The following is a 57,671-nucleotide window of genomic DNA, read 5'->3' as shown; positions in this document are numbered from 1 at the left end:
TCGAGGCAGAAAATAAATTTATCGTTATCCATAAAAATTCGTTTATTTAGCTGCTACAGTGCAAACAGCTGTTTTTATTATTACGAAGGCTCCAAAATGACCACATTTCAAGGAGCAACAACCAAACAGCCGCTTTCCCATTAGTAGCTGCGGATTCCAAAATCCCATTGTGGAAGACCCTCGCTATTGTCCTGCAAAATTACTAAGAATGAGATTCATTGTCAGCATATAACAAGTATTAGTTATTAACCGAAAGCTCTAGTCTATTTTTTCGACACAAAAAACAGCTTCGAGGGAGATAATAATACGGAGAGCGGTACAAACCCATTTGTTAATTGAGGCATCGAAGAAAATCCATCCTAATTTTTCGTACTTTTAAGACACTAATGTACCGCTGATGCAACACCGTTATTCCATAGTGATCAGTCCGCCGGATACCATCATTGCTTTGGTCAAGTCCATGAAAGAAGCCTTAGCAGTAGAAATAGGCTGGTTTCATAGTAAAAAATCCTTGGCACACATCACGATTAACGAATTCATGGCGACGGATAGCGAATCCGAAGGAATCAAGAAACAACTTGTTAACATCTGCGCCACCCTGCGACCCATCGAAGTGTATTTCGACCAATATGACCACTACCCCAACGGTACCTTTTTCATCGCCTCGCAAACGCATTCCAAACACCGTCTGGAATAGATCATTCGAAAGATACACCAATCGCTTCAGCTGGAGCACTTGTTTCAAAATAACGAAGCCCACATCTCCGTCGGTCGTCGCCTGAAACCAAAAGAGATTGCGACGGCACACATTTTGTTTCCTTCCATAGATATGCATTTCGTTTGTAACAATATCACGCTGCGTCGTTTTAATCCAAAAATAAAACAGTTTGCGATCTTAAATCGCTTTGAGTTTAAGTCCGCTTCTGGTTTCACTTTGTGACCCAAGTGCTCTTGCATGGGTTTACAATGCTATCCTGCTGCCCCACTGACGCCTCTTTCCTCCACTGTAAAAAGAAGGAGTTTATTGAGTTCTAAAAATAATCAAGTAACTAATTAACAGACTATTAAATAAATAATACACTGGAAAATTATCAGAGTATCATAAATAGTATTCCGGAAAATGCGTAACTTTAGTTTATGAAAAAACATTTCAACATTATTATCGCCGGAGCTGGAGGCATAGCTGAAGCGGCTGGTTTGATTCTCATGGAATGGAGCGACGTGACTCCTACCCTTTTTATTGGGGACAGAAACCATTTAAAAGCGAAAAAAGTGGCTACTTGGATTGAAGCGGGAACAACTAAACCCTGTTCCGTCGAACCCTTTCTCCTCGCGGAAGAAGGATTGACCCAGGAAATGATGGCCATCTTACGCAAGGGAGATATCATTCTCGACTGTCTGCCGGGCAGCCAGGCTACAAGAATAGCCGAATTTGCCAAAGATTTTCAACTGCATTATGCCAACTTGACGGAGTACATAGCCGAAACGGAGAAAATAAAGGATTTGGCAAAAGATGTCACAACCGGTTTTATATTGCAAACCGGCCTGGCGCCCGGTTATATCGACTTACTAGCAAACGGGCTTTTTCAACAATTTTGCGCCGATTTTAAAGTGGACAGCATCAGTACCTTGGAATTAAAAGTGGGCGCACTCGGAAAACATGCCGTGGCTCCACATTATTACGGTTTTACTTGGAGTCCCGTGGGTGTTGCCACCGAATACTTGAAAGACACCATAGTGCTTAGAGACTACGTTAAAACCACGTTACCCTCACTATCAGAAAGAGCAACTATTATAATAGACGGCAGGACCTATGAAGAAGACCTTACCTCAGGTGGTGCCGCTGATTTGCCGGATGCCTTATCAGGAAGAGTACGCTCGCTGGACTACAAAACCTTGCGGTTTTCAGGTCATTATGCGTGGGTTGAAAAGCAACTTGCTGAATTGAAAAGGTCAGCAAACCCGATTGAAGCTCTACAGCGAAAAATGCAAGCCGCGATACCACACATAGAGGAGGACCAGATTGTTATATATGCTGCCGTGGAAGGAAAAGACATAGAGGGGGTTTTGCGAAGAAGGGAAGTTTCCAAGCGTATCTTTCCCCAAAAAGTAGGGAATCATCAACTGAGAGCCATACAAACCACAACAGCCGCACCTTTAGTTCAGGCCGCGCAACTATTACTCGAGAACCCAATCAAGGGAGTACTACTTCAAAGCCAAATCAATACCGATAAATTTCTTAATGGTAATTATGTCGTGCGCGTTTACGGCAAAACTAAAACTACCTAAATGAAACAAAAAAGGGAATAGCCATTGAGCTAAACCCTTCAAGTAAACTATTAATTATTAGTATAAGATCAATCACATTTTAGCCATCCAGTAATACTCATTCGGGTATTTTGAGTAACTAAAACCTCATGAAGCAATTCATCACTTTTAAAGAAAACAGTCTTTCCTTGTGTAGGCGTAATTTTTTGGTTCTTGTTTTCTTGGTGAATCATTAATTCACCACCGTCTGCAGGTTGCCAACTATCGTTTAAATAAGTGATCATGGAATATTTCCGGCTGGGATTATTCTGAAATTGATCCAAATGTTGCAGGTAAAAATCACCTTTTTCATACAACGAATAATGAAATTCATAGTCCGTAATTCCCGTAAAACAACTCTCATTTAAGTAGCTGATAAAGGCTTCAATTTGGACAAAAAAAGCATTTTCAAATTCATTATTGTGCTTTTTATCAAGCCAATAAATAGAGTCGCTTCGCACAGCGGTATCATAGGCAATCACTTCTGAATTCCCAGTTCCTGCGACAATTAGCAAATTTTTTTGGTTTAAGGCGAGTAAATTTTGCTTTAAGCTATTGGCCAAGTCGTCGCTTAAAAAATTTTCAGAGATACCAACTTTATCCTCAATATAGGAGGCAATTAAAGCTTCAAAGCTATTTTCCATTTTATTCCATTGACCGAAAGTGATGCCAACGGAGCAAGGTAATATATATTATAGGCCGTTTTACAAAAAGACAAAAAAATAGCGCTTAAATAATTTTAAGCGCTATTGAAGTAATAATAATACTTTGTGTCTAATTATCAAAAACTAATTACACCCAATGAATTAATACAGTTTATAAGTTACAATCTACTGATGTAACTTCCATACATATCCTTGAACTGATAGCCATCAGTTATCCTGTCTTTGCTCAGTTTTTTATATTCTACCATCGCCCATAAAATAAATTCTTTCATGAAAAATTTGTCTTCCTTTTCTACTTGGGGTTGGTATTTCTTCACTAATATTTCCAAAGGAACTATAGACCCCAGAATTCTTTCGTATTCCTCATCCGTAGCATCGTCCAATAATTCAAAACCGCTTTCGGCAAAAAACCATTCGATTAAATCCGTATAGGCAGTTTTTTCATCTGGTTTTTCCAATTTTTCGATTTTAGGAAAATAGCCTGGGAAATAAGTGTGAATCGCTGATCCAATAAGGTTTTGGGCTACGTATGCCGCTCCTTCCTGCTCTCCTTCATAAACCAATTCTACTTTACCTGTAATGGAAGGTATAATCCCCATAAAGTCAGACAAACGTAAGGTTGTTTTATCAACACCAGCTCTAAGAGCACGACGTTCAGCCGTACTTAATAAGTTTTCATAAGCGGTGATGCTCATACGTGCACTTACCCCACTTTTATTGTCTATATATTCACTTTCTCGTGCTTCAAAACTAATTTGTTCCAATAGGTCTTTGGCTAAAGAAGGAACATGAACCATGTCGCTCTGAACGACATCCAGTTTGGCTTCTTGTTCCGTAATGGTACGGGCAATTTTTACCGTTTCAGGATAGTGCGTCAATATTTGAGATCCGATTCTATCTTTCAACGGAGTCACGATATTCCCACGATTCGTATAATCTTCCGGGTTTGCGGTGAACACAAACTGTAGATCAAGCGGCATTCTCAATTTGAAACCTCTGATTTGAATATCGCCTTCCTGCAAAATATTAAATAAAGCCACTTGGATTCTAGCCTGTAAATCAGGTAATTCGTTAATCACAAAAATGCAACGGTTGGCACGTGGAATCATCCCGAAGTGAATCACGCGGTCATCGGCATAAGACAGCTTTAAATTAGCTGCTTTTATCGGGTCGATGTCTCCTATTAAATCGGCAACGGTTACATCTGGTGTAGCCAATTTTTCAAAGAAACGGTCCTTCCTGTGTAACCATGAAATAGCGGTAGCATCTCCATTTATCGCGATTAAGTCTTTGGCATATCGCGAAATCGGATTAAGCGGGTCATCATTAATCTCTGATCCTGTCACAAAAGGAATGTATTCATCTAATAAATCGACCATTTTGCGCGCAAGCCTTGTTTTGGCCTGACCACGAAGTCCCAATAAATTGATATTGTGACGGGATAATATGGCACGTTCCAATTCTGGAATTACCGTATTCTCAAAACCATGAACCCCTTCAAAAGCAGGTTCTCCCGATTTTATTTTGGCTCTTAAATTAGTACGCAACTCCTCTTTAATGCTGTTGCTTTTATATCCTGATGCCTTTAATTCGCCTAACGTATTTATGTTTTCTATTTTCATCTTTTTTTATTTAACCTCTAAGTGCGCTAAGTCTTACGCAAAGCTCACTAAGTCTTTTTTGGAATTATTTTATTTTTTTTAACCATTTGAAAATTGAGATTCATTACAATTTTCTTAATTTTTTAAAAATATTAATGGTTCTCTTCTTCACTCTCTAATCTATTCTCTTTGTTCTAAATTCACTTATTTAATTCTCTTTTTACGATTCGTCTCATAATCTTCAAAAATCATCTCACCCAGTCCTTTCAGTCCGGTGTAAAAGGCTTTCCCTTGATTGGCTTCCGTGAATTTGTTGACAAATTGCTGCAAATACGGATCGTTTGCGATCATGAACGTCGTAATAGGAATGTGCAGTTTTCGGGCTTGTTGTGCCTGGCTGTAACACTTATCAACAATATATTCGTCGAGACCATTACTGTTCATATAATAGCTGCCGTCTATTTCACGAACACAGCTCGGCTTACCGTCCGTGATCATAAAAATCTGCTTGTTGGTATTCCTTTTTCTTCGCAGTAAATCCATGGCCAATTGAAGACCCGCAACAGTATTGGTATGAAAAGGTCCCACTTTCAGGTACGGTAAATCCTTAATGGCAATCGTCCAAGCATCGTTTCCAAACACCAATATATCTAAAGTGTCTTTTGGATATCGTGTTGTAATCAACTCAGCCAACGCCATAGCCACTTTTTTGGCGGGCGTGATTCGGTCTTCACCATACAATATCATACTGTGACTGATGTCGATCATCAGTACGGTACTCATCTGGGATTTGTATTGGGTATCCTCGACAACCAAATCATTCTCGGTGAGCATGAAGTCTTCCACTCCATTATTGATTTGGGCATTACGTAAACTCTCGGTTAGGGAAATTCGTTCCAGGCCGTCTCCAAAATGGAACTCCCTGAATTCTCCCGTATGCTCATCCCCGTTCCCGGAATGTTTTGTTTTGTGGTTTCCGCTGCCGGAGCGTTTCAAGTTTCCGAAAATCTGGTCTAAAGCCTGCTGCCTGATTGCGCGTTCTGTTTTCGCCGTTATTCCAATGCCTGAAGTCCCATCGTCCTTCAACTCGTCCTTGATGTATCCCTTTTTCTTTAAGTCCTCGATAAAATCATCGATAGTATAGTGTTCATCGGTGAGTTTATATTCTTTATCCAATTCACGCAACCAATCGATCGCTTCATCAAAATCTCCAGAAGTGTGCGTGATTAATTCTTTGAATATCCCAAAGAGTTTATCAAACGGAGATTGATTAGGGGCCTCATATTGCTTAAAATAGAAACCTTTTTTTTTATCATTTTTCATAGACCCTAAAATTACGTCATTTTAAAACACTGTCTTGGCAAACGATTAATAATTTTTAGTTAAATCATGGAGTATAAATAAAATAATTTGGGCGTGTTCGCAACGGCGCCTGTGCTTTACGCTCTCAATATCTCTTGTCTCCTTTTAAGAACGCCACAAGAGAGGATTTCCGTTGCAATCACTCAAGCAGTATGTAGATGCGAGAGGAGTTAATTGCTACAAAAACTAATAGAACGTACCGTCTACATAAAACCAGCTTCCGTTCTCAAACTTAAAAGTAGAAAGTTCATGGTGGATTTTATTTTTTCCAAAGGCATCTAAGAAATAAGCCTTAAACTCCACCGTCTTGTCAGTACTCTTTATAACTTCCAACTTTTGCCAATCATTGCTGCGTGCCCAATAAAGGATATCCTCTGTAGAGTAGTATACCCTTTCAGAAGGGTGTGTCGTTGCGATGAGATAATCCGCTTCTTGTGTGGCATATGCCGAATAACGGGAACGCATGAGTAGTTCGGCAGTGACTGCTTTTTTGACTCCTTTAATATATCCTTCGCAACATTGACTATAATTCATCAGAGAACCACAATAGCATTTTATTGTTATCATCTCTCGGTTATAGCTGCCCGTTAAGAGCGATTATTTTTTGCTGCAATTGATTTAATAAGACCTGATAACGGCTTATTTCCATAAGCTCGTCATCTTCTTCTGAATAGTCTAGTAAATCATCCAGATCATCACTGACTTCCACTAATTTATTATTCGCCTCTTTTGCGTTTTTACTCGCAATTAAATCAATTATTTCCTGAACATTTTTGTTCAATTCGATGAATTTTTCGTTTTCCATTATTCCTTTAATTAGTTAGTTTCTGAATTTTTCGAGTCGTGGAATTTTTTGGTAATTTGTTTTAATTTTTCCTTGCGAAGAATTTCTGCGTTTTTAACCCTATCCTGTTCTTTATGCAACTTGTTGTTGTGCTTTTTAATATTCTTTTCGTTATTCCTGCTCATAATTATTTGTTTTTCAATTCACTCCTAAAACATAGCTACTTAATAAAGTAAGGCCTTTTATGAATTGCCGTGAAAAATAAAAAGCTTTTATATTAAACAGCAGATTCTTATAGATTAGAAATCTTTGGCAAAGTTCGGCATTTTAATTTAAACAGATAGTACACTCTCGTTCCGAAATAGGATTTACATACCGATTGTTTTATTAAAAAAGACAACACGAATCCAAATTGATTCATTTCTGTTAACCAATCAAAATGTACTGTTTTAATACTGTTGGATAGCGGTCTATAAAAAAGTCTAATTATAATTTAGCGCATTACAATTTTTTGTCCCGTTTTTTTAAACAACAATCCAATAAGAAATGTAATCCTGCTTCACTTTAATAAAAATCGCTAACATTGCGGGTTGCCATAATTTAATAAATACATTTCACCTTTTTTTATAACAGTAAGATTCCCTAAACCTATCACATAGCGTAAATGAAACTTGAAAATAACAGATTAAAATTCTTCAGTTGGTCTTTAACAGAGCCTAAAACGACCGACTATTTTACATTCCTATTATTGAGTATTATCATTATGTATATTGGCTTTGAGCAATACAAAATAGTTAAAGACGAAGAACAGAGCGCCATGAGGAATGCGCTCTATACAATTCATCAAAACATTGAACAGTCTCTTAAAAACTTTTACACATCAACGTTTACCCTGGGACTTACCATAAACGATGAGGGAGTTCCTAAAAATTTTGACAGCATTGCCAAGAAATTATTACAATCCAATCACACTATTTCTGCAGTTCAATTGGTGCCTAAAGGAGTCCTAAGATATATACCATGAAACACAATGAAGCTGCAAGGGGTTGAACATTTTAAATTCATTATATCTCAAGAAAGAAGCTCTAAAATCAATCCAAAACCAAAAAATGTATTTTGCAGATCCTTTAAAACTAAAACAGGGTGGCGCTTGAATTCTAGGTAGCCTTCCGGTATTCCATTATAATGAATTTTGGGGCTTTTCAGCCGTAATCATTAAATTAGAAGACCTATTGAAGTCTTCAGGTTCTTATAACATAGACCGTTCTAAATATTACTTCCAGTTTACAAAGATTAATCTTACCACTAAAAAAGAGGTATACTACCTGCCTAAAGAAATTAAGTACTCAAAGAATTATAGTGTTTCGTTGTTTATGGCCGATGGTGATGGAAATTATACCTTACGTCCAAACATCAAAACTATTTATATTCACGAATTATAGCGCCAAGCATTTTCGGTTTGCTATTAGCAGGATTATTTGGCTTTCTAGTAACCGTAATACTGAAAAAGCAGGCTGAATTGCAACTTTTAGTGGAGGAACAGGCTGCTGTGGGGATTGCCTATACAGATTCCCTTAGCGCTTATTTTGTGGGAATCAATGATTAATATTCTAAATTATTAGAATATTCTGCGCAAGAATTGCAGAAAAAGACTTTTCAATCCGTAACGCATCCCGACGACTTAGCAGAAGATTTATGCGACTTGGAAAAACTGAAGCAAGGAACAATCAGGGATATCCATTTTAGATATAGTGCAGTGAAAGGGTATGAAAATTCTCTGGAGAGGGTGATTATCTCGACAGAAGACATTGCGGAACATAAAACTGCTGAAAAAGTAATTTTTAATTCGCAACAAAGAATTAAATCTCTGATCAATACGATTTATGGAATTGTCTGGGAATATGACATTAAAACCTTTTATTTTTCTTTTATCAGTGAAAAATTAGAGAAAATACTAGAATACACTCGCGAGGAATGGTTGGAAAGCAAAACTTTTTGGGGAGACCATATTTATCCAGAAGACCTAGAGTATTAAGTCAATTATTGGACTTTAAATGCCAACGAAAGTTTAAACTATGATTTTGAATATCGAATGGTTGCCAAATGCGGAACAATTGCTTGGCTGAGGGATATCGTGAGTGTCGCTTTCGAAAATGATAAAGCCATAGGTTTATGCAGAATTATAATCTCTATTACCATAATCAAAGAAGCAGAAAAAGATTTAAAGAATTCCTTTTACCTAGTTACGCAACAAAATAAAAGACTTTTGAATTTCTTTTACATTGTGTATCATAATTTAAGATCGCATACTAGCAATATTGCATCCATTATGAATATAATTGAAACTTCAGATTCTGAGGAAGAAAAGAAGGAGATCTTACTACTATTGAAAACGGCGTCTAATTCATTGAATGATAAAATACTACATCTTAATGAGCTTATAAACATCAGAAATAACATAGGTTTGGTATCGGAATCCTTAAACCTAAAACAATATAGAGAGATATTGCAAAATGTGCTTTCCGAACAGATAATTACCAAAAACGTTTCTATTTTGAACGAAGTTCCAAATGACGTGATGGTCAATTATAATCCCGCCTATTTAGAGAGTGTTTGTAAATAACATCCTGTCTAACTCAATCCGTTACAGTCACCCAGACAGGAACCCCGTTATTACCATTAAATAGTTAATTGAAGATGAAATGAAAGTGCTTCAAATTTCAGATAACGGAATTGGAATTGATCTTGTGAAAAACGCAGACAAAATTTTTGGGATGTACAAAACATTCAGCAATAATCCTGAATCAAAAGGGATAGGCTTATCCATTACAAAAAATCAGATTGACGCCATGAACGGCAATATTACAGTGGAGAGTAACCCAAACATGGGAAACACATTTAAAATCTATATTCGATGATAAAAAAGAAAATATGGGTGATCGACGATCATAAATTTACCAAATTATCGTTGCTAAAATCATTCAAAAAACGGATCTGGTCTCGAATATTTCTTCCTTCTGTAACGGTAAAGAGGAAATAGAAACTTTCATTAATACAATAGAAAATAAGGAGCTGCTTTCGAATATCATCCTATTAAACATCAATATGACGGTTAAGGACGGTTGGGACTTCATGGAGGAAATGGAACTGCTGAAATCTTTACAAAACAAACATATTAGCGTCTATATCGCCAGTTCATCTATTGCTATTGAAGACAAGAATAAATCAAAAAAATATCCTGTAATTTTAGGCTATTTGTCTAAACCGATTACCATGAACGATATCGAATTGATTACATCCAAGGATTAAAATATCAAACAGCAAGTACGCTGCGGTCTGAATCAAATCAACGCTCTCTTAATTTCCTCTAAGGTTTTATTGGTAAAAATCAATTCCTCTATAATTTTTTTTCGCAAAACGTCTAAATCATCGTATTCATAATACTTAGCCCATGACGTCAAATTCAGAAGATTTCTGATTTGCTTGATTTTTTTGGTGGTTTCAAAACTAGTCCTAAGTATCGCTTTCCCTGTATAATTAGGATTGTTTTTATGCTGGTAATTAACTGTATTCATCGCATAATTCATTTCTAAATAATACAATTGCTCTACCGCATTATCCGGATAAAAATGAGTCCAAGGCGCAAAACCTAACTTGGTTTTCGAATCGGATTCGGGATCCATAGCTTCTAACCTCCATTTACTGTTGGCTAATCGTCCCCAATGATTTGATACCCGATACATCCCCTTTTTAGTGTAATAATAACTACTGCCCGACTTACTTGCATACTGTACCGTCAATGCTTCCAGACTACTTAATGGCAGCTCCTGAAATACACAAAAGGTATTTTTAAAGGATTTGGGACTGGGACGAAATATTTTTTGCATTGCACAAAGGTAATCAGAAAGTCTAAAATGCGGCAGCGGGAACTAAATATTTGATTAACTTTGCAAATTAGAATTTTATAAATTAAATTGATTATGACAAAGTCTTCACAAGAAAAAATGTTACAAAAAGGGGTTTATACCGGGATAATGGAAAAAGATGAAAACAACAATTTCTTTTGTGGTGAATATCTTTTAGATTATAAAATGGCGGTTTCTAACCATACACTAGGCGATTATATTACAATTAAGTCCATCATAGAAAACCCTAGTGATATCAGCTACAATAAGTACCCTAAAAAGTCTAAGAATTTCGACAAAGCAAACAACAAACCACAACAATAGCATTATTTCAGCGTCTCTTTTTTGGCAAATAAAAACTAGTGTGCTCTCTTTTCTACGAATATTTTTTAGTCTCAAACTAAAAAATTAAAAAAAAGTGTACCTTTGCAAAAAATTTGTCGATTCTGAAACCAAATTATATTGATTTTATATTAAAAGACAAGTAGTTACCATATTTATGAAAAAAATAGTTGAATACCGCAAACTGCTAAATGTAGACAAAACTGCAGAGCTTAAAGATTTAAAAACGATCTACCGTAATTCTATGAAGGAATGTCATCCTGATAAATTTCAAGGTGATGAAACTGGATTAAAAGCAGCTGAAGAAAAAAGTAAACAAGTAATTGAAGCCTACCATTTCTTGGTAAGTATCAATCCAGAAACTACAAAGCTGAACTTACCTGAATATACAGAAACAACTACAACAGCAACAATCACAGATTATAAATTTGTTGAGGGTAGATTGATTATCAATTTTTCAAACGGTAGCGTTTATGAGTACATTAGTGTGCCTAAAGCAACTTACGTAAAAATGGTAAATGCAGCTTCTCCAGGAAGATTCGCAAAAAGACATATTCTTAATTCTTTTACTTGGAGAAAAACATTGAACCAAGATTAGATTTATCAAAAATAGAAGCACAAAAGCACTCCTCAGGGGTGCTTTTTTTATATACTCTCATTTTTTACCCTACCCCCTTTTAAGCAGACAATACATTTGTTTCAACATAGATCTCCTGTTTTAGCATAGTTAACTTGTTTTTAATAATGAGGTCCTTAAATTAACTATACCCCTTTATAATCATGCCTACAACAGATCGATAGCACAACATAAAAAGATTACAGAAACTAGCCCTTTTAGAAGTAAAAAAGGCCGAAATTGACTTGAGTATTTACACGGACTCTGTAACGCCGTTTCAAATCGCCCTCAATTTTTCAAAATCAGCGCATAAATAATGTCGCAATACCCTCACTTACGAATGCTTAATCACGAAGTTACAATTTGGGTTACCAACTGAACACAACATCCAATATCCCGATTCGACGTAGTAGATTACCTAAGCAATACCAAGTGCACAGTAACGTTATAGTAATTATTTTAACAAATATCTTCTATTATTTAGCACTTCAAATACTAAAAAAATAACAAAAATTTAGGCTATAAAATTATTTATACTTTAATAATTTTAGATACTTTTGCACACTTAACTCAATTAACTAATTAATAATGAAAAAAATAATTTTATTACTTTCTGCCGCAGTTGTTTTAATTTCTTGCAACAAAGTTGGAAAAGGCGAATTCCTTATCACCGGTACTGCAACTGGTATCGAAAATGGTAAAACAATAATCTTGGAAACTCAAGATCCTACTACTGGCGCAATTACTGCTTTGGATACTGTAAAAGTAGAAAACGGTAAATTTGAAATCAAAGGAAAAGTTACTGAACCAGCTTTCCACACGATACAGTTAGAATCGGTAGCAGGGAAAGAACCTTACATAAAAATTCCTTTTATCTTAGAAAATGGAGAAATCACTATCGCTATCGATAAAGACAGTATTCAAAAATCTAAAGTTTCAGGTACTTACAGTAATGATGAGTATGTTAAATTCAATGAGGAAATTAAAATAGTTCAAAAGAAACTAATGGATTTCCAGACTCAAAACATGCAAGCAATGAATGCAGCGCAACAAGCAAAAGATACTGCTGTAATCAATAAATTGATGAAAGGATATTCAGAAATTCAAGCAGTAGTTGGAGCTGCCACTAAGACAAAATATACTACTTATGCTGAATCACATCCTAAATCATACATCAGTGTTTTAATTGTACAAGGAATGGTTAACGATCCAAGTGCTGACATTAAAAAAACAGAGACAATTTTTAACGGCTTAGAAGAGTCTTTAAAAAGTACTAAAGCTGGAATCGCGGTAAAAACAAAACTTACTGAAATGAATTCCCCTGCTATTGGTGCTACTACTGCACCAGTTGGAGACGCTAAATGAACTTCAGATTTCGCTGCACCTAACCCTGAAGGGAAAGTCATTTCTCTGAAGGAAAGTTTAGGAAAAGTAACAATTGTAGATTTCTGGGCATCATGGTGTGCTCCTTGTCGAAGAGAAAATCCAAATGTTGTTGCAATCTATAAAGACTTGCACTCACAGGGACTTAACATTGTTGGTGTTTCATTAGATAAAGATGCCAACAAATGGAAAGAAGCCATCTCAAAAGATAAATTAACGTGGGCTCAGGTTTCTAATCTAAAATTTTGGGATGAACCAATTGCAGCTCAATATGGAGTCCAAGAAATTCCATCTACTTTTATACTTGATGCTTCGGGTAAAATTGTAGCTAGAAATTTAAGAGGCGCTGACCTTAGAGCAAAAATTATCGAGCTTTTGGCTAAATAATCGATTTTCAAGATCAAAATAAAAAAATCTCCCTAGCGGAGATTTTTTTATTTTATTCAATACCAATACGTTAAAAATAATAGTGAAATTTAGTTCAAATTTTGTTTGCAGAAACGAAAAGTGTTACTATATTTGCCACCGCTAACAACAACATAAGTGTTGTACTCAAAGGCTTCGGGGAGATACTCAAGCGGCCAACGAGGGCAGACTGTAAATCTGCTGACTACGTCTTCGTAGGTTCGAATCCTACTCTCCCCACTAAATCGTCGCAAGTAATTGCGGCGATTTTTTTTATTCCAAAAAAGTCAAAACTAAATAGCATGTTCGCCCGATTCTACTTCTTTGTATTGGGACTACTCTGGCCGCTATATAGTCGCAAGTATTGGGGAAGCTTTTTTCTGTAAAATCAATCTTTGCCTCCGCTCTTTTTATTGCTATCATTCTTAAAAAAAATACAAAATAATTAGGCAAAAAAAAGTCCCGAGACTCACTGAAAGCGGCGGGACTTTTAACTATTATTTATTCTGATTTTATTCCAATATAAAACTCACACTTACATTTGCGGTTATCATGATTTCACCTGCAGCCAGTGTTTCTCTTGTTGCTGCGCTCTCATCCATCGCCATTGTCTTCATTGCACAAACGCTCTGTGGTTGATAGTTCTGTGAGTTATCTAATATAGTCATCGCTTTGCCTACTTTTTGCCCTAATACCGACACGTAGTCTTCTGCTTTCAGTTTAGCGTCCTTAATCGCTAATTTCCTAGCTTCTGATTGGTGTTGCGCTAATTTGGAAGACTGAAAAACTACATTATCAATTCTGTTGATTCCTTCATCCACCAAGCCTTCCATCAACGCATCATATTGTGATAAATCTCTCAATAGAATTTCAACGGTTTGGATAGCGTTGTACGTAGTCTTCTTTTTTTCATAATCAAAAATCGGATTCAATGAAACACGTTGCGTTCTATAATCAGCAGGTGCCAAATTCATTTTTTTTATGATTTTCAGTACGGCCTCCATTTGCTGGTCATTTTCCTTTTTAATGTACTTGGCGTTATTCCCTTTAGTTTGTACTGTAGCAATGATAGTGGCTTGATCCGGAACGACTTTTACTTTTCCCTCACCTGCAACGCTAATTTGAGGGACTTGCTTGATTTCTTGGGCATATGAAAGTGTCATAAACAGTAAGGTTAATAGTAATAGCGCTTTTTTCATTTTGATTTGTTTTAATTAATTTATGAGGTAGTTATCTTCCAAAAGTTGTGCCACTATAGTTTTCCCATTTTTGCCATCACAAAAAGAATAATTATGGGGATGGTAAGTAATACAACCATAAAAGTATGATCAACCACTAAATGTGGATTCGATATCAGCGTAATAATATACCCTCCGATCGCGCCTCCAAAATGCGCGGTATGCCCTATATTGTCATTTTTGGCTCTCATTCCGTAAATAGAATACAACAAATAGAGGATTCCGAAAAGATAAGCTGGCATCGGAATTATAAAAAAGATACCCAACATCATGTCCGGCTGCAATAATATCGCCGAATATAAAACACCCGTAACAGCCCCAGAGGCACCTACCGCTCTATAATTATAATCGTCTTTATGGAATAATATGGTCAACAAACTTCCAAAAATCAAACTTCCAAAATAAACGATCACAAACGACAAACTGCCTAAATAGCCAATAACTACTGGAGCAAAAAAGTAAAGAGTAATCATATTGAAGGCCAGATGCGCTATGTCAGCATGAAGAAAACCGGAGGATATCAACCTAATTTGTTCACCAGCGCGAACACTACCCATATGGAATTCATATTTTCTAAAAAAAGATTGATCATTAAAGCCTTTGAAGCTAATTAGTACATTTACAATGATTATTGCAATTAAAATGGTATTCATAAAGTCTGTTTATTGTGATTAGCAAAGATACTAATTCTCGCAGACTCGATTAGTACCTCATCAATATATATCTGGACATTCATTTTTGACTTATATTTGCAAGAAAAAGTACTGCATGCAATTTCTCGTTTTTATTATAGCTTACCCTTTTCTTTGGATCATTTCCATTCTTCCCTTCCGCATTTTTTATTGGCTATCAGACGGGGTTTATTTTTTAGTCTATTACATTTTCGGATATCGCAAAAAAGTGGTTCGAGCAAACTTAGCTTTGGCACTACCTCATCTTAGCGATAAAGAACGATTGGTAATCGAGAAAAAATCATACCACCATTTATGTGATATGTTTATGGAAATGATAAAAACCATGACCATATCATCCGAAGAAATGAACCGAAGATTTATAATCACAAATATCGAGTTGTTAAAAGAATACGAACATAAAGAAAAAAGCATCATGCTTTTAGCCTCCCATTATGCAAGTTGGGAATGGTTACTTGCACTTAATCAAAAAGTAAGTTATCAAGGCGTAGGCGTCTATAAGAAATTAAGTAACAAGTATTTTGATAAACTCATCAGAGATATTCGATCAAAATACAACACCGAACTAGTTACCACCAGCAAAACGATCCCTTACATTGCACGTAACCAAAAAGAGCATATACTCTCCGTATATGGTTTGGCCAGCGATCAATCCCCAAAAGCAGGTCGAATTTTTCATTGGAAACCCTTTATGGGTATCGAAGTTCCGGCGCATACCGGCCCCGAAATGCTGGCAAAAAGATATGACCTTAATGTCATTTTTGCGAAAGTAAAAAAAGTACGAAGAGGCTACTATGAAGCCACCCTAGTTCCTATAAGTGATGACCCTAGATCGGTTCCTGATTTTGGAATTACCGACGCTTTTATTCAGGAAGTTGAAAAACAAATTCGTGAAGCTCCAGAATATTATTTCTGGACCCATAAAAGATGGAAACACAGACGCTAAGACAGCTGCTGGAATTTTAGTTTTAATTAACTGTTGTTCCAAAAATATTTGACTAATTTTGAGGCTAATGCAAAACAAAATGAAGTTAAAAATCAACAATAGATTTAGCACAGAATTACCCGCAGACCCTGACGAAACTAATGTTACGCGTCAGGTAAAAAACGCTTGCTTTTCTTACGTTAGACCCCAAATACCCTCGAATCCTAAATTAATACATTTTTCGGAAGAAGTGGCAGCAATGCTTGGCATTTCTAATGAAGACGCACAATCTTCTGAATTCACAAACGTATTTTCAGGAAAAGCACTGCTACCAGGTTCACGTCCTTATTCTATGAGCTACGCCGGACATCAGTTTGGTAATTGGGCTGGGCAATTAGGAGACGGTAGAGCCATTATTCTTGCCGAAGTAGAAAGCGAGGAACAAGTTAATACCTTACAATTAAAAGGAGCTGGCATGACGCCTTACTCCCGGAGAGCAGATGGCCTAGCCGTATTGCGTTCTTCCATCCGAGAACATTTGTGTAGCGAAGCCATGTTTCACCTTGGTGTACCCACTACCCGATCGTTATCTTTGACCCTTACGGGAGATCAAGTATTGCGCGACGTGATGTATGACGGAAATCCTGCCTATGAAAAAGGCGCCGTCGTTTGTAGAGTAGCAACCTCTTTTATTCGTTTTGGAAATTTCGAATTGTTCTCTTCTCAAAAAGATCTTAAAACATTAAAAACACTCGCTGATTTTACGATTAAATATCATTTTCCTGAAATTAAAGGAAGCACCTCAGCCAATTATGTTCAACTTCTACAAGCCGTTGCAAACAAGACCCGTGAAATGGTTGTGCATTGGCAGCGTGTCGGCTTTGTACATGGCGTTATGAATACGGATAACATGTCCATTTTAGGACTTACTATAGATTACGGACCCTATGGATGGTTAGAAGATTACAACCCCAATTGGACCCCTAATACAACGGATCGTGAAAATCGAAGGTATCGCTTTGGCAACCAAGCCGAAATAGCGCTTTGGAATTTGTATCAGCTAGCGAACGCCTTGTATCCCCTGATTCAGGAAGCGGCTCCCTTAGAATCGATATTAGAAGCCTTTCAATCACAGTATGAGAAAGAGTATTTAAATATGATGCGAAATAAATTAGGGCTGTCCACTACGGACGAAAAGGACGAACAGCTCATTCATATCCTTACCGAGAACCTACAAATGACAGAGACGGATATGACTATTTTCTTCAGGAAATTGAGCCAAATCGAGAAAGGGGAATCCGTTAAAGATGCTTTTGAATTGATTAAGGAATCCTTCTATAAAATGGAAGAAGTTGTAGACAAAACAAACGATTCCTGGATGTATTGGTTTACCCAATATTTAAATAGACTAAAACAAGAGTCAATATCAGATACCAACCGTAAAGTAGCGATGGATAAAGTGAATCCTAAGTATGTATTGCGAAATTATATGTCACAATTAGCCATTGAAGCCGCAGAAAAAGAGGATTACTCACTAATTGAAGAACTATACCTTTTATTAAAAAATCCATATCAAGAACAAAATAAATACCAAAAATGGTTTGCTAAAAGACCGGATTGGGCAAGAGAAAAAATTGGAAGCTCCATGCTGTCCTGCAGCTCTTAGAACGAATTAACAACAACTAAAACGCCCTTTAAGAGATACTTAAAGGGCGTTTTATATAAAACAGATTTCTTATCAGCTACAGTGAAAACCAACTTTTAACCAGTTCATCTTCTAATGGTTGCGCCTCTTTGTGGATAAACTCGTTAGTGTCCCGATTGTAGGTATAGTCCAAAGCCCATATTTTATGGTTTTCAGCTAAAGCCTTAATACTGTTGCAAACCATTTCAATCTCGGCATTTGTTGTTGTAGGATGAATAGACATTCTAATCCAACCTGGTTTTCTAATTAAGTCCCCTAAGGTAATTTCGTCTATCAATTTATGCGATGTTTCCTGGTCTACGTGCAATAAAAAGTGTCCATAGGTACCGGCACAACTGCATCCTCCACGAGTTTGTATTCCAAATTTATCATTCAGTAATTTTACACCCAAATTAAAATGCAGGTCATCAACGTAGAACGAAATTACACCCAATCGATCTTGGTGTTGCCCTGCTAAAATTTTAATATTCGAAACAGAGCCTAATTCAGAGAAGATATAATCTACAATTTCATGTTCTCTCTGCAGGATATTTTCAATTCCCATCTGCTCTTTTAACTGGATAACAAGAGCAGTCTTAATCACTTGCAGAAAACCAGGAGTTCCCCCGTCTTCCCTATCTTCAATATTATCGACATACTTATGTCCTCCCCAGGGATTAGTCCATGAAACTGTCCCTCCGCCCGGGTTATCGGGTACTAAGTTTTGATATAATTTTTTATTAAATACTAAAACACCACAGGTTCCAGGTCCGCCAAGAAATTTATGAGGTGAAAAGAAAATGGCATCTAGATAACTTTCCTGATCTTCAGGATGCATATCTATTGGCACATAAGGCCCTGAACAAGCAAAATCAACAAAACAAAGTCCGTGATGTTCATGCATTACTTTTGCGACCTCGTGATAAGGCGTTCGTATCCCCGTTACATTAGAGCAGGAAGTAATTGACGCAATTTTAAAACTACGTTCTTTGTATTTTTCTAAAAGTATTTCTAAATTTTCTATACTAAACAATCCATCTTCTGTAGAGGGGATAACTTCAACATCAGCAATCGTTTCTAACCATGACGTTTGATTCGAATGGTGTTCCATGTGTGAAATAAAGACAACAGGTTTCTTATCAGCAGGCACACTTATAAAATCTTTCAGGTTCTCTGGCACTTTCAATCCCAAAATACGTTGAAATTTGTTTACCACGCCCGTCATTCCAGTTCCGTCTGTAATTAGAACATCATCACTATTCGCATTGACATGCTTTTTGATAATACTTCTGGAATGATGGTATGCCTTAGTCATTGCCGTCCCGGACACCGTAGTCTCCGTGTGCGTATTGGCAACAAAAGGACCAAACTCATTCATCAATTTTTCCTCAATAGGACGATACAAACGACCACTTGCTGTCCAATCAGTATAGATAATTTGTTGCTGCCCGTACGGAGAGCGAAAGTCTTGATTGATTCCTATGATATTCTTACGAAATTGTTGGAAATACTGTTCTAATTGGGTTGGATTCTCTTTGGTAGTCATTCTAATCATTATTTGGTCGCAAAGATAATTGATTTTTTGGGAATCTGCAATTGAGCTGAATTGTCTTTTACAATCAGTAACAACTACTTACAAAAAATCACTTATTCGAAACAAAAACAACGCCCTTTCAAAGTAGTATTCTGAAAGAGCTCATTTTTAGTATTGAAACGTCATGATTTACAAATCAAATCCGACTGAAAATTGCCAAACTCGGTTGTGTGCTTTTCCTTGGTCATACAAATCCCCAAGACCTAAGTGGTACCGCACTCCTAAAGTAATTCCGGAACCGGTTTTAAAACCTCCTCCAAAGTTCATCCCCCAGTCAAAATTATTGGGATCGTATTCCTGCGAACTGCTAAACAAACCATTGTATTCTTCCTTATGGGAAATAGCCAATCCTATTTGTGGGCCTGCCTCTAAATAGAAGTTTTTAGACGGATAGGCTTTTAGCAGTATTGGTAAATTGATATAATCCAGTTTTTGGGTAAACGTGCCATTAGCATCTTTAATTTCATACCCTTGTTGAGAATACAGTAGTTCGGGTTGGATAGAAAAGCTTTCGCTGATAAATGATTCTCCATAGACCCCTATGTGAAAACCGTGGCGTTGCCCCGTTTCTCCGTCACCGTCAAAACTTACAGCGGATAAGTTATACCCTCCTTTTATACCCGCATTTGACTGATGCGTTGCTGTATCTTGTGCGTGTAATGATGTAGCTATAACCACTAATAAAGCGAGTGTGCTATATATTGTTTTCATATTATTCTTATTTATGTTGGGCCGTTGGGCCAATAATTTAAAACGATTCCCGACACCTTCACTTCAGGTAGGTGACGTATCGATACGTTTGTTCAATATCACTTCGAGTGTTTCAAAAATTTCGGATATTGAAACATATAGAAAAGCCTTTATACAAAAAACAACTCCCAAAATAAGTTCGGGATAAAGCAGATTGACGTTTTTAACAATAACAACCAGGGGGTTTATGTTACTCTTCTATTTTCCCCCGTTAGCTTTAAGATCAGCTAAACATTGGGCATCCAGTTTCGGGGCTGAACCTCCTGAAACCATATTAGCAACTCCTCTACCTGATTCTGCAGACCAATACATTAAACAACTTTCGACATCACAATGTTTTTCATGTGCCGCATCTTCATGGTTGCTTTGCAAAGGTGCTCCTAAATTCGTCAGTCCAAGAATATGACCAAACTCATGCGTTATAATTGTTGTTTCAAATAAAGACCTGCTAGGTTCAAAAGGACTATCGCTTAAACTCTGAATCGTCTTCTCATAAATAACAAAAGACGTATTTCTATAAGCTGTCCCTAAAACATAGCTGTTCCCTGAGTCAGAAGCGGATGCTCCGTCAATAAAAAGAGCCCATACCGCTATTTGGTTCGCAGTGTTGTACTTCGTTCTGTTAGCATCTTCGATAGCTACGATTTCCTGATTTGTAAAAGTAGCTTTCCCAGGTGAGGCAATCGACCTTTTTACGACCGTTATACCACCTGGCTTATTGGTTCTGGCATTTAAAAAAGAAGTTAAATTATTAACTGATGTTGCTGATGGTTCAAAACCTTGGACATAGACCAATTCGATTACCATGCTTTTATAAGTATCACCCGATAATAAATCATTAGATGAACTCCCCGTTGCTTTTTTATTATTACTGATGGAATTTCCATCTACTGCGATCGTGTCTGTACTGTCCTCTTTTGAACAAGAAACAAAGAAGACAAACGCCATGATTACTAATGCAATACTTTTTTTCATTTTACGCTTTTTTTGTTAAACTCTTAATTCTAAAAACAGCAACCCGACCAGTTGCTGTTGATAACTAATCCAATATTCCCAATGAAGTTAAAACTCTAATTATATTTGCTTCAACACCAAGGTCACGGCAGCATTTGTTTTGCCTTGTAACGTTATTGTCGATGTTGTAAAACTTGCTACTTTCCATGTGTTATTTAATAAACTAAAAGAACTACTTCCTGTGAAGTTCAATTTTAGAAAAACATCTAGCTCTGAACTTACCGCATAAGTACCCGCTGCAGTAGTTGTCAAGGTAGTAACTGCTTTCACCGTCCAATCGTTTGCAAAATCTACTGTACTGTCTTTATAATTGTTTGCTGAATCTACTCCTGCAGTGATAAACGATTGTACTTTGAACCGACCGTCAACCAAAATAGTTTCTATTTTTTTAGAATTATCCTCTGCTTGAGTTATTGTTGCTTGCGTTGTAAGAGAAGCGTTAATATTCGATTGTAATTCAGCATCACTATTAACCGTTGCATCTGTACCTCCAGCAAGTGAAACAGTAATCGGGTAGTTTACTGAAAATAACTCGGTGCTTTTTACATTACTCATATACGTAAACAATTGCTTTTCGGATGTGATAACCACACTCCCTGTTTGTTGTATACTTAAATTATAAGTTAAAATTGTAATAGGGAAGTTAATGTTTAATGAAGTGATGGCTCCTTGACCTGAGGCTTCGGCTGCACTACATGCATTCAGAATAGCATTGTACTCTGTCTGATTGTTTGCAGTCACTTCTGTATAGTTACTTGTTTTGACACGCAATGGAAATTGCAGCACCACTGAATCCTGATCATTGTTAAACTGACCTAAAATAGTAATCACTTGTTGGTAATCCAGTTGGCTAAAAAGAGTAACCTGACTGCCATTTACTTTAGCAATAGCGGGCAATACAATGGAAGAACAGGAAGCTCCATCAATAAAATCATCAAATGAACCGTCATACATCGAAGTACGTTTCAAATTCTTTGCAGTTGTTGAATTAGCAGCATTTGTATTTGGATCCTCTCCTTGTACGTCATCCACTTCACTTTGACATGATGTGAAACCAAATATAGCCATCAATGCAATTCCGGTAATCGTTTTTAATCTTTTCATAATTTACAAATTTAATGTTTTTCTAATGTTATACAGCGATGTTTGATTCGCCATTCTGTTAGTAAGACAATTAACATTATTTTTACCCTACCCTTAATATTGCTAAAAAAATAAAAAAAATATAAACACCTATATATCAATAATTTGCGCTGTTTAAAAAAATTACATTTAATCTGCCCCTTCCGTTGATTAAAAAATAATTTACATTTACAGCCCATTCAATGAACCTACCATAGATGAACAACTCAGATAAAAACCTTTGTGAAGAGCAACACTTTAGTCACTTTTACATAGAGACAGTACAATCAGCTACTAATTTTGCCTACTATAAATGTGGTGACAAAGATGCTGCACTAGACCTTGTTCAAGATGCTTTTGCTAAAATTTGGGAGAATTGTTCCCAAATTGATTTCAATAAAGTCAAAACCTATTTACTCACTACGATAAATAATTTATTTCTCAATACCATTAAACACAATAAGGTCGTTATGGCTTTCGCCAAAGAGACGCCTAATTTAGACACCACAAATCAAAGCCCAGAGTATTTATTCGAAGAAGAAGAATTCAAAGTAAAACTACAAAATGCGATTGCCTCTTTAAGTGCAGCGCAACGTGAAGTTTTTTTGATGAATCGCATTGACGGTAAAAAATACCGTGAAATCGCTGAATTACTAGATATTTCCCAGAAAGCAGTTGAGAAAAGAATGTCGGCAGCGCTTAAAATTTTGAAAGAGCAAATAGAAAACATATAATTCTTTGATTTATAGTAGGGTAAATCGAATTGAAATTGTCTTATACATATAGAGTTGAAAATGAAAAACGAAAAAGAAATAATAAAGTGGCTTAACGGTGAACTTTCAAGCAAGGAAATCGAAGATTTAAAACAATCTGAAGGTTTTGACACGATTGAAAAAATAGCGCATTATGCTTCGCATCTTGAAAGTCCAGAGGTAGATGCGCAAGCGGCATTGGCGGCTTTCAAAACAAGATCCCTTTCGAAAAAAGAAACGAAAGTACGAACCTTAAACTTCAAAACCTTCTTTAAAGCGGCGGCGATTTTAGTAGTACTGCTTAGCTCATCTTATTTTCTGTTTTTCAATAGCAACCAATCCTACGAAACCGGAATCGCACAAACAAAATCGTTCCGATTACCGGATAACTCCGAAGTTTTATTGAATGCCGCATCAAAAATAACATTCAATGAAAAAAAATGGGAAAATAACCGGAATCTAACCCTTGATGGCGAAGCCTATTTTCAGGTAAAAAAAGGAGAAACCTTCAGTGTACAAACTACTGATGGTGTTGTAAAAGTACTTGGAACCCATTTTAATGTAAAACAACGAAGTAATTACTATGAAGTAATTTGCTACGAAGGATTAGTAAGCGTAACCTATAACAATGAAACCGTTAAATTACCTCCGGGAAAAACGTTTAGAGTTGTGAATAAGCAAATTGAAGCCGTGGATGATTCTGCTGCAGAAAATCCATCGTGGATGCAACAGGAATCGAGTTTTACGGGAATTCCTTTGGATCAGGTCATAGCGGAATTAGAGCGCCAGTACGATATCAAAATTAAAGCAGATGATATTGATACTTCTAAGCTCTTTACGGGAAGTTTTACCCATAACAATCAAAAAATTGCTCTGGAAGCAGTAACTATTCCTTTAAAGTTGAGTTACAAAATAGATGGTAAAACTATCGTATTCTATAACTATGAATAAATGGATTCTTTATTTAATGTTATGCACGGCAACAATTGGTCAGGCACAAACAGCAACTAATAAAATCGCTTTGACGGCGGTCATGGCCAACATTGAGCAACAGTTTAATGTTAAATTCTCTTATGCCGTAGAAGATGTAGTCACTATTGCTATCGAAAAACCGGCTACTGAACTAACACTTAAGCAAACGATAGCGTACCTCAACTCTAAGGTCCTTTTGAACTTTAAAGCGCTGGATAATCGCTATGTTACGGTTTCCGTATTAAACAAAACATTCCCTGTATGTGGTACCGTACAGGCTCAGGATTCTCAATCACCGCTGCCGGGAGCAACTATAAACGTTGACAACAGCGACAGTAGAACCATTACTGAAAAAAACGGTGATTTTAACTTGGACAATGTAGCACTTGACACTAACATTACTATTTCGTACATAGGCTACGAATCTATGCAGTTTACCGCTAATGAATTATTTTCTGCTAAAAAAAATTGTAAGAAAATATTCCTAAAACCTTTCAAGGAAGAACTCAATCAAGTATTGATTAATGTTTACTTAACACCTGGATTACAGAAATATATAGACGGAAGCACGGTCTTAAACACTAAAAAGTTTGGTATTCTTCCAGGGCTTGTAGATCCCGATGTACTGCAGTCCATACAAGCTTTACCGGGAGTGGAAAGCACGAATGAAAGTATTGCTAATATTAATGTACGCGGCGGGACTAACGACCAGAATTTAATGCTTTGGGACAATATAAAAATGTACCATTCCGGGCACTTTTTCGGTCTAATTTCCGCCTACAATCCTAACGTAACTAATAAAGTCACGGTAAGTAAAAATGGAACCAGTGCCGCTAATAGCGATGGAGTTTCGAGTACAATTAACATGAGTACTAATGATAAGGTAGGAACTATTATTTCAGGTGGCGGCGGTGTCAATCTAATCAGTGCCGATGCCTTTGTAGAAATCCCGCTGGCAAAAAATCTCGAGTTGGATATCTCCGCGCGTCGTTCCGTTACTGATTTAATTAATACGCCCACTTTTAGCAACTACTACGAGAGAAGTTTTCAAGACACAGAAATTAATGCCGACAGTGCTGATAAAAGTACCAACTCTGATTTCTATTTTTATGATTATACCGCTAAATTACTATTTGATTTAAACGACAAGCATAGCTTTAGAGCGAACATAATTGGGATCAATAATGCCTTAAATTATGCTGAATACGCTAACGAAGACCAAAACGAATCTAAAGTCAGTAAGCTCTCGCAAAAGAATCTCGGATACGGAGGAAGTTGGAAAGCCCAATGGACAAATGCTTTTAGAACAGAGATAGTTACTTATTTTTCCAGATACAACATTGATGCTACCGATTATCGGGTGCCAACAGACCAGCTATTGACAGAAGCCAATGAAGTACTTGAAACGGGAACCAAGCTGAATGCCCATTATAAAGCAAACTCTAATCTTACTTTATTATTGGGGTATCAGGTTAATGAAACTGGGATGCTCAACCAAACTACCGTTAGTACGCCCTCTTATTCCAGCACTAAAAAAGACGTTCTACTCAATCATGCTGCCTTTGCGGAAGCAGAGTACAACAAGAATAACACCTATTTAAGACTGGGAGCACGTTTAAATTATTTTAAAAAATTTGACAAATTACTCGTAGAACCTCGCATTAATGTCCGCCAACAGGTATCGAAGCAATTTGCCTTAAAACTGGAAGGGGAGTTTAAAAATCAAACCGCGACTCAAATCATCGATTTTCAAGACGATTTCCTCGGTGTTGAAAAAAGACGCTGGGTGCTGGTCAACAATGAGGACATTCCTATTGCAACCAGCAAGCAAGGCTCTTTTGGGGTTGAATTCAAGCGGAATAAATTGAATGTTGAGCTGACAGGATTTTACAAAATTGTCGATGGCATTACAGCTTCTAATCAGGGATTCTACAATAGCTTTCAATATAAAAATGCAAACGGTAGCTATACGGCAAAAGGAGTCGAATTTCTGGCCAATAAAACGGTAAGAAGATTCAGTACTTGGATTAGTTACACGTACAGCACTAACGACTATGAATTTGATTCCTTTACTCCCTCTACTTTCCCAAACAATGTCGACATACGGCACTCTGCCTCGCTCGGGTTCAATTATGATATCCTGGACAATCTGAAAATTTCAGTGGGAGGAATTTGGCGCAATGGGCAACCATACACGCGCCCGATTGAAGGCAACGAAACCGTAAAAAGCGGTAACAATACCATGGTGAATTATGGTCAACCTAACAGCGAAAATCTAGATGACTTTATGCGATTAGATGCTTCTTTCAGTTATACTTTTAATTTCAGTTCTGCCATTAAAGCGACACTACGGGGCGGGGTAATCAATATCACTGATGAAGACAATGTTATAAATCGCTATTACAAAGTAGATCCTAACGACAATAGCAACACGGTTGTCGTTAACAACAAATCTTTGGGATTGACCCCTAACGTAAGCTTTAGGGTTAATTTTTAGCCTCCGATAAATCATTACCTATTAATAGCAATAAACCCCTTTCAAATTCAACTTTGAAAGGGATTTTATGTTTTTTTAAACACAACTGTTTTAGATTCCAGCTACTGCCTTAATTTCGTCAATAATTCTTAAAGCTAACATATCAGCCTGCGCTTGTGAAGGTGCTTCAGTATATATTCTTATTATGGGCTCTGTATTTGATTTTCTCAGATGTACCCATTCATTGGCAAAGTCAATTTTCACTCCGTCAATTGTAGTAATATCCTCGTCTTTATATTTCTCAGTCATGGCAATAAGAATCGCATCCACATCAATTTGTGGGGTTAATTCTATTTTGTTTTTGCTCATATAGTATTCTGGATACGAAGCACGTAAAGCCGAAACTTTCATTTTCTTGTTCGCTAAATGTGTTAAGAATAAGGCAACACCCACTAAACTATCTCGACCATAATGCGACTCCGGATAAATGATTCCACCGTTTCCTTCTCCACCTATGATGGCATTGTTCTTTTTCATTAAATCCACTACGTTCACCTCACCCACGGCACTAGCTTCGTAGCTTCCATTGTGTCTGTTGGTAACATCGCGCAATGCACGAGAGGAAGACATATTTGAAACAGTGTTCCCTGGGGCTTTACTCAATACATAATCAGCACAAGCTACCAAAGTATATTCTTCACCAAACATTTCACCATCTTCACAGATGAAAGCCAAACGGTCTACGTCTGGATCAACGACAACTCCTAAATCCGCTTTTTCTTTAACTACAAGTTCTGAGATATCAGTCAGGTGTTCTTTTAAAGGCTCCGGGTTGTGCGGGAAATGCCCGTTGGGTTCACAGTATAATTTCACTACTTCAACGCCCATTAACTCCAATAATTTTGGGATAATGATTCCTCCAGATGAATTCACACCGTCTACTACCACTTTGAATTTAGCCGCTTTTACAGCTTCAACATCAACTAAAGGCAAGTTCAATACCTCGTCAATATGAATATCCATGTAAGCATCATTCTCTGTGATTTCGCCTAAACTGTCCACATCTGCGAAATCAAACGCTTCAGCTTCAGCGATAGCAAGTATTTTTTCTCCTTCGATACCATTAAGAAATTCCCCTTTTTCATTCAATAACTTTAAGGCATTCCATTGCTTCGGATTGTGTGAGGCGGTAAGAATAATTCCCCCATCAGCTTTCTCCAAAGGAACAGCAACTTCCACTGTTGGTGTCGTTGACAATCCCAAATCAATTACGTCAATACCTAAACCAATCAAGGTATTCACTACCAGATTATGAATCATAGGTCCTGAAATACGGGCATCACGACCCACTACTACCTTTAACTTGTCATCCCGAAGAATTGAGGGATCTTGATAATTTTTTAACCAGGTTCCATAAGCCGATGCAAATTTTACGGCATCAAGCGGTGTAAGGTTATCCCCTACTTTCCCTCCTATTGTCCCACGTATTCCAGATATCGATTTTATTAAAGTCATTCTTATATTTTTAAATTTTGAGTACTTCCTTTTATATTCCCCACAAATATAATAATTGACAGTTTAAATAAGTCATTTAGAATTCTTAATTTAGGCGAATGAATTTCTTAGCACATATCTATCTCTCGGGCGACAATGACTTAATCAAAATTGGCAATTTTATGGCCGATGGTATTCGGGGGAAACAATTTTTGAATTATCCTTTGGAAGTCCAGAAAGGAATTGTACTTCATCGTGCCATTGATACCTTTACTGATGCCCATCCTGTTTTTAGACAAAGTACTAAAAAACTGCATTCTAGATACCACCATTATGCCGGTGTGATTGTCGATATTTTTTACGATCATTTTCTTGCAAAAAACTGGGTTAATTACTCGGATGAAGATTTAGGTGGCTATGTTGCAGCTTTCTATCAATCTTTGTCTGATAACACCTCAATTTTAAGTGAAAAAACGGTTATGTTGATGCCCTATATGATAAAACAAAATTGGCTGGTTAGTTATCAAACTATCGAAGGGATTGACAAAATTTTGACCCAAATGGATAGCCGAACTAAGAACGAATCAAAAATGCGCTTTGCTTCAGAGGAACTAATAGAGTTTTATACTGAATTTGAGGAAGATTTCACGAAGTTCTTTGAAGATTTGAGAGCACATGTTAGACAAAAATTAATAGAAGAATAAATTTTTACAAATATAGTAGCCATTGAAACACATAAGTTATTTAAGTTTAATAAAGTCTTTTACCTCTTGGAGATTACTTAACCTAGACGTCTTAATTAGATGGCTTCTAGGTTACAAAAAAAATGGCAAAACCAAAATACCACAACCTAATGAAAAAAATAATACTGCTACTTTCGCTAGCACTTATCAGCTGTAAATCGAATGAAAAAGTCGTCCTCCCAACAGGTTTGGTAACCGATAAAGCCATGGTCGTTTCGGCGCGGGAAGAAGCTTCCGCAATCGGTGTCGCCATTATGAAAAAAGGCGGAAATGCTTTTGACGCGATGGTCGCAACGGAATTAGCGTTGGCAGTATCTTATCCGCAGGCCGGAAATCTTGGCGGCGGTGGCTTTATGGTTTTCAGAAGAGCCAATGGCGAAACTGGAGCACTTGATTACAGAGAAAAAGCACCTCTTGCCGCAACCAAAGACATGTATCTCGACGAAGCCGGAAATGTAATTGAAGGCAAAAGTACCGCTTCGGCAGTAGCGTCCGGAATTCCCGGTACGCTAGCCGGATTATTTCAAGTGCATAAAAAATACGGTTCTTTACCCATAGCTGAAATCCTGGCGCCTGTAATAGCTTTAGCTGAGAATGGCGTTGTCGTTACCGAATTTCAATCACAAAGCTTAGCTCATTACAGAGAGACTTTTATAAAAACTAATGGCCCAAACAGCCTGTTTTCTCAAGTATACACGGCGGGTGACACGATTAAATATCCTGCCTTGGCGGCCACTCTCAAACGGATTGTAAAAAACGGACGTGATGAGTTTTACAAAGGGGAAACGGCTAAAAAGTTAGTATCTTTCCTAAAGGCGAGACAAGGTAACATGTCACTGGAAGATTTAAATCAATACGAGGCTAAATGGAGAGCGCCGATTACTTTTAACTATAAAGATTTAAAGGTGACTTCTATGTCCCCACCTAGCAGTGGAGGATTCTGTTTGAACCAAATAATGAAAATGATAGAACCTTTTGACTTGTCCGAAATGGGACACAATAGTGTTACAGCTATTCAAGTGATTACGGAAGCCGAAAGAAGAGCGTTCGCTGACAGAAATGCTTTTCTTGGAGATCCTGATTTTGTAAAGCTTCCCGTAAGAGAACTATTAGATTCCACTTACATCCAAAAAAGAATGAGTAGTTTCTCATTCGACCAAGCCTCAAAATCATCCGAAATAGGAAAGGGAAAAATTGCAGGTTACGAAAGTAAACAAACCACGCACTATTCTATTGTTGATGCTGAAGGAAATGCGGTTTCTGCAACTACCACCCTAAATGATAATTACGGTTCTAAAATCTACTGTGATGAATTAGGCTTCTTTTTAAACAATCAAATGGACGATTTTAGCGCTAAACCAGGCGTTCCCAACCTGTACGGACTTACTGGAACCGAAGCTAACAGTATCGCTCCAGGCAAAAGAATGCTCAGTTCGATGACACCAACCGTTGTAGAAAAAAACGGAAAATTGTTCATGGTAGTGGGGACTCCCGGCGGCTCTACCATTATTACCTCTGTTTTGCAAACCATCTTAAATGTATACGAATTTGACATGAGCATGCAGGAAGCGGTCAATGCGCCTCGTTTTCATCATCAATGGCTTCCCGACGAAATCACCTTTGAACCAGACTCTTTCGACAAAGAACTGTTGGAAAAAGTAAAAGCTAAAGGATACAAAATCAACGAAACCGATAAAGAAATTGTAGGACAGGTAGATGCTATCTTGGTATTGCCAAACGGAAAACTGGAAGGTGGCGCTGATAAAAGAGAGGACAATAAAGCTTTAGGTTTCTAGACTATTTCTAATTTATTCCATCACAATTAAATAATACAAATACATCAGAAATGAAAAAAATTATCATCCTACTATGCGTCATTACTTTTGGCTGTAAAACGCAAAATAGCATTGTGCAACCTACAGGACTTTTAGCCAACAAGGCGATGGTCGTTTCGGCACGTGAAGAAGCTTCAAAAATTGGAGTCGAAATAATGAAAAAAGGCGGAAATGCATTTGATGCAATGGTTGCGACAGAACTAGCATTGGCAGTAGCCTACCCTTACGCCGGAAATCTTGGTGGTGGTGGATTTATGGTTTACAGAAAAGCAAATGGAGAAAAAGGAACGTTGGACTATCGCGAGAAAGCGCCATTGGCAGCGACAAAGGATATGTTTTTAGATGCTGAAGGAAATGTTATTCCTGGAAAAAGCACCAAATCTCCTCTCGCAATTGGGATTCCAGGAACGATAGCTGGGGTTTTTGCAGTCCATGCAAAATTAGGTTCTTTACCTATTGAAGTCATTTTAAAACCGGTAATTGAATTAGCAGAACGAGGCGTCGCAGTTACGCAGAAACAAGAGGAACGCCTGAATCATTACCATGACGAACTTAATGAAACTAATGGTCCCAACTCAGTGCTTTCTAAAGTGTACAAAGAAAAAGACACCATTAAATATCCAGCGCTGGCGGCGACATTGAGAAGGATTTCAGAAAATGGACGAGACGAGTTTTACAAAGGAGAAACAGCTAAAGTTTTAGTGCGTTATTTACAGGAAAAAGGAGCTATCATCACGATGGAAGATTTGGCTCAGTATGAAGCTCAATGGAGAACACCGCTTAGTTTTAAATACAAAGACTTAAACATCATATCGATGGCACCACCAAGTAGCGGCGGAATATGTTTGGCACAAATATTTGAGATGATCGCACCTTATGATTTAGCTAAAATGGGACATAACTCAACTAAGTCTATACAAGTGATTGTGGAAGCGGAACGAAGAGCTTATGCAGACCGAAATTACTTTTTAGGAGATCCTGACTTTGTAAAAATGCCTTTAAACGCTTTAATGGACGACAATTACCTAAAGCAAAGAATGGCCAATTTCAGTTTTGATAAGGCGACCTCATCTTCAGCTATCAAGGAAGGAAACGTAACTTACAACGAAAGTATGGAAACGACCCACTACTCCATCGTAGATCAGTTTGGAAATGCCATTGCCGCAACAACCACTCTTAATGCGGGTTATGGTTCAAAGTATTACTGTGATGACTTGGGCTTTTTCTTGAATAATGAAATGGATGATTTTAGCGCTAAGGCGGGAGTACCAAATATGTTTGGACTCGTAGGAAATGAAGCGAACAGCATCGCCCCGCAAAAAAGGATGCTGAGTTCAATGACACCAACCATTGTAGAAAAGAACGGAAAGCTATTGATGACCGTTGGTTCTCCTGGAGGCTCAACTATTATTACTTCTGTACTGCAAACGATATTAAATGTCTACGAATACAACTTTAGTATGCAGGAGGCGGTTAATGCGCCCCGTTTTCACCACCAATGGTTACCAGATCTGATTACCTTCGAACCTAATACTTTTAGCACACAAACCTTTGACACGTTAAAAGCAAAAGGCTACCTCATCAATGAAAAAACAACTCCCGTTATTGGTAAAGTAGATGCTATTTTAGTGCTACCAAACAAGAAACTGGAAGGTGGAGCCGACTTTAGAGGAGATGATACCGCCATCGGATTTTAAGAAAAAGCTTTTGTCATCGATTTAAAAGCTATCTTTAATTAATATAGTCACGGCGAAAATACTGTGGCTATTTTTAAATGTGGGAAAAATCATTTTGTTTTGCAGTAAAAACCACAGAACGACAAAAAATTTTGAAGAAGTCTAAAAATAAACAAAATGCAAAACAAATTCGACTAACGTTATTCAGTAAAGACTAACGAAAATAACACTGCTATGCCATTATAACTCTAAAAAAAGAGCTGAGGGGAAAGTATAAACAGGGAAAATTGTTCTCCCAGAAAAACTATTGAGAAAGGAATGACCTTTTAATTAAAAGGGATGCAGTGAATATAAATAATCATCTGTATTTTTTATTCAAAGATGAAATGGTTAGTTCTTGCATGAATCGATAAAAAACAAATCCTAAGACAATAGAATATTTTGTTACTGATCCTAACCTAGAACGTTTGCGCACAAAAGAAGCGCCTAAAAGCTTACGTGGTCATTAAAATAATAGTAATTTAGCACTTTTAAAAAAAAAATAAATGCTTAAAAGATATCTTACTAAATTAGAAAATATAATTGCCTGGGCACAATCGATGCTTACAGAAAAACAATTTATTTTTTTATCTAGTGTACTAGTAGGTATTTCTTCAGCATTTGCTGTGATTGTTTTAAAATCATTTGCTCATCAAGTTTTCTCCTTCGCCACATACATTAATGGCATTCTAAAACTGAGTTTCATTAATAGTATTTTACCTATTGCAGGTCTAGTGCTGACTGTGTTTGTGGTAAAAAGAGTCCTTGGTGGCTCTATAGAGAAAGGGACTTCCCAAATTTTATACGCAGTTGCAAAGAAAGCTAGTATAGTTCCAAAAAAACAAATGTATGCCCAAATCATCACAAGTTCCCTTACTGTTGGACTTGGAGGGTCTGCAGGTTTAGAGAGTCCCATTGTTGTCGCGGGTGCCGCTTTTGGGTCAAATTATGCACAGCGCTACAAACTGAGTTATAAAGATAGAACGTTACTTATAGGTTGTGGAGTCGCTGCGGGAATAGCTGCGGCATTTAATGCTCCTATTGCCGGTGTTTTATTTGCAATCGAATTTTTACTTGTCGATGTAAGTATAGCAGCGTTTACTCCAATTATGATTGCAGCCGCAACAGGTGCTTTGGTCTCCGAAATTGTATTAGACGAATCTGTTTTATTAAATTTTAGACAACAGCAGGTCTTCGATTATCATAAAATCCCTTTTTATATTCTTCTGGGAGTCTTGACCGGTTTTATGTCTGTTTATTATACGCGATATTTTCAAAGAACCGAACATTATTTCGCTAAACTTAAACTCAACTCCTATAAAAAAGCACTTTTAGGAGCCTCTATTTTGGCCGTTTTAATTTTTATATTCCCAACGCTCTTTGGTGAGGGTTATGAGAGCATCAAAGTCTTATCAGAGAACAATCCTGGTAAAATTTTAGAAAACACCCTTTTTAGCGATTTTAAGGATAACAGCTGGGTACTCCTTATATTCGTTGGTTTGACGATGATGGTAAAAGTTTTTGCTACTGGAATTACTTTAGGATCCGGTGGAAACGGAGGTAACTTTGCCCCTTCCCTATTTGTAGGTTCCTATCTTGGTTATGTCTTTTCAAAAGTGATAAACCTAACTGGCCTGACACAGTTGCCAGTCAGTAATTTTACAATGGTAGGTATGGCCGGGATTTTGAGTGGATTATTCCATGCCCCCCTGACAGCCATCTTCTTGATTGCAGAGATAACCGGAGGATACAGTTTGATGCTTCCCTTGATGATTGTTGCTTCGATCAGTTTTGCCATTTCGAAACGGTTTGAAAGACATTCCATGGATGTAAAAGAATTGGCTAAAAAAGGACACGCTTTTACGAGTAATAAAGACACTAATGTACTCGCTACATTAGATACCTCTTCTATTATACAAACGGATTATTTAACGGTTACACCCGATGAAAATCTGGAAAAACTGGTCGATTTAATTTCGCATTCCAATCAGGTTATTTTTGCTGTAGTGGATAAAGAAAAGCGTTTAGTAGGTGTTGTCCATTTCAATAATATCCGGGAAATTATTTTTAACACCTATAGGGTAAAATACACCCTAGTCAAAAACATCATGGCAGTTCCCACTGAAATAATCTACCCATTCAACACCATGGAGACGGTCATGAACAAATTTGAACGATCAAAAGTTGCCTTTTTACCTGTGGTGAAAGATGATAAATACTACGGGTTTATTTCCAAATCAATAGCGCTTGAGGCCTATCGTACCAAATTAAAATCGATGACAATAGAGTAAAAAGTAGCACTTCTTTTTAACATAAACTTCTATATTGTTGTATCGAAAGAATAAATCAAAATGGTAACTTTGCTTTTTTGCAAAAATTATGTTAGACAAAGACAATACCATTGAGGTTCAAGGCGCTCGTGTTCACAATTTAAAAAATATAGATGTTTCGATTCCTCGCGAAAAACTGGTCGTAATTACCGGTCTTTCAGGCTCAGGAAAATCATCCCTGGCATTTGATACTATTTATGCCGAAGGACAACGTCGGTACGTAGAAACCTTTTCGGCTTACGCCAGACAGTTCCTTGGAGGCCTCGAGCGTCCGGATGTCGATAAAATTGATGGACTTTCGCCCGTAATCGCCATCGAACAAAAGACCACAAGTAAAAGCCCCCGTTCCACTGTGGGAACCATTACTGAAATATATGACTTCCTGCGTCTGCTTTATGCACGTGCAGCGGATGCCTACAGTTACAATACGGGGGAGAAAATGGTCAGCTACTCCGATGAACAAATAAAATCCCTAATCGTTGACGATTTTACCGGAAAACGAATCAATATCCTTGCTCCTGTTATTAGAGCAAGAAAAGGACATTACGGAGAATTGTTCCAGCAAATTGCTAAGCAGGGCTTCTTAAAAGTACGTGTGAATGGCGATGTCCTTGACATTACTCCAGGAATGAAACTGGACCGTTATAAAACACACGATATCGAGATTGTTGTGGATCGTATGGTCATCGAAAAAACACCCGATAACGAAAAACGCTTAAGCGAAAGCATCAATACTGCCATGCATCATGGGGAAAATGTGTTGATGGTTCTGGATCAAGATTCTAAAGAAGTACGGTATTTTAGTAGAAACCTGATGTGTCCCACAACAGGAATATCGTATCAAAATCCAGAACCCAATTTGTTTTCTTTTAACTCTCCCAAAGGAGCCTGTGATCATTGTAAAGGACTGGGAACGGTAAACGAAATCAACACAAAGAAGATTATTCCAAATCCGAAATTATCCATAAAAGCAGGTGGTTTTGCTCCTTTGGGCGAATACAAATCCTCCTGGATATTCAAGCAGTTGGAAATCATTGGAGAGAAATATGGTTTTAAAATTACTGATGCTATTGAAAAGATTCCAGCCGAAGCCATGGAAATGATTTTGAATGGCGGAAAGGAAAAATTCACGATCAACTCCAAAGATTTAGGTGTTGCCCGTGATTACAAAATAGACTTTGAAGGGATCTCACACTTTATAAAAAATCAACACGACGAAAGCGGTTCTTCGACCATCAAACGATGGGCTAAGGAATTCATGGATGAAATACCGTGCCCTGTTTGTGACGGGTCGCGTTTGAAAAAAGAAGCGCAATTCTTTAAAATCGACGAACAAAACATTACAGAATTGTGTGCGATGGATATTTCTGACCTGACCGCATGGTTTAAGGATTTAGACAGTCGTTTATCTGATAAACAGCAGCGTATCGCTACTGAAGTAATTAAAGAAATTAAAGATCGACTCAACTTTTTAATGAACGTGGGTTTAGAATATTTGGCTTTAAGCCGAAGTTCCAAGTCACTTTCCGGAGGAGAAGCACAACGCATCCGACTGGCGACACAAATTGGTTCACAATTGGTTGGGGTACTCTATATTTTAGATGAACCCAGTATTGGTTTACACCAAAGAGACAATGACAAATTAATCCATTCTTTGGAACAATTACGCGATATAGGTAACTCGGTTATTGTGGTGGAACATGACAAAGACATGATTGAACGCGCTGATTATGTGATTGACATCGGTCCGAAAGCTGGGAAATTTGGAGGCGAAATCATCAGCATTGGAACTCCCGAGGAAACCCTAAAATCAAATACTATTACCGCACAATATCTGAACGGCGACATGAAAATCGAGGTTCCTTCAAAAAGACGTGAGGGCAACGGAAAATTCATGAAATTGACCGGAGCGACAGGAAACAACTTAAAAAATGTTTCTATTGAATTACCATTAGGTAAACTAATCTGTGTTACCGGAGTTTCTGGAAGCGGTAAGTCGACATTGATTAATGAAACGCTCTACCCTATTTTGAATGCCTATTATTTTAACGGTGTCAAGAAACCACAACCCTATAAAAAAATCGAAGGCTTAGAGCTTATTGATAAAGTAATTAATATTGACCAAAGTCCGATAGGGAGAACACCACGTTCGAATCCTGCCACCTATACCGAAGTGTTTACTGAAATTAGGAAATTATTCACCATGACTTCAGAGAGTATGATACGGGGTTATAAAGCGGGACGTTTCAGTTTTAACGTAAAAGGTGGACGCTGTGAAACTTGTCAAGGTTCTGGTGTGCGTACTATCGAAATGAACTTTCTGCCAGACGTATATGTAGAGTGCGAAACCTGCCAGGGAAAACGTTTTAACAGAGAAACCTTAGAAATTCGTTTCAAAGGAAAATCTATTTCTGATGTGCTTAACATGACAGTGGACGAAGCAGTTCCTTTTTTCGAAATGATTCCGAAGATACACCGCAAAGTAAAAACCATTCAAGATGTAGGTTTAGGATACATTACTCTGGGTCAGCAAAGCACCACGCTTTCGGGCGGGGAAGCCCAACGTATTAAGCTCGCAGGAGAATTATCCAAGAAAGATACTGGAAACACCTTTTACATCCTGGATGAACCCACTACAGGGCTCCATTTTGAAGATATCAGGGTACTTATGGGTGTTATAAATACATTAGTAGATAAAGGAAACACCATCTTGATTATCGAACATAATATGGACGTCATCAAACTGGCGGATTATATTATTGATATTGGTCCTGAAGGAGGAAAAGGCGGTGGAAAAGTCGTTGCCAAAGGCACTCCTGAAGAAATAGCAGATAATAAAAAAAGCTATACCGCGAAGTTCTTGAAAAAGGAATTAGAATGATTATTTTTTAATACATATTCCACAGATTTCCACAGATTGTTTTTTGGAAATTCGAATACTGATAATATAAAAACTACTGTGCGATGCAGTAGTTTTTTAGTTTGTATTGGTTTGTGAAAACAAAGTCAGGAGACTTTGTGAGATATTCATAATTATTTTTGAATCCTTCGTACTTCGGAATGATAGATCATTGTTCTTTTTGTCTTTCTAAAAGGTTGTCGAATTCCACTTCCTGTCACAAACCCCATTCAAAAAAGTAAGAAGTTTCCAAAAAGTTATTAAAAATAAAAATACTATACTGCGCCGTTTTTGAAAAAAGAGTTACTTTAGTAACCGAGATTCCTAGCCCAGATAGAAGCGGCATCTCCCAAATCACAAAAACAAGGAGTTGGCCGTAGTTTTTGTTATCGAGAATATAGCCCATAGCTGGATAAGGCTCCAAGAAATAGTTAATAATACAATACGAATATGAGATTAGAAGATTTTGACAATGATGAGGATAGAATTATCCAAGACCGTTTAAAACAGAAAAACTGGAATGAAATCCGGACGAATGATAGTTGGGCAATTTTTAAAATTATGGCCGAGTTCGTAAACGGATACGAGGCGATGGGACGCATAGGTCCGTGCGTATCTATTTTTGGTTCAGCACGCACAAAGCCAGAAGACCCGTATTATTTACTTGCAGAAAAAATAGCCTACAAAATCAGTAAAGCCGGTTACGGTGTGATTACCGGCGGTGGACCTGGAATTATGGAAGCGGGTAACAAAGGCGCGCATCTCGGCGGTGGAACTTCAGTGGGGTTGAATATTGTATTGCCGTTTGAACAACATTTCAATCCGTACATTGACGGAGATAAAAACCTGAATTTTGATTACTTCTTTGTTCGAAAAGTAATGTTCGTTAAATATTCTCAAGGATTTGTTGTTATGCCTGGTGGATTTGGAACTTTAGACGAATTGTTTGAAGCGATGACTTTGATTCAAACAAAAAAAATCGCGCGATTCCCGATTATACTAGTAGGAAATAGTTTTTGGTCCGGATTAATTGAATGGATAAAAACAGTGTTAATCGAAAGAGAACATACGGTTGGACCCGATGATTTGAATCTGATAAAAATTGTAGATACCGAAGACGAAGTAGTGGATGTTTTAGATAGCTTCTATAAAAAGTACAATTTAAAACCCAATTTTTAAGAAAAAAAGCTCTTTTGGCATACAAGCTTTTTTATGACCACTTTTTAAAAAACTTGACTCCTTTTGTCTCTCAAATAAATGTATATTGTAATCTAACCAGTAGAATTAAAAGTTGAAACGATTTTATAAAATTGTACTTTGTGTTTTAGTTTTATTGAACTCAATAAAACAACATGCTCAGCACCATTCTCAAATGTTTGTGGAAGTCAATGCTGCCGAAAAAACTTTAAATATTCGGCAGGAACTGACCTATTTTAATGAATCGAATGATACACTGACATCACTGATTCTGAATGACTGGAATAACGCTTACTCTGATGTTAACACCCCTTTAGCGAGACGGTTTTCGGACGAATTTTATCGTGGTTTCCATTTAGCTAACGAAGAAGAAAGGGGCAGCACTAAAAATGTAACGATTATTGATGCCGACAACTTATTCCTTTCCTGGGAAAGAACGGCTGAAAATCCTGATCTCATCAGCATCAAATTAAGAGAAAAACTGGCGCCGAATCAGAAAATAAAATTGCGCCTTACCTACACAGCAAAAATTCCAAGTGATACGTTTACAAAATTTGGCTATGATACAGCCGGTGGCATGAATCTAAAAACATGGTACCTCTCTCCTGCCCGATATGAAAACCATGCTTTTATAAGATACAGCAATGCCAATTTAGATGATGTTGCTAATGCTGTTTCTGATATTGACATCGATTTAAAAGTTGGTAAAGGTGTAAAAGTGACCACTGATTTAGACAGCACGGAAGCTATTCAAAAGGAAAGCTATTCCATATATAAATTATCAGGAAAAAACAGAACTAATTTCAGTCTTTTTATAGAACCAAAATCTAGTTTTTACAGTTTTAAAACCAGTTCACTTTCGGTTTTAACCAATTTGAAGGAAGAAAAAATATCCACAAAGCAACAGGCTTATGTCATTGATTGTGTTGTTCATTATGTCGATGATCTAATCGGGAAATACCCGTTTGACAAAATTGTTGTTTCGCAGACCGACTATGAACGAAATCCCTTCTATGGATTAAATCAACTTCCGTCTTTTATAAGTCCTTTTTCCGATGAATTTACCTATGAGATTAAATTTCTGAAAACCTACTTAAATGCATATCTAAAAAACAGTTTACGCTTAGACAATAGGAAAGATAGCTGGATCTACGACGGGATTCAGGTCTATGCCATGATGAAATATATTGAAGAGAACCACCCAAATACGAAGATGCTGGGCAGCGCCTCTACTTTTCTATTATTGAAAAGTTACAATCTGACAAACTTGGATTTTAACGAGCAATACAGCTATTTCTATATGTTAATGGCACGAAAAAATCTAGATCAGCCGCTGGGAGACCCTAAAAACTCACTGATAAAATTCAACGAACAAATCGCAAGTAAATATCGAGCCGGATTAAGTTTCAGGTACCTCGATAAATATCTCGGCGATGCTATCGTTACTAAGAGCATCCGACAGTTCTATACTGGAAACAAAGAAAAACAGGTCTCCAGAAAAGATTTTGAAGCCACCTTAAAAAGAAATTCAAGCAAGAATATTGATTGGTTTTTTAATACAATCATTGAATCACGAAAAATCATTGATTTTAAATTTGCTGATGTCGTAAAGTCAAAGGACAGCGTTTCGTTTACCATTAAAAACAGAACAGGGGTTGTCGTTCCCGTACCTATCTATGGAATTAAAAAAGGCAAAATTGTATTTAAAAAATGGTTGGATCCCCAAGTACCAGACAGCATGTTTACTTTAGAAAGAAAAAATGCAGATAAAATCGTTTTAAATTACAAGAATGAAGTTCCGGAATACAATTTAAGAAATAACTGGAAATCACTAAAATCTTTTTTCCCTAATAATCGCCCCATAAAATTTGCATTCATGAAGGATCTTGAAGATCCCTATTACAACCAAGTTTTATATGTCCCTACGCTAGGCTACAATTTATATGATGGCCTGTCCCCCGGAATACGCCTTCACAACAAAACGATTTTAGACAAACCTTTTATCTTCGATGTCAATCCGGCTTATTCAACAAATGCAAAAGCATTCTCAGGATCTGGTTTCGTTGTCATCAATCAAAATTATAGAAATAGCGCCTTATATAATGCGCGCTACTCCCTTTCTGGCTCCTATTTCCATTATGCCCCAGATGCTGCCTATTTGAAAATCAATCCGATGGTGCAGCTAAGCATCAGAGAAAAAGATATTAGAGACAACAAAAAACAGTCAATTTTATTGCGCCAAGTGATTGTAAGCAGAGAAAAGAGCGACATAGTCATCGATAATTCTACCGAAAACTATTCCGTATTCAATGCGAAATACTACAATACAAAAACCGAAGTTACCAATCATTTCAGTTTTTTGTCAGACCTCCAAATCTCAGGGAAATTTGGAAAATTTTCAACTGAAGTCGAATACAGGCAACTTTTTGAAAATAACCGTCAGATTAGTTTGCGCATATATGCCGGAACTTTTTTATATAATAACAGTAATTCTGATTTTTTCAGCTTTGCTTTAGATCGTCCCACCGATTATTTATTTGACTACGGTTATTATGGAAGATCTGAAAGTAGTGGCTTTTTTAGTCAACAGTTAATACTGGCTGAGGGAGGTTTTAAATCAAAACTGAACACGCCTTATGCCAATCAATGGATGACCACTTTGAATGGAGGGTATACGATTTGGAACTGGATTGAACTCTACGGTGATGCTGGACTACTGAAAAACAAGAACCAAAGCAGAAAATTTGTATATGACAGTGGAATCCGATTGAACCTTGTGCCAGACTACTTTGAAATGTATCTTCCAGTCTATTCTTCTAATGGTTGGGAAATGAGGCAAAACAATTACAATGAAAAAATCCGATTTATAATTACATTATCACCCAAAATATTAATTAATTTATTTAATCGAAAATGGTTTTAATTGAATGTAATAACCCTATTTATTTGTGTTATTTACAATAAAAACACAGTTTAAGTGTTAATAAATAAATAATAAATATGTTAACAGTAATTTAATTGACAATACTTAAATTATATTTCTTTCACTGTATTATGATAATCGATACTTTTTAAGTAAATTTGCGCTCTTAAGTGATACCTTTCAATTATGATAAAAGAAAAAACCAATACTACATTGACATTCGAAGATTTTAAAACCGAAGTGTTAAACGATTATAGAATCGCTATGATAAGTAGGGAGTGTAGTCTGTTAGGACGTAGAGAGGTTTTGACCGGAAAAGCAAAATTCGGAATCTTTGGAGATGGAAAGGAAGTGCCTCAATTAGCAATGGCTAAATTTTTCAAAAACGGTGACTTTCGTTCTGGATATTATCGCGACCAAACTTTTATGATGGCTATCGGCCAGATGACAATTGAACAGTTTTTTGCCGGACTATATGGTAATTCAAATATAGAACTAGAGCCTATGTCTGCCGGTAGACAAATGGGAGGCCATTTTGCTACCCATAGTTTAAATGAGGACGGTTCTTGGAAAGATTTAACGAAACAAAAAAACTCCAGCGCTGACATTTCTCCTACCGCAGGACAAATGCCCCGATTATTAGGACTTGCGCAGGCATCAAAAATATACAGACAAGTTAAAGGAATACCCAATAAAGCAAATTTCTCGATTGAAGGAAATGAAATCGCCTGGGGAACTATCGGAAACGCAAGTACCTCTGAGGGATTGTTTTTTGAAACCATTAATGCTGCGGGTGTTTTACAAGTGCCTTTGGTAATCAGTGTTTGGGATGATGAATATGGTATTTCAGTTCATGCAAAACATCAGACCACCAAAGAGAATATTTCTGAAATTTTAAAAGGATTCCAGAGAGCTGATACTGAAAAAGGGTATGAAATCCTTAGAGTAAAAGGATGGGATTATACCGATTTGATTGCTACCTATGAGAAAGCATCTGCTCTTTCACGTGAACAACATGTTCCCGTACTAATACATGTAAATGAGCTGACTCAACCCCAAGGACATTCTACCTCAGGATCACATGAAAGATATAAAGACTCAGACCGATTAGCTTGGGAAAGAGAATTTGACTGTATCAGACAAATGAAATTATGGATGATCGCAATTAACATTGCCTCTTCTGAAGAATTAGATGAAATAGATGCAAATGCTAAGAAAGAAGTTCTAGAAGGTAAAAAAGCCGCATGGAGTGCTTTTATTGAGCCTGTTGTTAAAGAACAAAAAGAACTGGTTTCCTTATTGGAAAAAATCGCAAATTCAAGTAACCATAAAGAGGCCATACTAAAATATGCTTCGAACCTAAGCAGTGTAAAAGCCCCTATAAGAAAGGAAATTCTAATTGCAGCCCGTAAATCTTTGCGTCTCGTGCTTAATGAGGGCAGAAAAAGTGAATTATCAAATTGGATTACTTCCTATATTAAGGGACATCAGGAAAAATTTAGCAGTCATTTATATTCTAATTCCGATTTAAATGTATTTTCCGTAAAACAAGTTTTACCGCAATATGCTGAAGGCGCAAAAGAGGATACAGACGGAAGAATGATTTTACGTGATAATTTCGATGCTATTTTCACAAAACACCCTGAAACATTAATCTTTGGAGAAGATGCAGGAGCCATTGGTGATGTAAACCAAGGTTTAGAAGGAATGCAGGAAAAATATGGTTCATTACGCGTAGCTGATGTTGGAATACGTGAAGCCACTATTATTGGACAAGGTATCGGAATGGCGTTAAGAGGTTTAAGACCTATTGCGGAAATTCAATATCTGGATTATCTGCTGTACGCCATCCAAATTATGAGTGATGACCTAGCAACGCTACAATACAGAACCGTAGGGAAACAAAAAGCCCCATTAATAATTCGTACAAGAGGCCATCGTCTCGAAGGAATATGGCATTCCGGTTCTCCTATGGGAATGATTATCAATGCTATTAGAGGAATTCATGTGTTAGTACCTAGAAACATGACAAAAGCAGCAGGTTTTTACAATTCACTCTTGGAATGTGATGAACCGGCTTTAGTAATCGAGTGTTTAAACGGATACCGCTTAAAAGAGAAAAAACCTCTTAATTATGGTGAGTTCAAGACCCCGATTGGTGTTGTTGAAACGATGAAAGAAGGGGCTGATATCACATTAGTTTCTTATGGTTCTACATTGAGATTGATTGAACAAGCTGCGCAAGAGCTACTTGAAGTAGGTATTGACTGTGAAATTATAGATGTACAGTCTTTACTTCCATTTGATATCAATCATGATCTTGTAAAAAGTATCGCCAAAACAAGTCGTCTGTTAGTAATTGATGAAGATGTGCCGGGAGGTGCCTCCGCTTATATTTTACAACAAATTATTGAACAGCAGAACGGTTATAATTATTTAGATAGCAAACCGCAGACCTTAACTTCAAAAGCGCACAGACCGTCATACGGAACTGATGGTGACTATTTTTCCAAACCATCTGCAGAAGATATTTTCGAAAAAGTATACGCTATGATGAATGAGGTAAACCCATCTAAATTTCCAAGTTTATATTAAAAATAAAACTTTAATATAAAAACAGTATCTTAATCCCTAGATATTTACAAACTTAAAGACAAAAAAAATGAAAAAAACATCAATGTTCATAGGTGTAATGTCAGTTATGGCAATCGTTTCTTGCAAGGAAAAAGAAGAAACTCCAGCAGTTCCAGAAACTACGACTAATCAAACTATTGAAGTTACTACAGAAGCTCCTGCAGCAGAAAAAAATCCTGATGGGACATCTATTAGCGTAGGGACTGATGGTGTAGATGTTAGCACTAAAAATGGAACAAACTCAACGAGCGTTAAAGTTTCTGGTGGTGAAGCTGAAGTCCAAGTTAAAAAATAATCTTATTTTTTAATGCTTAAAATAATAAAGCCAGTCTGAATTAGTTCAGTTGGCTTTTTTTATACTATTAAACTAAAAACAACAAAACAGAAAATAATGACAAGTTTAGAAACCGTTTTAAGAAATACCCAAAACGTGAAAGTAATAGCTGATTCTATTTCTTTAAATCAATATATCGCTTTGGATTTATCCGTTTTAAATCACAATCTTTCTAAGAAGTCGTTAGAGGACTCAGCTGATTTTGAAAAATACATTGAAAATTACCTGGCTTTACATGATTCAAAAGTGGCGTATGGTGGTTATAATGAGGAGAGAAATCTTTATCAGCGAAGCACTATTTTTAGAGATGAGGAAACAGAAGAGCGAAATATACATATCGGTCTGGATTTATGGATAAAGGCTGGAACACCCATTTTAGCAGCCCTTGACGGTACGCTTCACAGTTTTAATTTTAACGCGGGTTTTGGTGATTATGGTCCAACTATCATTCTGGAGCACCACGTTGAAGATCAAACTTTTTATACTTTATACGGACATCTATCGTTAGACAGTATAGAAAAAATAGCAGTCGGTACTGCTTATAAAAAAGGGCAGCAAATAGGTATCTTGGGAGATTCAGCAGTTAACGGAGACTATTCACCTCATCTGCATTTTCAAATTATTAAAAACATAGATGCTAATTTTGGTGATTATCCCGGAGTTTGTACAAAAAGCGATTTGGACTTTTATTTAGACAATTGCCCTGACCCAAACTTATTACTAAAAATAACATCTCAGAAACGAAAAAAATAATCGTCCTGTTGGGCTTAATTGTACTTATTAGATGTAGGTCAAAAAAATTAGCTACATCGACGTAGGCAAAACCTGAAGAGCTTACAATCGTGAAATTAGCCGTCACTTCAGTTGACGCTAACCTAAAGACAAAAGCATTTGAATTAGGCAAACGAATTTTAATGACATGCAACACTTCTAAGTTTAAGCCCTTTAATCAAAGTGAAGCAACACGGTCAGTAATCGATAACATTACGGAGGAAAAGCTATCAAAACCATGTGCTAAATTCAGATAGCGATACGGTGAATTTAAAGATCTTAAACTGATGGAAATTTACAAAGACAGTGAGTCTAAAACAACCATATTTCGTTTTACAGCACTCTATACAAAGGCTGTGGTCAATAAAGAACTTCGTGTATATATGAACGGCCAAAATCAAATATCAGCAATAAAATCAATGGGTTGATCTGCACTTTTTTGAAAAAAAATTATTTAGAAATAGCGATGCCGATACTCAATAGCTAGCTCAGACAGGATTTTCAACGGTAATTCAAATAGGAAATGACTTAATTTCATTTTCTATTTGGATTTTTTATTTTTATTTCAAAGGCAGTAACCTGTATAACATTCCTTCCTGTCTACTTATTTTAGCACCTTAAAAGCAAGATTAGATATATTTTAATTTATTAAAAATAAATTAATGTCTATTCAACCAACAAATCCTGCTACAAACAAAGTAGTAAGATCATTCGATGAAAATGACTGATGAAAAAGTTGAAGTCATAATCGAAGACTCTAATGCTTTTTTTCAAGAATGGAAAAAACTTCTTATGACGATCGAGCAAAAGTATTGCATAAAATAGCTGAGCTAAAACGTAAAAGAGAAGTGAGTTTGCTGAGCTAGCCACCCATGAAGGTGGGGAAGTTTTGCTGAAGCGTCAAAGGAAATGAAACTAAGTACTGATATATAGGATTACTACTCTTATAATGGTGCCGCATTTCTTGCCGATAAAACCATAAACCCTGAATCTAGTAAAGCGTTTATCAGATATAGCCCTATCGAAGTCTTATTTGGTGTTATGATTTCTGATTCTACTAAAAACACAATACTGTTAATTTTAGGCTGAACAATAGTTAAACTATGCAAACCTAAAAACTAATAGCAGTACTTTTAATATCTAAATAAAATTTATCATTATGGAAAAATATGCTCTATTAGCAAGATTAGAAGCTAAAGTTGGAAAAGAAGACGAAGTTGCTTCATTCTTAAAAAGTGCTTTACCATTGGTACTGGACGAACCAGACACCGTAAATTGGTACGGATTACAAATAGGCCCATCAACCTTTGGGATTTTTGATACTTTTGAAACTGAAGAAGGTAGAAAAGCACATCTCGCAGGTAAAATTGCAGAAGCTTTAATGGCGAATGCAGGAACATTACTTTCTAAAGATCCTGTAATTGAATTTGTAGATTTATTAGCCGTTAAATAATCGGAAAGGAATTAGTTTAATTTTAAGTTTCTCGATATAGTCCGAAAGTAATTTATATCGAAATTCAACTTCAGTAAAAATAAAAAAAAATAAAGCCAACATAAATCTTTTAGGTTGGCTTTATTTTTTTTTATTTTAGCGTATCAATTAAGACAGTATATTACCATTTTAGAAACGATATTGCATAATAATTCAGATGTTTCAATATTCTGGAAAGCATCTCTAAGAATAAATATACTCCACTGGATTTATCGATTACAATTAAATCATTGGAAAAAGAGTATCTTGGGAGTACTATTGATTTTGAAAATTTCATAGAAAAGCAATTAGGCACTAATCAAGCTAAAGTTGGTGATTATCCCAGAGTTTGCGCAAAAGCGATTTGAACTTTTATTTAGATAATTGCCCTAATCCTAACTTATTATTAAAAATAACATCTCAGAAATGAAAAAATTAACCCTCTTGCTCGCCTTAATTGTACTTATTGGATGTAAGTCAAAGAAAGAAGCTATACCAAATATCAAAGCTACCGAGATAGCAAAAGAAGTTACAATTGAAGTAACGACTGAAGTACCTCCTGAAGTAACAACTGTAGAAGTTAAAATCATAAAATTAGTTATTTCTAAAGTTGACGCTAACCTAAAGACAAAAGCATATGAATTAGGCAAACGCATTTTAATGACCTGCAACACATCTAAGTTTAAGCCATTTAATGAAAGTGAAGCAACACAGTCCGTAATCGACAACATTACGGAGGAAAACCTGTCTAAAACTTGTACCAATTTTAGACAGCGATACGGCGCTTTTAAAGATCTTAAATTAATAGATATTTACAAAGACAATGAGTCTAAAACAACTATATTTAGATATAAAGCACTCTATACAAAGGCTGTAGCCAATAAAGAACTTCGTGTATATATGAACGAACAAAATCAAATATCAGCAATAAAATCAATGGATTGGTCTGATGTTTTTGAAAAAAAATTATTCAGAAATACCGATGCTGATACTAATTAGGGCTGGCGGAATCCCTTTTTTAAAGGTTATTCAAATAGAAAATAAATTAATTTCATTTCCTATTTGGATCATTTTATTATAATTTCAGCGCAGTGATATCTCAAATAGCCCCTGCCGACCAATCTCATTTTAACGTATTAACACGGGATAATAAATTTGCAATCTACTGAAAAATAGGACTCCTAATCCATAAATACTTTCTCTGTGATACAATTAATTATTACATGTTAAAATTTATGTATTAATTAGTAGTGCCGTATTTTTCTTTTAACGTTTCCTTGCGAAGGACATAAGTAACTATTCAGTAATTTTATAAAACAAGATTTAATCTTTGCGAAAGTTGATTAAGAAAGTCTAAATAGAAGTTGTGTTTTTTTATCTAAAAACACATTTTCTGTTTCTACTTATTTTAATACTTTAGAAAAAAAAATTAAATGTATTTAAACTAATTAAAAGCAAATCTATGTCTATTCAAACAACAAATCCAGCCACAAATAAAGTACTAAAATCATTCGATGAAATGACCGATGAGCAAGTTGAAGCCGCAATCGAAAAGTCTAATACCCTCTCTCAAACATGGAAGAAAACTTCTTACGACGATCGGGCAAAAGTATTGCATAAAGTAGCTGAACTCATGCGTCAAAGAAAAGACAAATTTGCTGAGCTAATCACTCTCGAGATGGGTAAACTTTTAGCTCAAGCGGAGTGGGAAGTTAATCTAAGTGCTGATATATTAGATTACTACGCCGATAATGGCGAAGCATTTCTTGCCGATAAAAACTTAAACCCGGAATCTGGTGCAGCATTTGTTAGAAGTAGCCCCGTAGGTGTTCTATTTGGTGTTATGCCATGGAACTTTCCTTTTTATCAGATAGTTCGGTTTGCTGCGCCAAATATAATGGCAGGAAACACCATATTATTGAAACATGCTTCTATGGTACCACAGTGCGGTATCGCAATGGAAGAATTGTTTAAAGAAGCGCAAGCTCCAGAAGGACTATACACCAATCTATTGATTTCGGGAAGAAGAAGTACCACTTTAGTGAGTGATGAAAGAATCAAAGGAGTTTCATTAACCGGTAGTGAAGCTGCAGGGTCTAGTATGGCCGAAGCTGCAGGTAAATATTTAAAAAAATCAGTACTTGAATTAGGTGGTAGTGATGCCTTTATAATACTTGAAGACGCTGATATAGATACTGCAGTTGAAATGGCTGTTGCCGGAAGATTTAACAATAACGGTCAAAGCTGTATAGCATCAAAACGATTTATTGCTGTAGCAGCTATAGCTGATGAGTTTTTGGAAAAGTTTGCCGATAAAGTAGCTGCCCTTAAAGTTGGTGATCCAATGGATCCAAACACACAGGTTGGACCACTTAGTAGTGAAGAAGCTTTAATCAACATATTAGACCAGGTAGAAAGATTTGAAAAAGCAGGTGCCAAAATTTTAGTTGGAGGTAAAAGAGCGTCTGATACTGGTGCTTTTATGCAACCTACCCTATTGACTAATCTTAAACGTGGCGTACCTACTTTTAAGGAAGAATTATTTGGTCCAGTAGCCTCTTTTTATAAAGTCGAAAATGAACAAGAAGCTATAGACCTAGCAAATGACTCCCCTTTTGGCCTCGGTGGATCGATCTTCACGAAAGACATAAAACGAGCTATGCAAGTGGCTGACCAAATCGATAGCGGTATGATTTTCATTAATGAGCCTACGACAACACAGCCAGACTTGCCTTTTGGAGGAACTAAGGGTTCAGGTTACGGACGTGAATTGTCTGAACTAGGAATTCATGAGTTTGTAAACAAAAAGCTAATTAGAGTAAGCTAACTTACAGAAACAGGTGAAGCAGCACTGATTTTTGAAATAGAAAACTAATTTTTCCATTTTAAATTATGTGCGTTCAATCTCTGTCCAACAACTAAAAGTAAAAGAATATGACCACAAGACAAATTGTATTACAATCTAGACCTGTGGGGACACCCACACTACAAAATTTTAAAATTGAGAACACCACACTAGATCAAATACAGACCGGGGAAGTCTTATTAAAAGGGCTGTACTACTCGGTAGATCCTTATATGCGCGGTCGAATGAATGACGCCAAATCATATGTGGCCCCCTTCAAAATAAATGAATCTCTAGAAGGTGGCGTAGTTGCTACTGTTGTAGAAAGTAAATCCGATGATTTTAAAGTAGGTGATACAGTAGTAGGAAACTTTCCATGGAAAGAAATGTTAGTAGCAAATGAGGCTAAATTACAAAAGGTAGATTCAAACTCCCCCGAGTTGAGTTACTACTTAAGCATATTAGGCATGACCGGTTTAACCGCTTATTTTGGATTGATGGATATTTGTAAACCAAAAGCAGGCGAAACTGTCGTGGTCTCTGGTGCTGCCGGAGCCGTAGGGATGGTTGTAGGACAAATTGCTAAATTACAAGGCTGCCGCGTGGTGGGTATTGCAGGTACGGATGAAAAAGTAAAAACGTTAATTGAAGATTTTGGTTTTGATCAGGTAATCAATTATAAAACAACCACCAATATTAATAAATCAGTGAAAGAGGCCTGCCCCAATGGTGTAGACGTCTATTTTGATAATGTAGGCGGGGAAATTTCAGATGCCGTTATTAGTGCCATTAATTTTCATGCTCGAATTGCATTGTGCGGGCAGATATCCCTATACAATAGTAAGGAAACACCGATGGGCCACAGAATACAACCTATGTTACTGACAAGAAGTGTTTTAATGCAAGGATTTATCGTTAGTAATTACCTAGAAAGATTTCCTGAAGGCATAAAGCAGTTATCTACTTGGGTTAAAGAAGGAAAACTGGATTTTACTCAAACTATAGTGGAAGGGTTTGATCAATTACCCACCGCACTACTAGGTTTATTTGAAGGTGTTAATACCGGAAAAATGATTGTAAAGGCTTAATTTTTAAAGTTAAACCGAAGGAAAAAGAGAAGCCGTTAGCAGTATCATATTGATAGAGCTAACGGCTAATTTATTGTGTGTTTTTTTAATTCTAAAAATAGGATCCTAATCGCGCCGCCCCACATTGATACAATTACACTGCGACAAAAAAATAAATACACCCAATCCATAATTTAAAACAATTCCCGTTATCATTTTTATTTCCTATTTTTGGTTAAATTACAGATAATAAAAACCTGTGAATTATACAACTAATTAAAAAGTTATGTAACTCATTTTTAAAAAAAAAGTACAAATTTTACAAACAAAGTTAAAACATAAATAGTTTGAAGTTATATATCAAATACATGGTCAGCAATCGCTGCAAATTAGCAGTTAAAGAGGAATTAAAAAAACTTGGATTGCATTTTATTGTTGTTGATTTAGGAGAAGTGGATGTCATGGAAAACATAACCATGGCACAAAGAGAACTTCTTAAAGCAGGTCTAGTAAGTGCTGGCTTTGAGCTAATGGATGATAAAAAGTCCATGCTCATAGAAAAAATTAAAAATGTAATTATCCAAATGGTTCACCACTCGGATGAAGTTATCAAAGTAAATTTTTCTATTTATTTAAGCGAGAAGTTGGATCACGACTATACTTATTTATCGAATCTGTTCTCTGAAGTTCAAGGAACAACAATTGAACATTTTATCATTTCCCATAAAACGGAACGGGTTAAAGAATTGATTATATATGGAGAACACAATATCACAGAAATTGCATGGAAAATGGGCTATAGCAGTGTTGCGCATTTATCAAGTCAGTTTAAGAAAGTAACAGGACTCTCTCCTTCTCACTTTAAAAATTTGAAAGATAAAAGACGAAGCCCCATTGAAGAAATTGGAGTTGGAACTGAAAAGAATAAAAATGCAAATTAAGTTTTAAAAACACCATGAAATTAATTTCAGAAAAAAGATTTCAACTTTATTACATCTTGGTAGCGATCATATTGACTACTGTTTTAGGCGTTTTCTACTATAATAACCAAAAAGCGAAGTCAAGCAGCGACTCAGCAGAACATGCGCAGGAGGTCTTACGAAAAAATGACAATGTTCTATTAGATATTCTTGATATTGAAACTGGAGTAAGAGGGTACATCATATCTGAAAACGATGTTTATCTAGAGACGTTCAATAATGCGGTAAAGGCCATGAATAGAAACCTTTCGGATTTATCAGTGTTAACCTACGATAATACTGCTCAAAATATTCAGGTAGATTCATTAAAAATAATGACTGGTAAAAAATTGGTTTTACTGCAAAAAATTATTGATGACAGGAAATTTGAATTATTAGATGAAAATGAAAAGATTGCCATTCTAAAGGACGGTAAGGTTATTACTGATGAAATTAAAAGTATAATTTCTAAAATCAATATAGATGAATATAATGCTCTTAAACTAAGGAAATCAGAAAACGAAAATAGTATTCAAAACTCAGAAATACTGTTCTTCTTACTTTTGATTTTAATATTTGTTGTTTTTACGCTAGTTTTTATTATTGTTAAAAGTTTAAAAGTAAGAAATGACGAATTAGAACTATTTACTGCTTCGCAAAAATTACTTTCTAATTATTCCCTAAGTCTTATTGAAGCTAGCTTAGACCCACTAATCACTATCAATATTGACGGTAAGATTACTGATATGAACGAGGCTACCGTTAAAATTACCGGTGTTAAACGCGAAGAGTTAATAGGATCTGATTTCTTTAATTATTTCACTCACCCTAATATGGCAAGGGAAGTCTACGAGGAAGTATTTGCAAACGGTTTTGTAATTGATTCGCCTCTTACCCTTTGCCACAAAGACGGAAAATTAACTGATGTTTTATTTAACGGATCTGTTTATAAAAACGATGTCGGAAAAGTATTGGGAATTGTAATAGTTGCGCGTGATGTTACAAAACAAAAGCAAGCGGCTTTATATACCCGTAGTATACTTGAGGCAAGTTTAGACCCTCTTGTTACTATCAACGCCGAAGGGCAGATCACTGATGGAAATCATGCATTAATGACGGTCACCGGTATTCCACTCGAAAATTTAATAGGAACAGACTTTTCCAATTATTTTACAGAACCTGAAAGAGCAAGACAAGCTTATATTCAAGTGTTTGAAAAAAGTTTTGTTTCTGATTACGCTCTAACTATTAAACATTTAAACGGAAAACTAACAGATGTATTATATAATGCGTCTGTCTATAAAGATGATAAAGGCGAAGTGTTGGGTGTCTTTGCTGCCGCAAGAGATGTGACCTCACAAAAAATGCTTTCTAATTATTCGCTTAGTCTCATTGAAGCAAGTCTTGATCCCTTGGTTACCATTAGTATCGAAGGAAAGATTACTGATATGAATGAGGCCACAGTCCGAATTACAGGAATGGAACGTGAAAAACTGATTGGTTCTGATTTCTTTAACTATTTCACAGAACCCCAGATGGCCAGAGAAGTATATCAGGAAGTATTTGCAAAAGGATCTGTTGCCGATTCTCCACTTACAATTCGTCACAAGGATGGAAAACTGACTGATGTTTTATTCAACGGATCAGTATATAAAGATCCACAAGGAAATGTATTGGGTGTCGTGATTGTTGCTAGGGACGTTACCGCCCAAAAATTACTTTCCAATTATTCGCTGAGTCTTATTGAGGCAAGTCTTGACCCATTAGTTACCATCAGTATTGAAGGAAAGATCACCGATATGAATGAAGCGACAATCCAGATTACGGGTATGGAGCGAGAGCTTCTAACCGGTTCTGATTTCTTTGCTTATTTCACCGACCCTCAAATGGCAAGGGAAGTATATCAAGAAGTATTCGCAAAAGCCTCTGTTGCTGACTCCCCGCTTACTCTTCGTCACAAAAACGGTAAATTGACAGATGTCTTATTCAACGGATCGGTTTATAAAGATGATCAAGGAAATGTACTTGGTGTGGTTGTAGTAGCAAGAGATATTACAGACCAAAAAAGAATTGAGACGGAACTAATAGAAGCTAAAGTATTTGCTGAACTCGCAACAGGAATTGCCGAAGAAGAAAAACGAAATGCTGAAAATGCCACTTTAACTGCAGAAAATGCCGTAAAAGCAAAACAACAATTTTTGTCAAATATGAGTCACGAAATACGTACACCAATGAATGCCATTATTGGTTTCACAAAGGTGGTACTTAAAACAGATTTGACTTCAAAACAAAAAGAATACCTAAATGCCATAAAAATGAGTGGTGATGCGCTTATTGTACTTATAAATGATATTTTAGATTTAGCAAAAGTAGATTCCGGGAAAATGTCCTTTGAAAAAACACCTTTTAAAGTGAAGTCATCCATTTCATCGATGCTTCATTTATTCGAAACAAAAATTCAAGAGAAAAATTTAAAATTAATTAAAGAATACGATCCTAATATACCTGAGGTAATAGTGGGAGATCCGATTCGTTTGCATCAGATTATTTTAAATTTGGTCAGTAATGCAGTCAAATTTACAACCATAGGAAAAATCACTGTCCGCGTGTGTCTAATTGACGAAGATGCAGAAAATGTTACCATAGAATTTGCAGTGACCGATACCGGAATTGGGATTCCAAAAGAAAAATTAGCATCTATATTTGATAATTTCCAACAAGCTTCAAGTGGGACGTCCAGAATTTATGGTGGAACCGGACTAGGTTTAGCTATCGTTAAACAGTTAGTCGAGCCTCAAGGAGGAAGTATTGATGTCCTAAGTAAAGTTGGTGAAGGAACTACCTTTAGTTTTAGATTGAGTTTCCAAAAAACAACTGCCGAAGCAGAACTGGAAACCGAAATACTTGAATTAGATAAAGGCAGTAAAAACATCAAAGTTTTAGTGGTTGAAGATATTCCATTGAATCAGTTATTGATGAAAACACTATTGGATGATTTTGGATTCGAACGTGATATTGCCGAAAACGGAAAAATAGCGGTTGAAAAGATGCAAAAAAATTCTTATGATGTGATATTGATGGATCTTCAAATGCCTGAAATGAATGGATTTGAAGCGACAGAATATATCAGAACAACAATGAATTCTAAAATTCCCATTATTGCATTAACAGCCGATGTTACTACCGTAGATTTAGCCAAATGTAAATCCGTGGGTATGAATGATTACATCGCAAAACCGGTTGATGAGCGATTATTATATAGTAAAATCGTAGGCATTGTTAGGAAACCGTCATCCAAAAAAGTGAAAGAGATTAAAAAAAATATAGCCCCCAAAAATGAAAAATGTATTGATTTAGGATATTTAAATTCCCGTACTAAATCTAATCCTAAATTAATGATGGAAATGATTGCTGCTTATTTACAGCAGACACCTCCGTTAGTAACTGCAATGAAGGAAAGCATGCTAAACAAGGATTGGGTGTTACTTAAGGCCTCCGCCCACAAAATGGTACCTTCCTTTTCCATAATGGGTATGAGCCAAGAGTTTGAAGACATGGCAAAAAAAATTCAAAGTTATACGGGTAACATGGAGGATCAAAAGGAAGAGCTAGATAATTTGGTATTGCAACTTTCAAAGGTTTGCAACCAAGCTTGCGAAGAGTTAGAAATAGAATTTAATAATATAAAAAACAAAAACTTATGAAAAACGAAGAGAAAATAAAACTGTTTTTAGTCGATGATGATGCCGTTTTTCTAAAGTCTTTAGAAATCGAATTTCTTCACCATACCGATTTTATTGTTGAAACATATGCAACGGGAGAGCTATGTTTAGCAAATTTAGACAAAAAACCAGATGTAATCATCCTTGATTACCATTTGGATGGTATAGATAAAAATGCAATTAACGGAATAGAAACCTTAGACAAGATTAAAGAGTTTGATCCAAATATTCCAGTTGTAATGTTATCCTCCCAAGATAAAATCGATGTCGCCATTAGTTGCATGCATCACAAAGCTTTTGATTATGTCGTAAAAAGCGAAACTTCTTTCTTGAGACTTCAAAAAAACATCACGGCCTATTTCCATTTTGAAAGAATCGAAAAAGAATTAAATTGGTATATGGCCAGAATGTAAAAATCTTGTTGATAGTATTACTTTGAAAGAATACACCCAAAAAGAGCTAAGCCTCTCAGATGAGAGGCTTAGCTCTTTTTAGTATGAATCAAAAGACGACTCAATTTCGCTATTTATATGAAATTTTCACCTATTTTACTATAACTATTTAGACAATAATATTATCAAATTTGAAAAGTGATAATTACTTCATATTTTAAACCCAAATTTATGAAGTTACTAAAGGTAATTCCAATCTTAGCGATGCTATTGGTTGGAGTAATATCAAGTTGTAGTACAGATATGGATTCCTCGAAGCTTGTAGTAGCAAATTCTAAATATGAAACGACTTCCATCACCGCGGCTAAAAAGTTCGCGGCTATTCAACCTAAAATTTCGAAATTGAAAGGTGTAAATTTTGGTGTTATCGGAAATTTTGTGATTCTTTCTAAAACAGGAATTAAGGATGTTTATAAATCTGCTGTTACAGTAGATGTTGGCGCAAGCCCAATAACAGGCGCAGCCATCTTATTAAAATGTGATGAAGTAACCGCAACGATATATACAGTTGATGCCACAGGACGTTCCAACCCTGATTATCTAAACTTAGGAGCTGGAAGTATCGGAGCAAGAACTCTTAAAATAGGACTATATACTTGGACAGGCAATCTTTTGATTCCAACTGACATCGCAATTTCAGATAGCCTAACTGATGTATGGATATTCCAAGTTGGCGGAAATCTTGATATGAGTTCTACAGTTAAAATTACGTCAGCTGGAGGTGCTCAAGCCAAAGCCATTTTTTGGCAAACTGCTGGTGCAGTTACACGGGGAACTACAAGCCATTTTGAGGAAAATATAGTAAGTCAAACCGGAATTAATTTAAAAACCGGATCTTCAATAAATAGAAGAATAATGGCGCAAACTACAGTAACACTACAAATGAAGACCGTTACACGACCACAATAAAAATATAAGAGTACTTAAAAGTACCGAATACCTGTTGGCAAACGGTGTTTATTTCGCATCAAATTGCATTAAAAAAATCTGTGAATGATGAAACTTTTCATCCAAATTATATAAAACATCCTACCTATAACGGCCTTATCTTTGGTAACAATACAATCACAAATTACCATCATGTCATTAATCAGCATATTGTTAGTTTTAATTTTTACCGGAGCTATACTTTGGCTGATAAATACTTATGTTCCTATGGATACAACAATAAAAAATGTATTCAATTCACTAATTGTAATTGTGACTATCATATGGATACTTAATGCTTTTGCGCTTTTCAGTTCTTAATTTAATTGATCCTACTATCAAAAAAACAAGTTATAACATTTATAAATCTTAAAAAGTAAAATTATGAATCTTAAAAGAACCTTTGGAGCACTACTGACAGCTCTTGGTATTGGTATTGGAGCGTTACTTTATGCTGCAGTATTATTTATGGATACTTCAGGCGGTAATCAAGATATTAAAGCATTGATAATATACGGGACACTTGGACTACTATTGTTTACATCGGGAATAAGTTTAGTTAGAACAACAAAAGATGAATCATAAGTAATAGCAAAATTTGAAATAGCATTAGTAGCGTTAATTGGGAACGACTTATGACCTCGTTAATCATAATTACGCTTTATATCATTGTCCTATTATTTAAAATTAAAAAAAAATACAATTTAATTTTTACGTACTATTTTCATACAGGCTTAAAAACCAAATTTTTATCAATTTATTTT

General features: G+C 36.3%; 51 protein-coding genes, 1 tRNA gene and 2 pseudogenes (1 of these 54 only partly in view). 40 read left to right on the top strand and 14 right to left on the bottom strand.

Translation table 11 applies throughout. From position 1 onward, the window contains the following. A protein-coding gene (locus tag CXF59_RS05765; RefSeq protein ID WP_101136896.1) for a DUF6642 family protein crosses the window boundary here: on the bottom strand, window positions 1–32 show its start. 529 nt of this gene lie to the left of the window's left edge; only the first 32 of its 561 coding nucleotides appear in the window; it begins with the start codon at window positions 30–32; the stop codon falls past the left edge of the window. A gap of 365 nt (window positions 33–397) precedes the next feature. Between CXF59_RS05765 and CXF59_RS05760 the strand changes: the two genes are divergently transcribed. After that, a complete protein-coding gene (locus tag CXF59_RS05760; protein ID WP_101136895.1) occupies window positions 398–697 on the top strand; it encodes a hypothetical protein in 300 nt (99 codons plus the stop codon). 440 nt (window positions 698–1,137) lie between these two features. Further along, window positions 1,138–2,289, top strand: a complete 1,152-nt coding sequence (locus CXF59_RS05755; RefSeq protein ID WP_101136894.1) for a saccharopine dehydrogenase family protein — start codon at window positions 1,138–1,140, stop codon at window positions 2,287–2,289. 68 nt (window positions 2,290–2,357) lie between these two features. Here CXF59_RS05755 and CXF59_RS05750 read toward each other — a convergent pair whose 3' ends face one another. The 5 genes from CXF59_RS05750 to CXF59_RS05730 form a co-directional block, all read right to left on the bottom strand. Further along, on the bottom strand, window positions 2,358–2,951 hold the full coding sequence (locus CXF59_RS05750; protein ID WP_101136893.1) for a 2OG-Fe(II) oxygenase: 594 nt from the start codon (window positions 2,949–2,951) through the stop codon (window positions 2,358–2,360). Between the two features lie 179 nt (window positions 2,952–3,130). After that, entirely contained in the window at window positions 3,131–4,594 is a 1,464-nt protein-coding gene (locus CXF59_RS05745) for an AAA family ATPase (RefSeq protein ID WP_101136892.1), read from the bottom strand. A gap of 183 nt (window positions 4,595–4,777) precedes the next feature. Continuing rightward, window positions 4,778–5,896, bottom strand: coding sequence for a VWA domain-containing protein (locus CXF59_RS05740; protein ID WP_101136891.1), 1,119 nt, complete (start codon window positions 5,894–5,896; stop codon window positions 4,778–4,780). Between the two features lie 225 nt (window positions 5,897–6,121). Beyond that, a complete protein-coding gene (locus CXF59_RS05735) occupies window positions 6,122–6,502 on the bottom strand; it encodes a YchJ family protein (protein WP_101136890.1) in 381 nt (126 codons plus the stop codon). A 7-nt stretch (window positions 6,503–6,509) separates the two neighbouring features. Continuing rightward, entirely contained in the window at window positions 6,510–6,740 is a 231-nt protein-coding gene (locus CXF59_RS05730; RefSeq protein ID WP_101136889.1) for a hypothetical protein, read from the bottom strand. 643 nt (window positions 6,741–7,383) lie between these two features. Between CXF59_RS05730 and CXF59_RS05725 the strand changes: the two genes are divergently transcribed. The 7 genes from CXF59_RS05725 (at window position 7,384) to CXF59_RS14890 (ending at window position 10,028) form a co-directional block, all read left to right on the top strand. Then, window positions 7,384–7,743: a hypothetical protein gene (locus CXF59_RS05725; protein WP_157824530.1), complete on the top strand. Its 360-nt coding sequence runs from the start codon at window positions 7,384–7,386 to the stop codon at window positions 7,741–7,743. A 208-nt stretch (window positions 7,744–7,951) separates the two neighbouring features. Next, window positions 7,952–8,161 carry a hypothetical protein gene (locus CXF59_RS14900; RefSeq protein ID WP_157824529.1) on the top strand — a complete coding sequence of 70 codons (210 nt, stop codon included), beginning with the start codon at window positions 7,952–7,954 and terminating at the stop codon, window positions 8,159–8,161. A gap of 17 nt (window positions 8,162–8,178) precedes the next feature. Continuing rightward, on the top strand, window positions 8,179–8,325 hold the full coding sequence (locus tag CXF59_RS14895) for a hypothetical protein (protein WP_157824528.1): 147 nt from the start codon (window positions 8,179–8,181) through the stop codon (window positions 8,323–8,325). Window positions 8,326–8,358: 33 nt separating this feature from the next. Then, window positions 8,359–8,754, top strand: a complete 396-nt coding sequence (locus tag CXF59_RS05720) for a hypothetical protein (RefSeq protein WP_101136887.1) — start codon at window positions 8,359–8,361, stop codon at window positions 8,752–8,754. Window positions 8,755–8,811: 57 nt separating this feature from the next. Beyond that, entirely contained in the window at window positions 8,812–9,342 is a 531-nt protein-coding gene (locus CXF59_RS05715) for a hypothetical protein (protein ID WP_101136886.1), read from the top strand. Window positions 9,343–9,421: 79 nt separating this feature from the next. Beyond that, window positions 9,422–9,637: an ATP-binding protein gene (locus CXF59_RS05710; protein ID WP_101136885.1), complete on the top strand. Its 216-nt coding sequence runs from the start codon at window positions 9,422–9,424 to the stop codon at window positions 9,635–9,637. A 187-nt stretch (window positions 9,638–9,824) separates the two neighbouring features. Then, window positions 9,825–10,028 carry a hypothetical protein gene (locus tag CXF59_RS14890; RefSeq protein WP_157824527.1) on the top strand — a complete coding sequence of 68 codons (204 nt, stop codon included), beginning with the start codon at window positions 9,825–9,827 and terminating at the stop codon, window positions 10,026–10,028. Between the two features lie 32 nt (window positions 10,029–10,060). Here the strand turns inward: CXF59_RS14890 and CXF59_RS05700 are convergent, their stop codons facing one another. Continuing rightward, window positions 10,061–10,606 carry a hypothetical protein gene (locus tag CXF59_RS05700; protein WP_101136883.1) on the bottom strand — a complete coding sequence of 182 codons (546 nt, stop codon included), beginning with the start codon at window positions 10,604–10,606 and terminating at the stop codon, window positions 10,061–10,063. 93 nt (window positions 10,607–10,699) lie between these two features. On the opposite strand from CXF59_RS05700, the gene CXF59_RS05695 reads away from it, so the two are divergent. From CXF59_RS05695 to CXF59_RS05675, 5 genes and pseudogenes are all read left to right on the top strand, one after another. Further along, window positions 10,700–10,948: a hypothetical protein gene (locus tag CXF59_RS05695; RefSeq protein WP_101136882.1), complete on the top strand. Its 249-nt coding sequence runs from the start codon at window positions 10,700–10,702 to the stop codon at window positions 10,946–10,948. A gap of 175 nt (window positions 10,949–11,123) precedes the next feature. Next, on the top strand, window positions 11,124–11,564 hold the full coding sequence (locus CXF59_RS05690) for a KTSC domain-containing protein (RefSeq protein ID WP_101136881.1): 441 nt from the start codon (window positions 11,124–11,126) through the stop codon (window positions 11,562–11,564). Between the two features lie 606 nt (window positions 11,565–12,170). Beyond that, window positions 12,171–12,947, top strand: coding sequence for a DUF4369 domain-containing protein (locus tag CXF59_RS05685; RefSeq protein WP_101136880.1), 777 nt, complete (start codon window positions 12,171–12,173; stop codon window positions 12,945–12,947). Window positions 12,948–12,965: 18 nt separating this feature from the next. Further along, window positions 12,966–13,352, top strand: a pseudogene (locus CXF59_RS05680) (peroxiredoxin family protein); the annotation flags it as partial. A 176-nt stretch (window positions 13,353–13,528) separates the two neighbouring features. After that, window positions 13,529–13,610: transfer RNA gene (locus CXF59_RS05675), tRNA-Tyr, on the top strand. Between the two features lie 272 nt (window positions 13,611–13,882). Here the strand turns inward: CXF59_RS05675 and CXF59_RS05670 are convergent. Further along, window positions 13,883–14,569 (bottom strand): SIMPL domain-containing protein, encoded by a 687-nt coding sequence (locus CXF59_RS05670; RefSeq protein WP_101136878.1) that lies wholly within the window; start codon window positions 14,567–14,569, stop codon window positions 13,883–13,885. A gap of 53 nt (window positions 14,570–14,622) precedes the next feature. Continuing rightward, window positions 14,623–15,261 (bottom strand): rhomboid family intramembrane serine protease, encoded by a 639-nt coding sequence (locus CXF59_RS05665; protein WP_101136877.1) that lies wholly within the window; start codon window positions 15,259–15,261, stop codon window positions 14,623–14,625. Window positions 15,262–15,376: 115 nt separating this feature from the next. Between CXF59_RS05665 and CXF59_RS05660 the strand changes: the two genes are divergently transcribed. Both CXF59_RS05660 and CXF59_RS05655 read left to right on the top strand, forming a co-directional pair. After that, window positions 15,377–16,246, top strand: coding sequence for a lysophospholipid acyltransferase family protein (locus CXF59_RS05660; RefSeq protein WP_101136876.1), 870 nt, complete (start codon window positions 15,377–15,379; stop codon window positions 16,244–16,246). A 79-nt stretch (window positions 16,247–16,325) separates the two neighbouring features. Beyond that, on the top strand, window positions 16,326–17,891 hold the full coding sequence (locus tag CXF59_RS05655; RefSeq protein ID WP_101136921.1) for a YdiU family protein: 1,566 nt from the start codon (window positions 16,326–16,328) through the stop codon (window positions 17,889–17,891). 76 nt (window positions 17,892–17,967) lie between these two features. On the opposite strand, the gene CXF59_RS05650 is transcribed toward CXF59_RS05655, so the two are convergent. From CXF59_RS05650 to CXF59_RS05635, 4 genes are all read right to left on the bottom strand, one after another. Continuing rightward, window positions 17,968–19,455 (bottom strand): aminotransferase class V-fold PLP-dependent enzyme, encoded by a 1,488-nt coding sequence (locus CXF59_RS05650; protein ID WP_101136875.1) that lies wholly within the window; start codon window positions 19,453–19,455, stop codon window positions 17,968–17,970. A gap of 177 nt (window positions 19,456–19,632) precedes the next feature. Further along, entirely contained in the window at window positions 19,633–20,214 is a 582-nt protein-coding gene (locus CXF59_RS05645) for a porin family protein (protein ID WP_101136874.1), read from the bottom strand. Window positions 20,215–20,451: 237 nt separating this feature from the next. Continuing rightward, complete coding sequence (locus CXF59_RS05640; RefSeq protein WP_101136873.1) at window positions 20,452–21,228, bottom strand: membrane metalloprotease; 777 nt, start codon at window positions 21,226–21,228, stop codon at window positions 20,452–20,454. A gap of 99 nt (window positions 21,229–21,327) precedes the next feature. Next, window positions 21,328–22,371, bottom strand: a complete 1,044-nt coding sequence (locus CXF59_RS05635; RefSeq protein WP_101136872.1) for a hypothetical protein — start codon at window positions 22,369–22,371, stop codon at window positions 21,328–21,330. Window positions 22,372–22,607: 236 nt separating this feature from the next. Here CXF59_RS05635 and CXF59_RS05630 point away from each other — a divergent pair, with 236 nt between their 5' ends. The 3 genes from CXF59_RS05630 to CXF59_RS05620 are packed head-to-tail and all read left to right on the top strand — an operon-like array spanning window position 22,608 to window position 26,610. Beyond that, a complete protein-coding gene (locus CXF59_RS05630) occupies window positions 22,608–23,123 on the top strand; it encodes an RNA polymerase sigma factor (RefSeq protein ID WP_101136871.1) in 516 nt (171 codons plus the stop codon). Window positions 23,124–23,183: 60 nt separating this feature from the next. Continuing rightward, a complete protein-coding gene (locus CXF59_RS05625; RefSeq protein WP_101136870.1) occupies window positions 23,184–24,092 on the top strand; it encodes a FecR family protein in 909 nt (302 codons plus the stop codon). Next, window positions 24,085–26,610: a TonB-dependent siderophore receptor gene (locus tag CXF59_RS05620; protein WP_101136920.1), complete on the top strand. Its 2,526-nt coding sequence runs from the start codon at window positions 24,085–24,087 to the stop codon at window positions 26,608–26,610. Before CXF59_RS05625 ends, CXF59_RS05620 begins: the two co-directional genes overlap by 8 nt. 90 nt (window positions 26,611–26,700) lie before the next feature. Here the strand turns inward: CXF59_RS05620 and glmM are convergent, their stop codons facing one another. Next, window positions 26,701–28,104, bottom strand: a complete 1,404-nt coding sequence (gene glmM, locus CXF59_RS05615) for a phosphoglucosamine mutase (RefSeq protein ID WP_101136869.1) — start codon at window positions 28,102–28,104, stop codon at window positions 26,701–26,703. Between the two features lie 98 nt (window positions 28,105–28,202). Between glmM and CXF59_RS05610 the strand changes: the two genes are divergently transcribed. The 21 genes and pseudogenes from CXF59_RS05610 (at window position 28,203) to CXF59_RS05500 (ending at window position 57,492) form a co-directional block, all read left to right on the top strand. Then, window positions 28,203–28,787: an ACP phosphodiesterase gene (locus CXF59_RS05610; protein ID WP_101136868.1), complete on the top strand. Its 585-nt coding sequence runs from the start codon at window positions 28,203–28,205 to the stop codon at window positions 28,785–28,787. Window positions 28,788–28,936: 149 nt separating this feature from the next. Beyond that, window positions 28,937–30,622, top strand: a complete 1,686-nt coding sequence (gene ggt, locus CXF59_RS05605) for a gamma-glutamyltransferase (protein ID WP_101136919.1) — start codon at window positions 28,937–28,939, stop codon at window positions 30,620–30,622. 50 nt (window positions 30,623–30,672) lie between these two features. Beyond that, a complete protein-coding gene (gene ggt / locus CXF59_RS05600; protein ID WP_101136867.1) occupies window positions 30,673–32,358 on the top strand; it encodes a gamma-glutamyltransferase in 1,686 nt (561 codons plus the stop codon). Between the two features lie 524 nt (window positions 32,359–32,882). Next, complete coding sequence (locus CXF59_RS05595) at window positions 32,883–34,667, top strand: chloride channel protein (protein WP_101136866.1); 1,785 nt, start codon at window positions 32,883–32,885, stop codon at window positions 34,665–34,667. An 88-nt stretch (window positions 34,668–34,755) separates the two neighbouring features. Further along, window positions 34,756–37,587 carry an excinuclease ABC subunit UvrA gene (gene uvrA / locus CXF59_RS05590; RefSeq protein WP_101136865.1) on the top strand — a complete coding sequence of 944 codons (2,832 nt, stop codon included), beginning with the start codon at window positions 34,756–34,758 and terminating at the stop codon, window positions 37,585–37,587. Between the two features lie 468 nt (window positions 37,588–38,055). Continuing rightward, window positions 38,056–38,784, top strand: a complete 729-nt coding sequence (locus tag CXF59_RS05580; protein WP_101136863.1) for a TIGR00730 family Rossman fold protein — start codon at window positions 38,056–38,058, stop codon at window positions 38,782–38,784. Window positions 38,785–38,977: 193 nt separating this feature from the next. Continuing rightward, on the top strand, window positions 38,978–41,725 hold the full coding sequence (locus CXF59_RS05575; RefSeq protein ID WP_198554643.1) for an aminopeptidase: 2,748 nt from the start codon (window positions 38,978–38,980) through the stop codon (window positions 41,723–41,725). Window positions 41,726–41,911: 186 nt separating this feature from the next. Beyond that, window positions 41,912–44,320 carry an alpha-ketoacid dehydrogenase subunit alpha/beta gene (locus CXF59_RS05570; RefSeq protein ID WP_101136861.1) on the top strand — a complete coding sequence of 803 codons (2,409 nt, stop codon included), beginning with the start codon at window positions 41,912–41,914 and terminating at the stop codon, window positions 44,318–44,320. Window positions 44,321–44,387: 67 nt separating this feature from the next. Continuing rightward, window positions 44,388–44,654, top strand: coding sequence for a hypothetical protein (locus tag CXF59_RS05565; RefSeq protein ID WP_101136860.1), 267 nt, complete (start codon window positions 44,388–44,390; stop codon window positions 44,652–44,654). A gap of 96 nt (window positions 44,655–44,750) precedes the next feature. After that, window positions 44,751–45,446, top strand: coding sequence for a peptidoglycan DD-metalloendopeptidase family protein (locus CXF59_RS05560; protein ID WP_101136859.1), 696 nt, complete (start codon window positions 44,751–44,753; stop codon window positions 45,444–45,446). A 1,177-nt stretch (window positions 45,447–46,623) separates the two neighbouring features. Then, entirely contained in the window at window positions 46,624–46,917 is a 294-nt protein-coding gene (locus CXF59_RS05545) for a putative quinol monooxygenase (RefSeq protein WP_101136858.1), read from the top strand. A gap of 347 nt (window positions 46,918–47,264) precedes the next feature. Next, a pseudogene (locus CXF59_RS15680) lies at window positions 47,265–47,365 on the top strand (peptidase M23); the annotation flags it as partial. Then, complete coding sequence (locus CXF59_RS05535) at window positions 47,362–47,934, top strand: hypothetical protein (protein WP_101136857.1); 573 nt, start codon at window positions 47,362–47,364, stop codon at window positions 47,932–47,934. The pseudogene CXF59_RS15680 and the gene CXF59_RS05535, both read left to right, overlap by 4 nt. 463 nt (window positions 47,935–48,397) lie before the next feature. Continuing rightward, window positions 48,398–49,762 carry an NAD-dependent succinate-semialdehyde dehydrogenase gene (locus CXF59_RS05530; protein ID WP_101136856.1) on the top strand — a complete coding sequence of 455 codons (1,365 nt, stop codon included), beginning with the start codon at window positions 48,398–48,400 and terminating at the stop codon, window positions 49,760–49,762. A gap of 107 nt (window positions 49,763–49,869) precedes the next feature. Further along, window positions 49,870–50,868, top strand: coding sequence for an NADP-dependent oxidoreductase (locus CXF59_RS05525; RefSeq protein WP_101136855.1), 999 nt, complete (start codon window positions 49,870–49,872; stop codon window positions 50,866–50,868). Between the two features lie 347 nt (window positions 50,869–51,215). Further along, window positions 51,216–51,788 carry an AraC family transcriptional regulator gene (locus CXF59_RS05520; protein WP_101136854.1) on the top strand — a complete coding sequence of 191 codons (573 nt, stop codon included), beginning with the start codon at window positions 51,216–51,218 and terminating at the stop codon, window positions 51,786–51,788. A gap of 14 nt (window positions 51,789–51,802) precedes the next feature. Next, the gene (locus CXF59_RS05515) at window positions 51,803–55,510 is read left to right on the top strand and encodes a PAS domain S-box protein (RefSeq protein ID WP_101136853.1); all 3,708 of its coding nucleotides are present in this window, start codon (window positions 51,803–51,805) and stop codon (window positions 55,508–55,510) included. Further along, window positions 55,507–55,941, top strand: a complete 435-nt coding sequence (locus CXF59_RS05510; RefSeq protein WP_101136852.1) for a response regulator — start codon at window positions 55,507–55,509, stop codon at window positions 55,939–55,941. The genes CXF59_RS05515 and CXF59_RS05510 overlap by 4 nt, the downstream gene beginning before the upstream one ends. 210 nt (window positions 55,942–56,151) lie before the next feature. Then, window positions 56,152–56,889, top strand: a complete 738-nt coding sequence (locus CXF59_RS05505) for an ice-binding family protein (RefSeq protein ID WP_101136851.1) — start codon at window positions 56,152–56,154, stop codon at window positions 56,887–56,889. A 171-nt stretch (window positions 56,890–57,060) separates the two neighbouring features. Further along, on the top strand, window positions 57,061–57,228 hold the full coding sequence (locus CXF59_RS15615; RefSeq protein WP_304529137.1) for a Thivi_2564 family membrane protein: 168 nt from the start codon (window positions 57,061–57,063) through the stop codon (window positions 57,226–57,228). Window positions 57,229–57,291: 63 nt separating this feature from the next. Beyond that, on the top strand, window positions 57,292–57,492 hold the full coding sequence (locus tag CXF59_RS05500; protein WP_101136850.1) for a hypothetical protein: 201 nt from the start codon (window positions 57,292–57,294) through the stop codon (window positions 57,490–57,492). Window positions 57,493–57,671 lie beyond the last annotated feature (179 nt).

Source organism: Flavobacterium sp. ALD4 (genome assembly GCF_002836475.1).
Taxonomy (GTDB): domain Bacteria; phylum Bacteroidota; class Bacteroidia; order Flavobacteriales; family Flavobacteriaceae; genus Flavobacterium.
The sequence above is the reverse complement of the archived record's forward strand: the minus strand, read 5'-3'. Positions and strand labels throughout refer to the sequence as shown.

Excerpts from the sequence above, each read along its gene's own strand:
- CXF59_RS05760 (WP_101136895.1), top strand. The coding sequence starts at position 398 with ATGCAACACCGTTATTCCATAGTGATCAGTCCGCCGGATACCATCATT.
- CXF59_RS05755 (WP_101136894.1), top strand. The coding sequence starts at position 1,138 with ATGAAAAAACATTTCAACATTATTATCGCCGGAGCTGGAGGCATAGCT.
- CXF59_RS05750 (WP_101136893.1), bottom strand. The coding sequence starts at position 2,951 with ATGGAAAATAGCTTTGAAGCTTTAATTGCCTCCTATATTGAGGATAAA.
- CXF59_RS05745 (WP_101136892.1), bottom strand. The coding sequence starts at position 4,594 with ATGAAAATAGAAAACATAAATACGTTAGGCGAATTAAAGGCATCAGGA.
- CXF59_RS05740 (WP_101136891.1), bottom strand. The coding sequence starts at position 5,896 with ATGAAAAATGATAAAAAAAAAGGTTTCTATTTTAAGCAATATGAGGCC.
- CXF59_RS05735 (WP_101136890.1), bottom strand. The coding sequence starts at position 6,502 with ATGATAACAATAAAATGCTATTGTGGTTCTCTGATGAATTATAGTCAA.
- CXF59_RS05730 (WP_101136889.1), bottom strand. The coding sequence starts at position 6,740 with ATGGAAAACGAAAAATTCATCGAATTGAACAAAAATGTTCAGGAAATA.
- CXF59_RS05725 (WP_157824530.1), top strand. The coding sequence starts at position 7,384 with ATGAAACTTGAAAATAACAGATTAAAATTCTTCAGTTGGTCTTTAACA.
- CXF59_RS05715 (WP_101136886.1), top strand. The coding sequence starts at position 8,812 with ATGGTTGCCAAATGCGGAACAATTGCTTGGCTGAGGGATATCGTGAGT.
- CXF59_RS05710 (WP_101136885.1), top strand. The coding sequence starts at position 9,422 with ATGAAAGTGCTTCAAATTTCAGATAACGGAATTGGAATTGATCTTGTG.
- CXF59_RS14890 (WP_157824527.1), top strand. The coding sequence starts at position 9,825 with ATGACGGTTAAGGACGGTTGGGACTTCATGGAGGAAATGGAACTGCTG.
- CXF59_RS05700 (WP_101136883.1), bottom strand. The coding sequence starts at position 10,606 with ATGCAAAAAATATTTCGTCCCAGTCCCAAATCCTTTAAAAATACCTTT.
- CXF59_RS05695 (WP_101136882.1), top strand. The coding sequence starts at position 10,700 with ATGACAAAGTCTTCACAAGAAAAAATGTTACAAAAAGGGGTTTATACC.
- CXF59_RS05690 (WP_101136881.1), top strand. The coding sequence starts at position 11,124 with ATGAAAAAAATAGTTGAATACCGCAAACTGCTAAATGTAGACAAAACT.
- CXF59_RS05685 (WP_101136880.1), top strand. The coding sequence starts at position 12,171 with ATGAAAAAAATAATTTTATTACTTTCTGCCGCAGTTGTTTTAATTTCT.
- CXF59_RS05670 (WP_101136878.1), bottom strand. The coding sequence starts at position 14,569 with ATGAAAAAAGCGCTATTACTATTAACCTTACTGTTTATGACACTTTCA.
- CXF59_RS05665 (WP_101136877.1), bottom strand. The coding sequence starts at position 15,261 with ATGAATACCATTTTAATTGCAATAATCATTGTAAATGTACTAATTAGC.
- CXF59_RS05660 (WP_101136876.1), top strand. The coding sequence starts at position 15,377 with ATGCAATTTCTCGTTTTTATTATAGCTTACCCTTTTCTTTGGATCATT.
- CXF59_RS05655 (WP_101136921.1), top strand. The coding sequence starts at position 16,326 with ATGAAGTTAAAAATCAACAATAGATTTAGCACAGAATTACCCGCAGAC.
- CXF59_RS05650 (WP_101136875.1), bottom strand. The coding sequence starts at position 19,455 with ATGACTACCAAAGAGAATCCAACCCAATTAGAACAGTATTTCCAACAA.
- CXF59_RS05645 (WP_101136874.1), bottom strand. The coding sequence starts at position 20,214 with ATGAAAACAATATATAGCACACTCGCTTTATTAGTGGTTATAGCTACA.
- CXF59_RS05640 (WP_101136873.1), bottom strand. The coding sequence starts at position 21,228 with ATGAAAAAAAGTATTGCATTAGTAATCATGGCGTTTGTCTTCTTTGTT.
- CXF59_RS05635 (WP_101136872.1), bottom strand. The coding sequence starts at position 22,371 with ATGAAAAGATTAAAAACGATTACCGGAATTGCATTGATGGCTATATTT.
- CXF59_RS05630 (WP_101136871.1), top strand. The coding sequence starts at position 22,608 with ATGAACAACTCAGATAAAAACCTTTGTGAAGAGCAACACTTTAGTCAC.
- CXF59_RS05625 (WP_101136870.1), top strand. The coding sequence starts at position 23,184 with ATGAAAAACGAAAAAGAAATAATAAAGTGGCTTAACGGTGAACTTTCA.
- CXF59_RS05620 (WP_101136920.1), top strand. The coding sequence starts at position 24,085 with ATGAATAAATGGATTCTTTATTTAATGTTATGCACGGCAACAATTGGT.
- glmM (WP_101136869.1), bottom strand. The coding sequence starts at position 28,104 with ATGACTTTAATAAAATCGATATCTGGAATACGTGGGACAATAGGAGGG.
- CXF59_RS05610 (WP_101136868.1), top strand. The coding sequence starts at position 28,203 with ATGAATTTCTTAGCACATATCTATCTCTCGGGCGACAATGACTTAATC.
- ggt (WP_101136919.1), top strand. The coding sequence starts at position 28,937 with ATGAAAAAAATAATACTGCTACTTTCGCTAGCACTTATCAGCTGTAAA.
- ggt (WP_101136867.1), top strand. The coding sequence starts at position 30,673 with ATGAAAAAAATTATCATCCTACTATGCGTCATTACTTTTGGCTGTAAA.
- CXF59_RS05595 (WP_101136866.1), top strand. The coding sequence starts at position 32,883 with ATGCTTAAAAGATATCTTACTAAATTAGAAAATATAATTGCCTGGGCA.
- uvrA (WP_101136865.1), top strand. The coding sequence starts at position 34,756 with ATGTTAGACAAAGACAATACCATTGAGGTTCAAGGCGCTCGTGTTCAC.
- CXF59_RS05580 (WP_101136863.1), top strand. The coding sequence starts at position 38,056 with ATGAGATTAGAAGATTTTGACAATGATGAGGATAGAATTATCCAAGAC.
- CXF59_RS05575 (WP_198554643.1), top strand. The coding sequence starts at position 38,978 with ATGTTTGTGGAAGTCAATGCTGCCGAAAAAACTTTAAATATTCGGCAG.
- CXF59_RS05570 (WP_101136861.1), top strand. The coding sequence starts at position 41,912 with ATGATAAAAGAAAAAACCAATACTACATTGACATTCGAAGATTTTAAA.
- CXF59_RS05565 (WP_101136860.1), top strand. The coding sequence starts at position 44,388 with ATGAAAAAAACATCAATGTTCATAGGTGTAATGTCAGTTATGGCAATC.
- CXF59_RS05560 (WP_101136859.1), top strand. The coding sequence starts at position 44,751 with ATGACAAGTTTAGAAACCGTTTTAAGAAATACCCAAAACGTGAAAGTA.
- CXF59_RS05545 (WP_101136858.1), top strand. The coding sequence starts at position 46,624 with ATGGAAAAATATGCTCTATTAGCAAGATTAGAAGCTAAAGTTGGAAAA.
- CXF59_RS05535 (WP_101136857.1), top strand. The coding sequence starts at position 47,362 with ATGAAAAAATTAACCCTCTTGCTCGCCTTAATTGTACTTATTGGATGT.
- CXF59_RS05530 (WP_101136856.1), top strand. The coding sequence starts at position 48,398 with ATGTCTATTCAAACAACAAATCCAGCCACAAATAAAGTACTAAAATCA.
- CXF59_RS05525 (WP_101136855.1), top strand. The coding sequence starts at position 49,870 with ATGACCACAAGACAAATTGTATTACAATCTAGACCTGTGGGGACACCC.
- CXF59_RS05520 (WP_101136854.1), top strand. The coding sequence starts at position 51,216 with ATGGTCAGCAATCGCTGCAAATTAGCAGTTAAAGAGGAATTAAAAAAA.
- CXF59_RS05515 (WP_101136853.1), top strand. The coding sequence starts at position 51,803 with ATGAAATTAATTTCAGAAAAAAGATTTCAACTTTATTACATCTTGGTA.
- CXF59_RS05510 (WP_101136852.1), top strand. The coding sequence starts at position 55,507 with ATGAAAAACGAAGAGAAAATAAAACTGTTTTTAGTCGATGATGATGCC.
- CXF59_RS05505 (WP_101136851.1), top strand. The coding sequence starts at position 56,152 with ATGAAGTTACTAAAGGTAATTCCAATCTTAGCGATGCTATTGGTTGGA.
- CXF59_RS15615 (WP_304529137.1), top strand. The coding sequence starts at position 57,061 with ATGTCATTAATCAGCATATTGTTAGTTTTAATTTTTACCGGAGCTATA.
- CXF59_RS05500 (WP_101136850.1), top strand. The coding sequence starts at position 57,292 with ATGAATCTTAAAAGAACCTTTGGAGCACTACTGACAGCTCTTGGTATT.